Source organism: Microbispora sp. H10836 (assembly GCF_012999525.1).
In the GTDB taxonomy this organism is placed as follows: Bacteria; Actinomycetota; Actinomycetes; order Streptosporangiales; family Streptosporangiaceae; genus Microbispora.
In genome coordinates this window covers 56642-114312 of the sequence record NZ_JABBWU010000014.1, presented here as the reverse complement: position 1 = coordinate 114312, position 57671 = coordinate 56642, and the positions used below count along the sequence as shown (strand labels likewise).

The window sequence follows — 57671 nt, the reverse complement described above, 5'->3', positions numbered from 1 at the left end:
GGCAGGCAGGTCGAGGCCGAGGCGCGGTTCGGGAGCAGCCCCCCGCCCGGGCGGCCGGGCGAGCACGTGCCGATCGTGTACGACCCGGCCCGGCCCGGGCGGGTGCGCGTCGACAGCGCCTGGAGCGACGGAACCCTGCACGGCGGCATCTTCCTCGCCGCCGGCATCGCCGCGTTCGCCATGTGGGCGGGGATGACGATGAACCAGGTGTCCTGACCCGACTCGCCGGACGGCGCCGGCCGTACGGGCCCGGAACGGTTCAAGCCGATCGCAAGCGCGGGGGCCTAAGGTCCGAGCGTGTCACAAAGCGCTCTCATCACCCTGATCCTTTCGGGCATCGGACTCCTCTTCGGCCTCATCGGCGGCGGCATCACGATGAACGCGAGGGAGTTCCGCCGCCGGGCGCAGCGCACCCGCGGCCTGGTCGTCGGGCTGCGGGCGAGCCGTTCCGACGACGGGACCGTGTACTACCCCACGATCCGCTTCACCACGATGTACGGTCAGCAGGTCGAGGCCGAGACCGCCTACGGGAGCAACCCGCCGCCCGCCCGGCCGGGTGAGGAGGTCACGGTGCTGTACGACCCGGCCAAGCCGACGCGGATCCGCATCGACAGCGCGGCGGGAAGCGGGACGCTCCTCGGCGGCGTCTTCCTCGCGGTCGGCATCGTGCTGTTCGCCGCGGGGGCGGGGGTGGCGCTGGCCCAGACGTTCTGAGCCGCGGTGTCCCCGCCCCCTCGGCGCGCCGTCATCCGGTGGCGCAGGCCGTCCCGTTGAGCGTGAACGCGGCGGGGGTGGCGTTGGCGCCGCTGTAGGACCCCTGGAAGCCGAAGCTCGCCGTGCCGCCGCCCGCGCCGATGGTCCCGTTCCAGGTGGCGTTGGACGCGGTGACCTGCTGGCCCGACTGGGTGACCGTCGAGTTCCAGTAGCCGGTGACCTTCTGGTTGCCGGCGTAGGTCCACTGGAGCCTCCACCCGTTGACGGGGCTCGACGACCTGTTGGTGATCGTCACGTCCGCGGTGAACCCGCTGCCCCAGTCGTTCACCTTGTACGTCACCACGCACCCGCCGGACGGCGCCGACGGGCTGGCGCTGGGCGACGGACTGGGCGACGGACTGGGGGACGGGCTGGGGGACGGGCTGGGGGACGGAGAGGGCGACGGTGACGGTGACGGGGAAGGGGACGGAGACGGTGAAGGTGAAGGTGACGGGGAGGGGGACGGGCTGGAGCCCGCGTAGGTCAGCCCGAAGCCGTACTCGAACAGCGCCTGCTTGCCGTCCCCCGCGTTGATCGGCTGCTGGTCGGCGCTGCGCATCCAGGTCATCGGCAGCTTCGCGGTGGGGGCGTAGTCGCCGAACAGCACGTCGGCCACGCCGCGCCCCTCGGTGCCCGGCAGCCAGGCCGCCACCAGCGCGTTCCACTGGTCGAGCTGACCGGCGATGTCCAGCGGCCGGCCGGAGACGAGCACCACGACCAGCGGCACGCCGGACGCCTTGAGCCGCTGCAGCGTGGCCAGGTCGGTCGAGTCCAGGCCCATCGACCCGGTCCGGTCGCCCTGCCCCTCCGCGTACGGCGTCTCGCCCACCACGGCGATCGCCGCGCGGTAGGACGAGTCGATGCCGCTGCCGTCGCGGTTGTAGGTGACCTGCGTGCCGGAGCCGACGACGTCGCGGATGCCCTGAAGGATCGTGGTGCCGGTGGTGATGTTCCCGGACGAGCCCTGCCAGCTGATCGTCCAGCCGCCGCTCTGGTTGCCGATGTCGTCGGCGCTCTTGCCGGCCACGAAGATCTTGCCGCCGCTCTTGCCGAGCGGGAGCACGTTGCCCGCGTTCTTCAGCAGGACCAGCGACTTGCGTACGGCCTCGCGGGCCACGGCGCGGTGCGCCGCGCTGCCCACGGTCGAGGTGTAGGAGCGGTCGGTCAGCGGCTTCTCGAACAGCCCCAGTTTGAACTTCTCGGTCAGGATGCGCCGGTTGGCGTCGTCGACCCGCGACATCGCGATGCGCCCGGCCTGCACCTCCTGCTTGAGCAGCGAGACGAACCTCTTGTAGTCGGTCGGCACCATCACCATGTCGACACCCGCGTTGATCGCCGTGGTGATCTCGTTAGCGGTGAAGCCGGTCTGGCCGTCGAGCTGGTCGATGCCCGCCCAGTCGGTGACCACGAAGCCCGTGAAGCCCAGCTCGCCCTTCAGCACGTCGGTGAGCAGGTACTTGTTGCCGTGCATCTTCACGCCGTTCCAGGAGCTGTAGGACACCATGACGGAGCCGACGCCCCGCTGCACGGCGGCCTTGAACGGCGCGAGGTGGATCGCGCGCAGGTCGGCCTCGCTCAGCTCGGTGTTGCCCTGGTCCTTGCCGCCCGTGGTGCCGCCGTCGCCCACGTAGTGCTTGGCGGTGGCGAGGATGGAGGCGTTCCCGGCCTTCTGGAAGCCGTCCACGATCGTCGTCATCTGGGTGACGAGCTGCGGGTCCTCGCCGAAGGACTCGTATGTGCGGCCCCAGCGGTCGTTGCGGGCCACGCACAGGCAGGGCGCGAAGGTCCAGTCGATTCCGGTGCCCGCCACCTCCTCGGCCGTCGCCCGACCGACCCGCTCCGCAAGGTCGGGGTCGCGGGCCGCCCCCAGCCCGATGTTGTGCGGGAAGATCGTCGCACCCACGACGTTGTTGTGCCCGTGCACGGCGTCGACCCCGTAGATCATCGGGATGCCGAGCGGGGTGGACAGTGCCTGGCGCTGGAAGTTGTCGTACATGTCGGCCCAGGACGAGGCGGTGTTCGGCGAGGGCGCCGAGCCGCCGCCGGACAGGATCGAGCCGAGCCGGTACGTCGCGACGTCGGAGATCGTCGTCAGGGCCGACCGGTCGGCCTGGGTCATCTGCCCGACCTTGTCGTCCAGCGACATCCTGGACAGCAGGTCGTCCACCCGTGTCGCCACCGGGAGGGCCGGATCCTTGTACGGGGCGTCCGCCGCCCGCGCGACCCTGCGATCGGCGGTGAAGACGACGCTCAGCGCCGCCGCGAGCAGCGCCACGAGCGCGGTGACCCAGACGGGCCTCAGCCGGGATGTCATGGTTCCTCCCTCGAAATTCCTGCCGACCGTAGGAATCGGCGGGAATTCGGGTCAATCGACACGACTCCCGGACACTCACCACCAGCCACGCGCGAGGAAACTTTCACGCCGCGCGGCCGGCCTCCTCGGGCACGCGGCCGCTCGACGGGTGAAGCCCGGCCGGATCCTCGGAGAACTCGATCAGGGGATCGCCGGTAGCACGCGTCAGGTGCGGCGGCTCTCGATGCCCCGGACAGGCCTCTTTACAACTACTCAGAAAACACCGCATGCATGGCTAAATGGGTGCAAAATTCCTAGACTCGGACATTACATAAGTAGCAACCCGCCACTACCACGATCGAACGGTCGTGGTAGTGGCGGGCCCAGCAAGGGAAGAGATATGCAATTTCGGACACGACGCCTCGGTTGGGTGCCTGTGGTCGCGCTAGTCGCGGCCGGTGGACTGTCGGCGGCGCCGGCGCTCGCCGAATCGCAGGCCGGCACGACGCTGGCTCAGACGGTGTCGGCTGCGCCGCACTGGACCAAGACGTACGCATGGAACGTTACAAAAACGGCCGACCCGGCCAGTCTGGACCTGGCTCCCGGTGAAACCGGTGACGTCACCTACGTGGTGGGATTGACCAGGGACAACGGCACGGAAGCCGCGTACATCGCGGGCCAGGTCTGTATCACCAACGGCGGCGCCGTCGCCACAGGGGGCCTGACCTCGATCATCAACGTCACGAAGCCGCCGAGCGCCACGGTCGTGGCCTCGACGCCGCTCGACACCTCCGGCCATCCGGTCCTGGCGCCGGGCGAGTCCCGCTGTTACGGGTACGAGGTAGCCGTCCCGTCGCCGCCTGAGGCCGGAAAGGCGTACAAGGTGTCGGCCGACACCTCGATCACCAACCACTCGGGACACCTGGGGACCCCATTCGGCCCGAACACGTCCGCCAGCTTCGGCTGGCCGTCGAGCATCACCCCAGTCCACGGCGAGGTGTCCGTGGACGACACCATGCAGGGGAACCTGGGAACGTTCGCCGGCAGCGCCACGACGACCTACACGCGTACGTTCAGCTGCGACGACGCCGGTGTGCGGACGAACACGGCGACCCTGACCCACACCGACGACAACACGGCGGGACCCTCCGCGACCGCGACGGTGGCGGTCACCTGCACCACTCCGCCGCCCGCGGGTTGCACGCTCACCATCGGCTACTGGAAGAACCACCCAACGGCCGTGGCGCCGATGCTGCCGGTCTGGCTCGGCACTCCGAACGGGCAGCTCAGCCATGAGGTGACCACCACGAACGACGCCGTCGCCATCCTGAACTTCAACGGCGCCGCCAGCAACGGCATCAACAAGCTGCGAGGACAACTGCTCGCCGCGAAGCTCGGCATCGCCGGCGGCGCGGACGGCTCCGCGGTGGCCGGCACCATCGCCGACGCGGACGCCTTCCTCGCCACCCACGTTCCGAGCAGCTGGAACTCGCTGAGCAAGGCCGACCGGAACGACGTCAACCTCTTGGCCACCACGCTCGACAACTACAACAACGGAATCATCGGCCCGGGTCACTGCGACGACTAGACCTGAGCACGCGATGTGGAAGGACGGCCGGGGCGGCCACGGGTGGCCGCCCCGGCCGCCGACGTCAGGAACGGGCAGATCGTCGTCCGTCTCGATCCGGCCCGACGCCGGCGACCGGCATCGACGATGTGCGAGACCCGCTCCCGCGGCGGCGCGGGCGGTCCGACCCCGGCGTTTCGGGGCAGGTCAGTAGTCATGGCACAGCAAGTCAGCGCCTTCGACGCGCAGTTTCTCAACTTCGAGACGGCCACCAACCTCGCGCACATCGCGGCGCTCACGATCCTCGACCCCTCCGGCAGGCCGGGCGGCGCGCTGACCCGCGAGGACCTGATCGCGCTGCTCAAACGGCGGCTCCATCTCGCGCCGCCGCTGCGCAGACGGCTGGTCCAGGTGCCCTTCGGACTCGATCACCCCTACTGGGCCGAGGACCGCGAGATCGACTTCGACTACCACGTACGCGACCTGGCGCTGCCTCCTCCCGGCGACGACCACAAGCTCGCCGAGCAGGTCGCCCGGCTGCACGCGGCACGGCTCGACCGGGGGCGGCCGTTGTGGGAGATCTACCTGATCCACGGCCTGGCCGAGGACAGGGTGGCGATCTACACGAAGGTCCACCACGCCGCCGTCGACGGCGTCACGGGGACCGAGGTGCTGGCCGCGCTGATGGACTTCGAGACCGAACCGGCCGACGCGCCGCTCCCGGCCGACGCGCCGCTCCCGGAGGCCGGGCCGCAGGAGGCCCCCGACGCGGTGGAGATGATCATCAGGGGCGTCGCGCGGGTGCTGGACAACCCGTTCGCCCTGCTGCGTTTCGTGGCCGAGGCGATGCCGCGGCTGGACGAGGTGCCGTTCGTGGCCCAGCTCCCGGGGGCGGGGCTGGTCTCGCGGTTCGTCCGCGGCATCGGCAGCGGAGCCGCCGAGAGCCTGCCGGAGCTGCCGCGCATGGTGGTGCCGCGCACGCCGTTCTCCGGGCGGATCACACGGCACCGCCGGTTCGCGTTCGGCCAGCTGCCGCTGGACGAGGTCAAGCGGATCAAGAACGCCTTCGGCGTCACCGTGAACGACGTCGTGATGGCGATGTGCGCCACGGCGCTGCGACGCTGGCTGGTCAAGCGCGACGAGCTGCCCCGTCAGCCGCTGGTGGCCGGCATCCCGGTCTCCACCCGTGGGCGGGCCGGCAACGGATCGGCCGCCAACGAGGTCATGCTGACCATGACCACCCTGCCGACGGACGTGGCCGACCCGCGCGACCGGCTGCTGTCGGTGAACCGCTCGATGCGGCTGATCAAGGAACGGCTCGCCGCGGCGCCGGCGGCCTGGCTCCTGGAGTTCAGCCAGGCGATGCCGGCCGCGCTGAGCGCGCTGGCGGCCAGGTCCGCCTTCCGGATCGCCTCGCGTGCGGCTCCCGCGATGAACCTGATGGTCTCCAACGTGCCGGGGCCGCAGACTCCGCTCTACGTGTGCGGGGCCAGGGTCACCGCGCTCTACCCCATGTCGGTGATCACGGACGTCAGCGGGGGGATCAACATCACCGTTTTCTCCTACGACGGCAGGCTCGGCTTCGGCATCGTCACCGATCGCGACATGGTGCCCGACGTGTGGGACCTCATCGACTATCTCGGGGACTCGCTGGCCGAGTACGGCGCTCTCGCCGGCCGGGCCCAGCGCCGTACGCGCAGGGCGCGGAAGCCGGCGGAGCCGGGTCGCGAGAATTTCCCGCAGACCCGTTGATCTTGTTCGTCCCGCGCCGGAGAGTGGTGGGGGGCGAAGGAGGACGAGGGTGACAGGGGTCAGGACGGCGCTGGTCATTGGGGGCGGGATCGCCGGCCCGGTCACGGCGCTCGCACTACGCAGGGCGGGGATCGAGGCCACGGTCCACGATGCGTACGAAACGCCGGCCGACGGCCTCGGCGGCTGGCTGCAGGTGGCGCCGAACGGCCTGGAGGCGCTGCGGATCATCGGGGGCGCCGACGCCGTGGAGGCGAGCGGCCGGCCGATCAGGCGCACGGTCATCGCCGACGGCCGGGGCAGGAAGTTCGGCGTGTACACCGGCGTGCCGGGCCTGCCGCCCGGCCACGTCCTGCGGCGCTCGGAGCTGTACCGCCTGCTGCACGACCACGCGGCGGCGCGGGGCGTGCGAGTCGAGCGCGGCAGGCGGCTCACCGGCGTCGAGGAAACGGACGACGGGGTGACCGCGCGGTTCGCCGACGGGAGCGCCGCGACCGCCGACGTGCTCGTCGGCGCGGACGGCATCCGCTCCACGGTCCGCACGCTCGTCGACCCGCGGGCACCGGGCCCGGCGTACGCCGGGCTGATCGCCTTCGGCGGCCGGGCGGACCTCACGGTGCCCGGCCCGCCGGACACCATGCACTACGTCTTCGGCCGGCGGGCCTTCCTCGGCCACTGGACCGGGCCGGACGGCCGCACACTGTGGTTCGGCAACCTCCCGCGACCGGAGCCGATGACCGCCGCGCAGGCGCGGGAGGTGCCCGCGGCGGAATGGCTGGAGGTGCTGCGCGAGGCGTACGCGGACGACGTGCCCGGCGGCGACCTGCTCCGGCACACCGAGGCCGGCGAGCTGTCCGCCCTGGGCGCGCTGGAGATCCTGCCCGCGGTGCCGCGGTGGCACCGCGGCCGGATGGTGCTGGCCGGGGACGCGGCCCACGCGCCCTCGCCCAGCTCCGGCCAGGGCGTCGCGCTCGCGGTGGAGAGCGCGATCCAGGTCGCCCGCTGCCTACGCGACCTGCCCGACGTGCCCGCCGCGTTCTCCGCGTACGAGAGGCTGCGCCGGGACAGGGTGGAGAAGATCGCGGCGTCCGCGGCGAGGACGAACAGCAGGAAGGCGTCCGGTCGCGTGGCCCGGATGCTCATGAGCGTCACCGCGCCGATCGCCATGCGGACCTTCGCCACCTCGCGCAGGATGTTCGGCTGGATGCACGGCTACCGGATCGACTGGGACGAGATCGTCACGTCCTGACCGGTCACCGAGTGTCAGTGTTTCCGGTGCTTGTTCAGCGGGCCGGGGAGCGCGTCACGCGTGGAAGGCGCCGAGCGGAACGTGCCCGGCGACAAGGCCGGTTCCGCCGTCCGTGCCCAACCCGTCCGTGCCCAACCCGTCCGTGCCCAACCCGTCCGTGCCCAACCCGGACGTGACGCCGGACTCGGCTGGGGTCCCCGTGTCCTGGTCGCCCTCTCCCAGCGTCAGCGCGGCGATCCCGGCGGTGAGCAGCAGGGCGAAGACGGCGGCGATCACGGCGAACACGATCGACTGCCGGGACATGCCGGTGCGCGGCGGGAGCGTGGGGACGGGCCCCTGACTGGGGCCCCGCGTCCGCTGACCCGGTGGCGGCCGGTGAACGGGTGGCCGGTGAGCGGGTGGCTGCAGGCCGGGTGGCGGGCCCGGCACCGCGTTCGGCGCGGTCGCCGCCCGGCGTATGTCCTGACCGTGCGCGGGAACGCCTCCGCCGGGGCCGGTGAGCGCGTGCCCGGCCTCGGCGGGCCGTCCCTCCCCGGGACGCCGTCCGAGCATGGTGGGCCCGGGGGGAGACGGAGCGCCCCACTCCGGGACGCCGGCCGGGCCCCTCGCCCCGGGCGGCTCCGGCCCGGCGGACCGCGCGCCGTCCGCCGCGGCGGAACCGTCCGCGGCCAGGACGGCGAGCGCGTCCCGCAGTCCGGCGGCCGTACGGATCCGCTGGGCCGGATCGCTGGCCATGCCGTGACGCAGGACGGCGGTGAGCGCGGCGGGCACGCCGGGGATGTCGGGGATCGGCAGCCGGTGCAGCGCCATGATGGCCGCGACGTTCACCACGCCGCCGTCCGGGAAGCGCGGCGGCCTGCCCTGAAGCAGGGCGTACAACGTGGCCGACAGCGCGTACACGTCCCCCGCGGTCGTGGGCTCGGTGAGGTCGAACGCCTCCGGCGGGGCGTAGGCGGGCGTGAGCGACTCGCGCGTCACCGACACCTCGCCCCGCGCCGCGCCGCCCTGCCCCGGCATCGTGGCCAGCCCGAAGTCCGACAGCGCGACCATGCCGTAGGAGTTGACCAGGATGTTGGCGGGCTTGACGTCGCGGTGGAGGACGCCCAGGGCGTGGGCGGCGGCCAGCGCGTCGGCGATCTTGACGCCGATGTCGCGCACCTCGCGGGGGCCGAGCGGGCCGCCGTCGCGCAGCCGGTCGGCGAGCGACCCGTTGGGGCACAGCTCCAGCACCATGTACGGCCGGCCGTCCGGGAGGACGCCCGCGTCGTAGACGTCGGCCACGTGCGGGTGGCCGGACAGGGCGCCGGCGGACGTCACCTCGCGCATGAACCTGCGCCGGTCGCGGTCGGAGACGAGCACCCGGTTGTCGATCTTGAGTGCGACCTCCCGGCCCACCGCGAGCTGGCGGGCGCGGTACACGACTCCGAAGCCTCCCTGACCGAGGACGCCGAGCACCTCGTAGCCCGGCACCAGCGGCCCGCCCGCCTCGCCCACCCCGCACCTCCGACCCGGCGGAAACCGCGATCACAAATCCCGCGTCCGGCACATTACCGGAGTGATCGCCCATCGGCCCCGGTCTTGATCGGGGCGACGCGGGGAACGGACCCTATGCTGTGCTCATGACGGGGCTCACGACGGGCGGCACAGGGGAGCGCGGCCGGAGTCCGGAGCGGCGCAGGGACCTGCTCGACGCGGCCGACCGGGTCATCCGCAGGGAGGGCCCGCACGCGTCGATGGCCGCCATCGCGGCGGAGGCGGGAATCACCAAGCCCATCCTCTACCGTCACTTCGGGGACAAGAGCGGCCTCTACCAGGCTCTCGCGGAACGCCACACGCGTGTCGTGATCGACCTGCTGCGCCCGGAGTTCGCCAAGGCCATGGCCGACCCCCGCGTACGCGCCCGCGCCGCCATCGACGCCTACCTCGAGACCATCTCGGCCAACCCCAACCTCTACCGGTTCCTGTTCCACCGGGCCAGCGCGGAGGACAGTCGCACCCGCACGCGGATGGCCGCCATCGTGCGCGGCGTCGGCGAGGAACTGGGCGCGATGCTCGCGGAGGAGGGCGTCGCCGACCCGGTGCGCGCCCAGGTGCTCGGCCACGCGTTCGTCGGCATGGTGCAGGCGATCGGCGACTGGTGGCTGGAGAACCCCGGACTCGACCGCGGCACGGTCGTGGACAGCGTGGCCGACGTGATCGCCGGCGCGCTCAAGTCCTGACGCCGACGGCGCTGCCCGAAAACGCATCAGATAACGCCCAAAAGCGCTTAAGGGCCCCATGGCGGCCTTTGTTGCGCACGACGGGATACATCAATGTCATCCGGCCGGGGTAATTTAGTTGTCCTAACTAACGGTTCGTCCGTCGCTCGCCGCGCGGAAACAGGCCGTGCGCTGTGCGGACCTAGAGGAGGGGAACCACTCCGTGGCCGTAGCGAACCAGTCCCGGGCGGGAGCGACGCCGCAGTCGGCGCCGCCCTCGCGGTACAAATGGATCGCGCTGTCCAACACCACCCTCGGCGTCCTGATGGTGACGATCAACCAGTCCATCGTGCTGATCGCCCTTCCGGACGTCTTCCGCGGCATCCACCTCAATCCGCTCGACCCCGGCAACACGGGCTACCTGCTGTGGATGATGATGGGCTTCATGGTCGTCACGGCCGTGCTGGTGGTGATGTTCGGCCGCCTGGGCGACATGTTCGGCCGTGTACGCATGTACAACCTCGGGTTCGCGGTCTTCAGCCTCTGCTCGGTCATGCTTTCGCTGACCTGGATGGACGGCGACGCCGGGGCGATGTGGCTGATCGGATGGCGGATCGTGCAGGGCATCGGCGGCGCGCTGCTGTTCGCCAACTCCACCGCGATCCTGACCGACGCCTTCCCCGTCCGCCAGCGTGGCACCGCGCTCGGCATCAACTCGATCGCCGCCATCGCGGGCTCCTTCCTCGGCCTGGTCATCGGCGGCGTCCTGGCCCCGGTCGACTGGAAGGCGATCTTCCTGGTCTCCGTGCCGTTCGGCGTCTTCGGCACGATCTGGGCGTACGTCAAGCTGCGCGACAACGGCGTGCGGCGCCGGGCGCGGATGGACTGGTGGGGCAACGCGACCTTCGCCGTCGGCCTCGTCGCGCTGCTGGTCGGCATCACCTACGGCATCCAGCCGTACGGGACCGGCGTGATGGGCTGGGGCAACCCCTGGGTGATCGGCGCGCTCGCCGGTGGTGTCCTGCTGCTGGCGCTGTTCGCCTGGATCGAGACCAGGGTGGACGAGCCGTTGTTCCGGCTCGCGTTGTTCCGCAACCGCGCGTTCCTCGCCGGCAACGTCGCCAGCCTGCTCACCGCCCTCGGTCGCGGCGGCCTGCAGTTCATGCTGATCATCTGGTTGCAGGGCATCTGGCTGCCGCTGCACGGCTACAGCTTCGAGGAGACGCCCCTGTGGGCGGGCATCTACATGATCCCGCTGACCGTTGGCTTCCTGCTGTCGGCGCCCGTCTCCGGCTGGCTGTCGGACCGCTTCGGGCCGCGGATGTTCACGGTCGGCGGCGCCCTGATCACCGCGGCGAGCTTCTACGCCCTGATGGCCCTGCCGACGGACTTCGGCTACGGCGTCTTCGCGCTGCTCATCCTGGTCAACGGCGTCGGGTCCGGCCTGTTCTCCTCGCCCAACCGGGCGGAGATCATGAACTCGGTCCCGGCGGAGTCCCGCGGCGTCGGCGCGGGCATGACCGCGACCTTCCAGAACTCCTCGATGGTGCTGTCCATCGGCGTGTTCTTCAGCCTGATGATCGCGGGCCTGTCGCAGTCGCTGCCGCACACCATGCACGACGAGCTGGTCGCCCAGGGCGTGCCCGCCGCGCAGGCCGAGGGCATCGCCCAGCTGCCGCCGATCGCCGTGCTGTTCGCGGCGTTCCTCGGATACAACCCGTTCCGGGAGCTCCTCGGCGGCGTCCTGGACCGGCTGCCCGACGGCGGCGCCCATCTGACGAGCAAGGAGTTCTTCCCACACCTCATCGCGGGCCCCTTCCACCAGGGCCTGGTCATCGCCTTCTGGTTCGCCCTGGCCGCGTGTCTGGTGGCCGCCCTGTCGTCGCTGCTGACCGACCGGGTTCGCCGCAGGCACCGCGCCGCCGCCCACGAGTCGCTCGGCTCCGAACTCGCCGCGGTCGCCGGCGAGGCCGGTCTGGCCGGCAACGAGCTCGTCGTCCCGGACGAGGAGTTCGACGCCCGGCGGGCGGCCCGGGACGAATAGGCGCGCAGGCGCGGGCCGCCGAAGTACGCGTGCGGCCGGGGCGGGGACCGGACACGGCCCCCACCCGCGGTCGCCCCGGCCGTCGCCCGGCGGCGAGTCCGTCCGGCGGCCGGGTCACGTGGGAAGGGCGTCGAGAGGTTCGAGCACCACCACAGGGATGCGGCGCCGCGTCATCTCCTTGTACTTCTCGTAGACGGGGTGCCGCCGGCTCATCGTCCGCCACAGGCGGTCGTACTCCTCGCCGGTGGCCTCGACGGCGCGCACCGTGAGCACGGTGAGACCGCCGTCGCCGCCCACCTCGATCTCCGCGACGGGGTCGTCCCGCAGGTTGAGCCACCAGGCGGGAGTGGCGTCGTCGCCTCCGTTCGAGGCGATGACGACGAACCGCCGGCCGTCCCTGCCGTACCCGACCGGCCGGGTCCTGGGCAGGCCGGTCCTGCGGCCTCGCGTCGTGAGGAGCAGGACGGGGATGCCGCGCATGGTGGCGGGCCTGCGCCCGCCGGTTTTGCGGTAGCTGCGCACCTGCCGGTCGCAGATGTGCCGGATCACCCTGTTGAACAGACGGGAGCGTCGTGCCATGACCGCTCAGCTCCCGAAGACGAGCCGCTGGCGGCGCCGGTAGGAGGGCCGCGCCAGCGTCAGGAGCAGGCTGAGGATCGGCCCGGCCAGCGTGCGGATGTGCGCCATCTCCTCCGGGCTGGCGTACCGGTCGACCCAGGCGAGCTCGAAGCGCGGGTCGCCGCCGCCCTTGAGCGACTTCTCCATCGTCTTCCAGTCGGCCGCCGAGACGTACTTCTCGATGACCGGGAAGATCCTCCGCTCCTCCTCCTCGATGTGTTCGTCGATGAGCTCCGACAGCGTGCGCACCGCGGCCGCCAGGTCGGAGACGGCCTGGCCGCCCGCGAAGGCCCGCGCCGCCACGCGGACCCGCTCGAGCAGGGGGTCGAGCTCGGAGTGGTCGTCGGAGAGGTCGGCGAGGTCGACGGCGGCGCCCGCCGACCGCTCGATGACCGGCCAGACGATCTCGTCCTCCCTGCTGTGGTGGTGGTGGATCGCGCCGCAGATGTCCTCCGCGTAGCGGGCGACGGCGGCGGCGCGGGCGGAGTCCGCCCGCTGGCGTCCCGCCCCGAGGTCCTCGGCGAGCGCGCGGAGCCGGTGCAGGTCGCCGCGCATCGCGCGGTGGATGATGCGGATCCCGGTGAGGTCGGGTGTCTCCACGGTGAGCCTCCATGATGTCCGAATCGGTGTCGGAACCACGGTGGCGCCGCCCGCTAAACGCCTGTTTGGCGGCCACTTGGCGGCTCTGGCCTCACGGTTTCAGCGCGTCGGGCGCCCGCAGCACCTCCTCGCGCGCCCGCAGCGCCTCCTCACGCCAGTGCGGTGAGTCGAGCTGCCCGGCGACGCGGGCGGCGGTGGCGTAGTGCTCCGCCGCCGCGGCGGGGTCGCCCAGGTGCTGCGCCAGCCTCCCCAGCACGAGGCCGGTGGGGCCGAGCGTGATCGCCACCGTGTGCAGACCGACCATCTCCTCCCGGAACGGAAGGAGAAGGCGATAGCACTCCTCGGCCACCGCCCGGGCGCCGAGGGCCATCGCGTTGTCCGCGCGGAGCGCCACGTTGATCGTGTGGTAGACCCACCGCGTAGGCCAGCGGTCCACCGGCCAGGCCGACCGGGCCTCCTCGAGACGCCCGGCGGCGACCAGCGCTCTGACGTAGAACTCGTCGATCTCCCCGGGAATCCGGGCGCGGGCGTCGGCGAGCTCGGCCACCGACTCGTGCGCCCGGCCGCAGGCGAGGCGCACCACGAACCGGGCCAGGCTGCGGAAGGAGACGGCGTTGGGCCCTCCGGCCTCTCCCATCCGGTCCGACAGAACCGTGTAGGCCGCCTCGGCCTGCTCGAACTCTCCCTTCACCAGGAGGCGGAGGGCGTCGAGGAACGCGATGATGGCCAGGACGAGGCCCAGCTGGCCGCTCGTGGAGTATTCCACCGCCCGCCCGGCGTGCCGTTCGGCCGTGGCCCAGTCGTTGCGGCCGAGCGCGACCATGCACAGCGCGTGGTGGCCGAGCGTCTGGTAGCCGAGCAGCCCTTCGCGGGCGGAGACCTCCAGCAGCTCGTGCCCGACCGGCTCCAGTTCGTCGCGGCGGCCCGGCACGAAGGTCGCCCAGTAGCGTGCCGCGAGCGCCAGGCACAGCAGCCGGGGATCGGCGAGGTCGCGGGCGATCTCGACGGCCTCGGCGCTCGCGCTGTCGACGATCTCCTCGTCGTGGCCGCCCATCTCCTGCGCCAGGGCGGCGAGCAGCCGGCACCGCAGCTCGCCCGTCGCGGTGGGCAGGCAGGTGTGGATGGTCTCCACGATGTCGACGTCGAGCTCGTTGTCGTTCTGCCAGATCATGGGGGCGTCGAGGGCGACCGCCACGCGGGCGAGGGCCCCGACGTCGCCGAGTCGTCTGGCCAGCGCCAGGGCGCGTCCGCGGATGGCCGTGGCCCGGATGATGTCGCCCGCGCTCGCCCGCGCCGAGACCAGACGGCACAGCAGTTCGAGCCGGATGTCGTCCGAGGGCTCTGTCGCCAGTTCCAGTGCGTCGAGCGCGCCCTCCAGCAGGCTCGCCGCCTCGCTGTGGGCGTAGACGCCGGACGCCTGCGCCGCCGCCGTCCGCGCGTACCGCGCCGCCTCGCGCGCGGTGGCCGCCGTGGCGGCGGCCAGCGCGTGGTAACCGAGCGCGCCGACGTCGCCCGGGTGCACCCCCTCCAGCGCGGCGAGGACCTTCGCGTGCAGCCGTGTACGGCGCAGCCGGGGGATGTCCTCGTAGAGGGTCTCGCGGACGAGCACGTGGGTGAACCGCACCATGCCCGGAGCCGGCTCGGTGAGCAGCCCGGCGAGCACTCCCGCCTCCAGGCCGTCGAGGACGGTCTCCTCGTCGGCGTTCTGCACGGCGACCAGCACGTCGACATCGGCGTCCCTGCCCATGACGGCGGCGTTACGCAGGGTCGTCTGGGCGGTCGCGGGGAGGCGGGCGATCCGCCTGCGGATGAGGTCGCGGACCCCGGGTGGCAGCGAGCGGGCCGCCGCGGCTCCCTCCGTCGCCATCAGTCGCGCGGTCTCGGCCACGAACAGCGGGTTGCCGCCGGTCCGTTCCGTGACCGTGTGGACCGTGTGCGGGTCGGCCTCCACCCCGGAGCGCTCCAGCAGCAGGCGGCGGACATCGTCCTCGCCCAGCCCCGCGAGCGTCACGTTCTCCGCCGCCTGCACGGCCAGAGCGGCCCCCGCCGCCATCAGATGGTCGCCCGCCTCCGACGGCCGGTGCGTCAGGACCACCAGAACGGGGACGCCCGCCAGCCTCGCCGCCAGATGACGCAGCAGCTGCAAAGTGGCGTCGTCGGCGCGGTGGACGTCCTCCAGCACGAGCAGCAGCGGCCCCGGAACGCTCTCCAGGTAGTCGCCCACCGCCTGGGCCAGCAGGAACTGACCGGCGCCGGGGGAGTCCTCCCGCAACAGTGGCGCGAGCCGCGCCTCCGTCCCGGGGTCGGGGGGATGGACCGTGAACAGGGTCCGCAGGACCTCGGTCCACGCCCACGCGGGCGGCACGCCGCCGAGCGTCTCGGGGCACCGGCCGACCGCGGCCCGCCAGCCCTCGTCGCCGAGGCGCCGCAGCAGGGCGTCGGCCAGCGTGCTCTTGCCCGCGCCGGGGTCGCCGCCCAGCCAGGCCACGCGGAACCCGTGCCTGGCCTGCTCGGCGGCGGAGACCAGGCGGCCGAGCTCCGCCGTACGGCCGAGCATCCGAGCCGGCGCGGCGTCGGCCGGCGGTGCGGCCGATGACTGCGTGGCCGGGGATGGTGGGGCCGGCGGGGTGGGATTCACCGGCGCGGCGGCGGTCTTCGGCGCGTCGAGGGCTTCGCTGTGCGTGAGGATGCCGGCCTCGAGGGCGCGCAGGGCGGGGCCCGGGTCCATGCCCAGTTCCTCCGCCAGCTTGGCCCGGGTCCTGCGCAGCGCCGTCAGGGCGTCGGCCTGCCGCCCCGAGCGGTAGTAGGCGAGGGCCAGGAGACGTACGGCGTCCTCGCGCAGCGGATGGTCGGCGACGTGCCGCTCCAGCTCCGGCACGATCTCGGCGTGCCGGCCGAGCGCGAGTTTCGCCTCCGCGCGATACTCGGCGGCCAGCATCCGCGTCTCTTCCAGCCGGGCCGCCTCCGGCACCGCCCAGTCCTCGTCGCCGAACTCGGCGAAGGCGGACCCCTTCCACAGCGACAGGGCCTCGTCGAGCGTGCGCAGCGCCTCGGCCGGCTTACTCTCGCTGAGGAGACTCGACGCCGTGTCCATCAGTGTGGGGAAGCGCCACGCGTCCACGGCGTCGGCGTCGAGGCGCAGCACATATCCGGGTGGAGCGGTCACCAGGACCCTCGCCGGAGTCCGCGGCGCGCGGTCGGGTTCGAGGGCGCGGCGGAGGTTGGAGATGTAGACCTGCAGCGCGCCCAGGGCCTTCGGCGGGGGCTGGCCCTGCCACAGATCGTCGATGAACCGGTCGGTCGAGACCACGTGCCCGCCGGCGCAGACCAGTCTCGCCAGCACCGCCCGCTGGAGCGGCGGTCCGAGGTCGACCGGATGCCCGCCCACTTCGGCCCGAAACTGGCCGAGAACCCATAAGCGCACCATTTCGAGGAGAGCATAGGGATCGCTCCACGCCCCGGCATAGTCACAATTCCGGCAGCTCTTATAGGGGCGATCGAGCAGGACGACCCGGGTTGCCGGGGTCACAGGGCGGAGCCCGCGACCCGCGTGACGCCGCCTACTGCGATCCGGTCCTGCCCAGGGAACCGAAGACGAGCTCGACGAGCGCGCGGGCGATCGTCTCCGGATCGCCCTCGGCGCTCTCCGGCAGGGAGCCGCTGAGCCACAGGCCGGCGAAACCGTGGGCGAGCGACCACGCCGCGATCGTGGTCAGCCGGTCCTGCGCGGGGCTCGGCGACACCGTGCCCGCGCTGGTGACGAGCACGTGGGCGGCACGCTCACGCGCCGATCGCATCCCCGGATCGTCCGCGCGATACAGCTCCGGACGGAACATCACCTCGAAGTAGGGCCTGTGGTCGATGGCGAAGCGCACGTAGGCCACCCCCACCGCGAAGACGTCGTCCCCGGCCGCGCGTTCCAGGCTGTCGGCGAACAGTTCGAAGCCCTCGGCGGCCACGGCCGTCAGCAGTCCCGTCTTGTCGCCGAAGTGGTGCGCGGGCGCGGCGTGCGAGACGCCCGCACGGCGGGCCAGCTCACGCAGGCTCCATCCGGCCGGACCGGACTCGCCGATGGCCTGGAGGGCGGCGTCGATGACGGCCCGCCGCAAATTGCCGTGATGGTAGGCCGGCTCGTTGATCTCGCTCACCTCCGCGCTGGGCTGCCTCTGGGCGGCCCACTCTATCTTGACGTTGACAAGATACTGAACCTCCTCCAATCTAGCCAATGACAAGATTGGAGGAGGGATGGTTCCCTTCATCGCCCTCGTCGGGGGTTTCGCCGCCCTGCGGCTGCTGGGCCTGGCCGGCGTCGACATGCTGGACGGCTGGCAGCCCGCACTGCGCGGCGCTCTGGCGTTGATGTTCGTCTTCACCGGTGTGCCGCACTTCCTGCCCTCGTGGCGTCGGGACTTCGTCGCCATGATCCCCGCGGCGTTCCCCCGGCCCGCCCTGCTGGTCACCCTCACCGGGGTGCTGGAGCTGGCCGGCGCGGCCGGACTGCTGCTGCCGCCGACCGCGCCGTACGCCGCGATCGGGCTCGCGCTGCTCATGATCGCCATGTTCCCGGCCAACGTGTCGGCGGCGCGGCGCGGCCTCACCCTGGCGGGAAAGCCGGTGACTCCGCTGCCCGCACGCACCGCCCTGCAGGTGCTCTTCGTCGCCGCCGCCGTCGCGGCGGCCGTGTGAACCAGAGCCGATCACTGCCAGGCGCGCGGGACGCGCGCCTCGACGAGCCCCAAGGAACACGATCATGAATGCTCCCGGTACGGCCCCCGACGTCGACCACATCGATCACACCGTGCTCATCACCACCGACCTCGCCGCGGCGTCGGCCCGTTACGAGGCCCTCGGCTTCACGCTCAGCCCCGTCTCCCCGCATCTGCTCGCGGAGCGGCCCGGTGGCCCCCTGACGCCCACCTGCACCGCCAACCGGTGCGCCTATTTCGGGCAGTCCTTCATCGAACTGCTCGGCATCGTCGACCCGGCCGCCCCCGACCCCTGGGGCGTCCACCACCTGCGGGAGACCTACAGGGGCCTGCTGGTGACCCTCGGCTCCCGCGACATCCACGCGACGGCACGGCGGCTGCGCACGGCGGGGCTGGCCTCCACCGGGATCAGGGCGCTGGAGCGTGAGGTGCCGACCCCCGAGGGGCCGCGGACCGTACGCGCCGACAGCGTCCGCATCGACGCCGTCCACACCCCCGAGGGCGCCCTGCAGGCCACGCAGCACTTCACCCCCCAGTACGTCCACCAGCCCCGCTATCTCGATCACCCCAACGGCGCGGTCGGCGTGCACAGCGTGCTGCTGGTCGTCCCGGACGACGAGGTGGACACCCACGAGGAGCGCTATGCGAAGCTGCTCGACGCCGGCGTGTGGATCGAGGGCCCCAAGCGCGTGCTGTCCCTGCGGCACGGCCGAGTGGAGATCGCCCCGCGAGCCGCCCTCGACGACCTGCTGCCCGGGCACTCCCTTCCCGCAGTGCCCCTGCTGGCCGCCCACACCGTCGCCGTGAGGGACGTGACAGCCGCGCGCGGGCTCATCGAGGCCGGCGGGATCCCCACCCGGGCCACTCCCGACGGCTTCTACGTCTCGGCCCAGGACGCGTGCGGCGTCCCGCTCGCCTTCACGCAGAGCTGACGGCCCGGCGGCACCTCCGCCAGGGGGAGGCGCGCCGGGCACCGTCTGCGTCGCGGGGGTGGTGACCGCGGCTCAGCCGTACACCTGCTCAGCCGTACACCTGATCAGCCGTAAACCTGGGAGACCCGGCGCTCGTAGGCGCGGCGCCAGGAGAGCCGGTAGAGGATCCGCATGATCGCCGGGGCGGTCCTGAAGATGTGTTCGCGGTCGGCGGGGGCGGCCACGTCGACCAGCCAGGCGGCGAGCATCGGGAGGTCACGGCCGTGGCTCTTGCCGACCTTCTTGCCCGACTCCTCCCACCAGTCCGCGCTGACGTGCTCCCTGATCAGCGGGACGACCTCGGATTCCTCCAGGTCGAGGTGGGTGTTGAGCAGCCGGTCGAGCGCGCGCAGGTCCGTGGCGACCTCGCGGACGGGCCGGCCGCCGGCGGAGAGCCTGCCGATGACGGCGTCCATCTCCTGGTGGTCGGCCTCCAGCCGGTCCAGCACCGCGCGGGCCTCCGGGACGAGGCCGCGCAGCAACGGCCAGATCGCCTCGTCCTCCTCGGTGTGGTGGTGGTGCAGGGCGCGCAGCAGCAGCGCGAGGTGCTCGTCGACGACCGCGCGGCGCCGCTCGTCGCGGGGGTCGCAGCGGTCGAGGACCTCGGCCAGCCTGCCGAACTCGCGCCGCAGGCCGGCGTGGAAGACGAGGAACGTGACGAGGTCGGGAGCGGGTTCACCCGGTCGGCGCCGGGTCTGCGTCGGTGTTGTCATGGCCCCACGATGCGGGACCCGCCTTCACCGCGACTCAACGCCGGCTTGCGGCCCGCTCTCCGCCCGGTCGTCACCCGCGTACGGCCTCGCGTTGGGCCGCGATGCGCGCCGCCCACCAGGTCAGCCCGGCCGCCGCGCACCGCTTCCCGGCCGCCTCCAGGTGCGCCCGCGCCGTCTCCGGATCGGCGGTCCGGCCCAGGTGGGCCAGCCGCCCCAGGAAGTAGCCGACCGGCCCGGCGCAGAACGTCCCGGCCCCGAAGGCGATCCTGTCCTCGTACGGCATGAGCCTGCGATAGGTCCGGGCGCACGCCTCGTGGTCGCCCGCGACGATCTGGGCCTCGCCCAGCAGGCATATCCCGGGCAGTTCGCCGAAGTCACGCGGAAGCGCGTGCCAGCCCTGCTCGCGCGCAGCCGCGGCCGGCGCGCGGTCGCCCCGCCAGTCCCCGAAGAGCACGCCCATCACCTGCCGGTGGGCCGGGAAGGGGGAATACTGCTCCATCAACTCCTCGACGCCGTCGGTCTCCCGCATCGTGAACTGCCGGGCGAGCAGCGCGGAGGCGAGCACGGTGCTCGTGTACCAGAGGTTGAGCCGCTCGCCCGCCTCCGCCGCCGCGGCGTACGCCTCGCCCGAGCCGTCGAAGTCGCCCTCCAGCAGGCGCCGGGCGCCCGCGTACATGAACTGCTGGAACCGCGGCCAGGGCAGGTCGAGCCGCTGGACCAGCACGGCCGCCCGCTCGGCGGCCCGGTCGGCCCCGGCCACGTCGAACAGCTCCATCCGGGAACGTTCCCTGATCATGTGGCCGAGCAGTTCGAACCCGGGCGGCCCGAGCCGGGTGAGCTCCTCGCCGATGGCGTCGATCTCCGGTATGCGCTCCGGCAGGTGCACACCGAGGAAGCGCGCGTTGAGCGTGAACCCGAGCAGCTCCTCGCCCGCCTCGCCCCGCGCGACCAGGCGGCGGGCCATCGCCAGCGCCTCGGCGGTGGCCGTGTCGCACCGGGGATCGGCCGAGCTGTCGTAACGTTCCATCCCCAGGCAGCCGAGCAGCCGGCAGCGCAGCTCGGAGTCCTCCTCGGGCAGGGCGGCCAGCGCGTCCTCGATCCGCCGCACCACCTGCAGCTCCATGTCGCCGTACGCGTACATCTTCCACAGCGCGGGAGCGTCGAGGCTGGTCAGCGCGCGGGCGGCGAGCAGCGGATCACCCGGCCCGTCGGCCGCGAGCACCGCCTCCACCCTGGTCTGCCGGGCCGAGACGCCGTCGCCGGCGGCGAGCTGCGCGCGGACCAGCTCCAGCAGCAGTTCCACGTGCCCGGCCGGGTCCGCGCCGGGCAACGTCCCGTGCGCCTCGACCGCGCGCCGCCACCACTGCGCGGCATCCTCGTAGGCGTGCCGGCCGGCCGCCTGCCGCGCGGTGGCCGAGGCCCAGCGCACCGCGTCGGCCGCGGCGCCCGGCCCGGCGGCCAGCGCGTGCCTGGCGAGGACCGCGAGGTCGGCCCCCGGCCGTAGCCGGAGCGCCCGCAGCGCGGCCAGGTGGAGCCCGGCCCGGCGGCGCGGCGGGATGTCGGCGTAGACCGTCTCCCGGATGAGGTCGTGGGTGAAGCGCAGGTCCTCGTCGAGGACGCGGATGGCGGTCGCCGCGTCGAGCGCCTCGTCCACGTCCGTGCCCGAGGCGTCCCCGACGACCTCGGCCAGCAGCCGCCGGTCCGCGCCCGTGCCGAGCACGGCCGCCGCGTCGATCGCGGGACGGTACGGGGCGGGCAGGTCGAGCAGGCGGCGGCGCAGCACGTCGGCCAGGCCCTCGGGCACCCCGGTGAGCGCCCGCTCGATGCCCTGGTCCTCGGCCAGGCGGAGGGTCTCGCGGATGAACAGCGGGTTGCCCCGGGTGCGCTCGGCGAGCGCCGCCACGGCCGCCGCGTCGCGCAGCCCGGACATCTCGGCGACCGCGGCGGGGTCGAGCCCGGCCAGCGGCAGGCGGAGGGCGTCGTGCCGCCCGAGCAGGCCGAGCGCGTCGTGCACCGCGGCCGGCCCCTCGCCGGACCGTACGGTGACCACGATCGCGACCTTGCCGCGCAGCAGCATCGGGAGGTCGGACAGCAGGCCGAGCGACGCCGTGTCGGCCCACTGGAGGTCGTCGATCACCACGAGCAGCGGCCGGTCGGCCGCGGCCGTCCCCAGGTACGCCGCGGTGGCCTGGTGCAGCCGGAACCGGGCCTCGCCCGCCTCGGCCGGCCGATCGCCGGGCCGCGCGGTGTCGTCTCGACCGGCGGTCTCGTGTCGCGCGGCGGTGCCCTCTCGCGCGGTGGCGCCGTCTCGCGCGGTGTCGCCGAGCAGGACCCGCAGGGCGGCGGCCTGGGCAGGGGAAGGGGGCACCCGGGCCGTGAGATCCCTGACGACCTGCTGCCACGGCCACAGGGCGGGCGCGCCGGAGGTCTCGTGGCACCTGCCCCACGCGACCAGCCAGCCCTCGGCGGCCCGCCGCTCGGCGAACGCCTCCGTCAGCCACGTCTTGCCGATCCCCGGTTCACCGGAGATCGCCACGATCCTCGGCCTTCCGCCGGCCACGTCGCGCGCCAGCTCGCCGAGCCGGTCGAGCTGCGTGCCCCGGCCGACGGCCCGCCGCTCCGGCCGGTCCGCCCCCGGCGCCTCGACCGGTGCGGCGGGGCCCCGCCGCACGTGGCCGGGGCCGTCGAGGGCCGGGTCCTGGGCGAGGATCGCCTCCTCCAGCCGCCGCAGCGCCGGGCCGGGGTCGAGGCCGAGTTCGTCGGCCAGGCGGGCCCGGGCCGTACGCAGCGCCTCCAGGGCGTCCGCCTGCCGTCCGAGGGCGTAGAGCGTGCGGGCGAGCAGCTCCCACAGCCCCTCGCGCAGGGGGTGCGCGGCCACCAGGGCCTCCAGCTCGCCCACCACGTGCGGGTCGCCGACCCGCCCGGCCAGGAGCCGTTCCCGCGTCACGAGGTGGGCCTCGGCGAGCCGCTCGATCTCCGGCCGGAGCCAGGGCACGTCGCCGAACTCCTCGTACGGCATGCCGCGCCACAGGGCCAGCGCGCGTTCGGGCTCGCCGGCCTGGGCCAGGCGGACGAACTCCTCCGCGTCCACCTCGTGCGGCCCGAGCGCGTACCCGGGAGGGCGGCTGAGGAGCACGGACGACGGCGTGCGGGGAGCGCGGCCGGGTTCGAGCACCCGGCGCAGGGTGGAGATGTAGCTGTGCAGCGTGTTCTGGGCGCGCGGTGGCGGCGCGCCGTCGTACAGATCGTCGAGGATCGCGTCCACCGACACGGTCGCGCCCCTGGCGATCAGCAGACGGGCCACCAGCAGCCGGGGCCGTGGCCCGCCGAGGTCGACGGGAACGCTGTCGACGTACGCCTCGACCGGGCCGAGCACCCGGAACATGACCGCCATGCCGGGATTGTGCCACGATCACCGGTCGGCATCGCGGCGTCAGGCGACGGGCATCGCGGGCACGGCTTCGCGGAGGTGGGCGAGGCTCGCCTTCGCGGCGTCCATCGCCCGCCCGACCGGCCCGGTGAGCACGCCATCCCGCTTGACGACCACGCCGTCGCAGACGACCGTGCGGACCAGCCCGGGGTGGCCGGCGAGGACGACGGCCGCGCGGGGGTCGAGCGCCGGCGCCACGGCGGGGGTGTCGGCCGCGAGCACGATCAGGTCGGCCCGCCTGCCGGGCGTGAGGCTGCCGGTGACGCCCGCGAGCCCGGCCACCGCGGCGCCGTCGGCGGTGACCATCCGCAGCAGGTCGCCGGCGGTCAGCGGCGCCGGGTCCTGGGTGAACCTGTGGTGGGCCAGGGCGGCGCGCATCTGCGTGAACATGTCTCCGGAGGTGGCGACCTCGGTGTCGGCGCTGAGGCCGGTGACGACGCCCGCCCGCAGGAGCCGGCCGGTCGCCGGTGTGCCGAGCCCGGGCATCGTCATCTCGATGAACGGCGACACGCTCGCGGTCGCGCCCGCGCCGGCGGCGGCCTTCAGCTCGTCGTCGCCGGTCGCGCTCGCGTGGACCAGGGTCACCGTCTCGTCGAGCAGGCCTTCGTCGTGCAGCCACCCGACGCTGCCGGTCTTGCCGGCGGAGCCGACGTGCATGGTGACTCGCAGGCCGAGCTCCCGCGCGAGCAGCAGGTCGCGCCGGGTGGCGGCGGGGGCCGACATCTCGGGGCCGCGCGCCGCCAGGGCCATCGTGACGCGGGCGGTGTCGTCGCGGAGCACGTCCCTGACGCGGCGGACGTCGGCGGGAAGCTCCGCGTCGCTGTGGTCGCCGACCCAGTGGAGCGGATCGACCTGCGGCCAGCCGTAGGCGAAGACGCCCCGGATCCCGCTGTCGCGCAGCGCGGCCACGGCGGCGTCGCTGTGCTCGGGGGTGTTCTGGATGTGGGACCAGTCGACCAGCGTGGTGATCCCCGACTCCAGCGCGCCGAGCGCGCCGAGCAGGGTGCCCGCGTAGACGTCCTGCGGCCGGAAGTTCGGCCCGAGCTGGAGGAACGCGGCCCCGAGGTAGTCCATCAGGCTCCAGTCGAGCCCGATGTGGCGCAGCGCCGACTGCCAGGTGTGGCGGTGGGTGTCGACCAGCCCCGGCATCACCACGCAGCCGGTGGCGTCCACGACGTCGGCGCCCGGGGGGATCTCGGCGGCGGGACCGGCCGAGACGATCACGCCGTCGCGGACGACGACGTCGGCGGGGCCGTCCGGGAGGGCCGGGTCCATGCAGAGCACGTGACCGCCGGTGACGACCAGGTCGTTGCTGAGAGGCATCCTTGGCTCCTTCGGTGTTCGAGGTGATGCCTCTTTGTCCCACCGCGCACTTGTGGCCGACTCCACGCGGGGCGTCGCGCCGCGTCAAGCCGGCCACAAGTCGGCAGGGAGGTCAGGCCGTGGGCGCCGTCGTCTCCAGTTCGTGGACGCGCGGGTCGCCCTGGTCGGCGAAGTAGTCCCCTGGCCGGGTGCCGTCCGGGCCGTCCGCGCTCTTGAGCGCGCGGGCCACGACGGTCCCGAGCACGGCGACGACCAGGTTCACGATCAGCGCGAGGAAGCCGGCGTACACCGTGATCTTGGTGTCGAACCCGAACTGCGACAGTGGGAAGGCCGAGCCGCCGAAGTGGGCGTGGTTGGTGGCCGGGTTGGCGATGTTGTACAGCAGCAGCATCCCGGCCGCCATGCCGGCGGCCCAGCCGGCGATCAGGCCGCCCCGGTGGAACCACCGGGTGTAGAGCCCGAGGCCCACCGACGGGAGCGTCTGCAGGATGATGACTCCGCCGATGAGCTGCAGGTCGATCGAGAACTGCGGGTCGATGAGCAGGATGCACAGCACCGCGCCCACCTTCACGACCAGCGACGCGACCTTGCTGACCGTGGCCTCCTGGGCGGGGGTCGCGTTCCGGTTGACGTACTCCTTGTAGATGTTGCGGGAGAACAGGTTGGCCGCGGCGATCGACATGATGGCGGCGGGAACGAGCGCGCCGATGCCGACCGCGGCGAATGCGACCCCGGCGAACCAGTCGGGGAACATCGCGTCGAACAGCCGCGGCACGATCGTGTTGTTGTCCTTGCCGATGGGGGTGATCCCGGCCGCGATGGCCATGTAGCCCAGCAGCGCGATCAGGCCGAGCAGCAGACTGTAGGCCGGCAGGGCCGACATGTTCCGCTTGATGACGTTCCGGTTGCGCGAGGCGAGGATGCCGGTGACGCTGTGCGGATACAGGAACAGCGCCAGCGCCGAGCCGAACGCGAGTGTGACGTACTGGAGCTGGTTGTTCGCGTTGAGCGTGATGCCGCCGCTGCCCGCGGCGTCGAACTTGGCCTTCGCGGCGTCGAAGACCGAGCCCATGCCCCCCAGCTTCGCCGGGATGTAGATGATCGCGACCAGGATCACCAGGTAGATCAGCGAGTCCTTGACGAACGCGATCAGCGCGGGGGCGCGCAGCCCGGACTGGTAGGTGTAGGCCGCGAGGATCGCGAACGCGATGATCAGCGGCAGGTCGCCCGTCAGCCCCATCGTCTTCAGCACCGCCTCGATGCCGATGAGCTGCAGCGCGATGTACGGCATGGTCGCGACGATGCCGGTGATCGCCACGAGCAGCGCCAGGGTGGGGGAGCCGAAGCGCACCCGGACGAAGTCGGCCGGCGTGACGAGGTTGTGCACGTGCGAGACCGACCACAGCCGGACCAGCACGAGCATCACCATCGGGTAGACGACCACCGTGTAGGGCACGGCGTAGAAGCCCATGGCGCCCGCGCCGAAGATCAGCGCGGGCACGGCCACGAACGTGTACGCCGTGTAGAGGTCGCCGCCGATCAGGAACCAGGTGATCCAGCTGCCGAAGCTTCGGCCGCCGAGGCCCCATTCGTTCAGGCTGGCGAGGTCGTCCGGACGGCGCCAGCGGGCGGCCACGAAGCCCAGGCCGCTCACGACCAGGAACAGGATCGTGAAGATGACGATCTCGGTGGTCTTCACCGGTTCCTCCTCGTCGCGCGGTAGACGAGGGTGGTCGTGGTGACGCCGAGGATGATGAAGGCGAGCTGTAGCCAGTAGAACAGCGGGATGCCGAACAGCCGCGGTTCCACCGCGTTGAACAGGGGCGGGAGGAGCGGGATCACGATCGGCAGCAGGAGCAGCCAGTTGAGCGGACTGTAGTCCGGGCTTCGGCCGCGGTCGTCGCGGGGGGTCGTCACACGTTCTCCAATCGGACACGGACCAGGCGTGCCCGGCAGTTCCGCGTGACGGGCCGTCACGCGGACCAGCGGGACGGTTACTCGGCGGCAGCGTAAGGAAGCCCGGGTAACAGGGAGATCACCGATCGCCGAACGGTCGTGTTGGCGCGCCCAGCGACGACTACGCAGATGACAATCCGATACCTGACGCTGTCTGACAGGAACGGGCGATAGCCTCCCGGCCGGAAGGAGGCGATGCGATGCGGTACGTGGCGCTGCTGCGCGGCATCAACGTCAGCCCCGCCACCACGGTGGCGATGGCCGATCTGCGGGCACTGCTGGAACGGCTCGGATACGGGAACGCGCGCACGCACCTGCGCAGCGGGAACGCCCTGTTCACGGCGGACGGGGACGCCGAGTCGATCTCCGCCGCGATCGGGCGCGGGCTTCAGGAGGAGCTCGGCCTGTCCGCCGCCGTGATCGTCCGTACGGCCGAGCAGCTTCGCGCCGTGGTGGAGCGCAACCCCCTGGAGGTCCGGGACCCCGCCCGGTTCGCCGTGGTCTTCCTGGCCCGGCCGCCGGACCGGGAGGGGCTGGCGAGCATCGATCCGGCGGCGTACGCCCCCGAGGAGATGCGGATGGGCGAGCGGGAGCTCTACGTCTACTTCCCCGACGGGCTGCGGCGTCCCAAGCTGCCGCCTCTCATGGAGAAGTATTCGACCGGCCCGGCGACCATGCGCAACTGGAACACCGTCACCCGCCTGCTCTCGCTCGCCGAGGACCTCTAGGAAACTCGGGTGACCGGGGCCGGAACGGCGCGTCACCATGATTGCGATGACGACACCGAACCAGCCGTACCGCTGGAACCTGATCCGGCCCGACCGGCTCGGCACCCTCCTCGACGGGCGCCCCGAGCCCGCCCTGCCCTATCCGGACGACCTGGTCGAGTGCGGCGCGAAGATCCTGGCCCGCAGCGGGAACGGCGACGTGCACTTCGTTGGCCGTTCCGCCGACAGCGTCTTCGACCTGCTGTCCGGCGCGCTGTCGGCCACCTCGCGCCCGGACCGTGTGCGACTGCTGCCGTTCTCCTACCGGTTCGAGGAGCCGCTGCGGCCCCATGAGATCCGCCAGCTGCGCGTCAACCTCGCGGCCGCGGGCGTCAGCCCGCACGCCCTCGCCCGCCGCAGGCGGCCGATCGTGTTCGCCGACCTCGTTCACCGGGGATACACCTTCACCCATCTCTACGCGCTTCTGCGCGACTGGATCGACGACGAGCACGAGGCGTGGGACGTGATCCGGCTGAAGCTGCGCTTCCTCGGCGTCACCGAACGCCAGAAGACCAGCCCGAAGACATGGCGCTGGTGGCAGGACTGTGCCTGGACGGCGGAACTGCCCCGCAGCGGCGTCACCAATGTCTCCGTCGACCGCTTCGTCTGGTTCTACCTCGGCGACCATCAGCAGAAGCTGACCGCGTCTTTCCGCCGCACTCGCTGGGCCGACGAGACCGTCGCCCGGCCACGGCACGACAAGAAGACCCTGGACGCCCTGGCCGAAGCCGTCGCCGTCGCCGGGCTCGGGCGAACCCCGCAGGTCCGTACCGCGCTCGCCCGCGTCATGGCCCGGGAGCCGTCGTTCGGGGAACCGTGGCTGCGCTCGCTCGCCCTCGAACTCAGGCACGGCTCCCCATCCGGGCGCCACGCCGTCCGGCGGGGTTCACGCGGGACCCAGTAGGGTCGGTGTCCTGATGAGCGCCACTCTTGTCGCGAAGGAGCTCGCCGCCGGGCACGGCGAGCGCGTCCTGTTCGCGGATCTCGATCTGGTCGTCGCGCCCGGGGACGTCGTGGGGCTGGTGGGGGTGAACGGCGCCGGCAAGTCGACGCTGCTGCGCCTGCTGGCCGGCCTCGACGCGCCCGAGCACGGCGGCGTACGGCTCAGCCCGCCCACCGCCAACGTCGGGCATCTGCCGCAGGAGCCGGAACGGCGGCCCGGTGAGACCGTCGCCGCCTTCCTCGCCCGTCGCACCGGGGTCGCCGCCGCGCAGCGGGCGCTCGACGCGGCCACCGAGGCGCTCGTGGGCGGCGATCCCGGCGACGCGTACGCCGAGGCCCTCGACCGCTGGCTCGCCCTCGGCGGCGCCGACCTGGAGGAGCGGGCCGCGGAGGTGGCGGCCGACCTCGGGCTCATGGTCGGCCTGGAGCAGGAGATGACGTCCCTGTCCGGCGGCCAGGCGGCCCGGGTGGGGCTGGCCTCGCTGCTGCTCAGCCGTTACGACGTGTTCCTGCTCGACGAGCCCACCAACGACCTCGACCTCGACGGCCTGGACCGGCTCGAACGCTTCGTGACGGGACTGCGCGCCGGGACCGTGGTCGTCAGCCACGACCGCGAGTTCCTCGCCCGTACGGTCAACAGGGTGGTCGAGCTCGACCTGGCCCAGCGGCAGGTCCGTGCGTACGGCGGCGGGTACGACGCCTACCTGGAGGAGCGCGAGGTCGCCCGCAGGCACGCGCGCGAGCAGTACGAGGAGTACGCCGACACCAGGGCGTCCCTGGAGTCCCGCGCCCGGGCCCAGCGCGCCTGGATGGAGAAGGGCGTCAAGAACGCGCGCCGCAAGGCCCCCGACGGCGACAAGATCGGGCGGAAGTTCCGCACCGAGGCGACCGAGAAGCAGGCGGCCAAGGCCCGGCAGACCGAGAGGCTGATCGAGCGGCTGGATGTCGTCGAGGAGCCGCGCAAGGAGTGGGAGCTGCGGATGGAGATCGCCGCCGCGCCCCGCTCCGGGGCCGTGGTCGCGACGCTGCGCGGCGCGCTCGCGCGACGTGGCGGCTTCACGCTCGGGCCCGTCGACCTGCAGATCGACTGGGCGGACCGGGTCGCGATCACCGGTGCGAACGGCTCAGGCAAGAGCACCCTGCTCGGCGTGCTGCTCGGCCGGATCCCCCTCGACGAGGGGACGGCGGCGCTCGGTCCCGGTGTGGTGGTCGGCGAGGTCGACCAGGCGCGCGCCCTGTTCGAGGGCGACGAGCCGCTGCTCGGCGCGTTCGGCGCGCTCGTCGACCTGCCGCCCGCCGACGTCCGCACGGTGCTGGCCAAGTTCGGCCTGCGGGCCGACCACGTGCTCCGCCCGGCGGCCACGTTGTCGCCGGGCGAGCGAACGAGGGCGGCCCTCGCCCTCCTGCAGGCCCGAGGGGTCAACCTGCTCGTCCTGGACGAGCCCACCAACCATCTCGACCTTCCGGCGATCGAACAGCTGGAGTCCGCGCTCGACTCGTACACGGGGACCCTGCTGCTCGTCACCCACGACCGGCGCATGCTGAAGGCCGTCCACACGACACGCCGATTGGTCGTCGAGGTCGGCCGCGTCCACGAAGGCTGAAAGCCCGGTCGCGTACGCGCTTGCGCCGATGCGCGGCCCAAAACGACCGGTCATATCTCGTTCTCGCCAGATAGATCGCGCGATGTCACCATGTGGGAATGAGGGGCTGGGCCGGCTGGCGCCGCGTCGTGCTGCCCGCCGCGGGAGTGGTCGCGGTCGCCGGGATCGGCTATGGGCTCACCGCGCTCTCCGAGTCGGACGTGGCGGTCAACTGGGCACAGCTCGCCAGCGTGGCCCTCGGTGTTTTCGCGCTCGTCCCTCCCCTGGTCAGCACCTGGCGACGGCGGCAGCCGGGCGGCACGAGCACGATCGAGCAGATCGATCGTGCCGAGCGGACGCTGCGGGTGCTCGTGCACGAGCAGTGGCGCGAGGAGATCGCGATGCGCGATCTCGACGAGCCGGCCCGGCTGCCGGTCCGCTGGAGGATCTCCGGTCTCGACGTGATGGACCAGGACGAGCGCGTCGACGGGCTGCGGCTGCTGCGCTCGTGGTTCGGCTTCGGGCGGGTGCGCTTCGAGGGGCGCACCGACCGGATGCCGGAGATCGCCGGCCGGTTCCGCAAGCTCGCCCGGCGCCGGCTGGTGATCCTCGGCGAGGCCGGCATGGGCAAGACGACGCTGGCCGTGCTCCTGCTCAGGGAGCTGCTGATGGAGCCCCAGCCCGGCGATCCGGTCCCCGTGCTGCTGTCGATGTCCGGGTGGGATCCGGCGGCCGAGCCCGTCCACCGGTGGCTGGGCAGACGGCTGAGGGAGAACTACCCGGCGCTGCGCGCCCCCGAGCTGGGTCCGGACGCGGCTCGTGGACTGGTCACCTATCGGCGGATCCTCCCGGTCCTGGACGGCCTGGACGAGTTGCCCGACGCGGTGCGGCCGAAGGTGATCAACGCGCTGAACGCCGCCTCGGCCGTCGAGTCGCTCATCCTCACCTGCCGCACGGCCGAGTACGTGACGGCCGTCAACCTCCGCGACGGCGCCGCGCTCGCCGGTGCGGCCGTCATCGAGCCGAGGCCCGTGAAGAGCTCGGACGTCATCTCGTACCTCCGCGACCGGCTCGCTCCCGGGCAACGGGCCGACTGGATCGGCCTGCTGTCCGCGTTGAAGGCCGACCCGGACGGCCCGCTGCCCGAGGCCCTCTCCACGCCGCTTGTCGTGTGGCTGCTGCACAAGGTGTACGTCGAGACCCGCGCGAACCCCGCCCCGCTGTACGACACCGAGCGCTTCCCGACGGCGGCCGCCGTCACCGACCACCTGCTCGACAACCTCGTCCAGGCGAGCTTCGCGGCCACGCCGCCCGACGACGATCCCAACGAACGGCACGAGCACGACCACCCGTTCCGTTCACAGCGGACGTGGGATCCGGACGAGGCCCGCCGGTGGCTGTCGTTCGTCGCCCATCACATGTCGGCGATCGGCACCAGGGACTTCCACTGGTGGCACCTCCACCGTGCGATCTCACGACGCTGGAGCATTCTCGTCGGAGGCGTGACCATCGGACTGTCCGTCGGCGTCACCGTGGGACTGACCAGCGACGCCGTGGTGGCGCTGCGTAGCCCGCACGAAGGCAGCCTCCGGGACGCGCTCCTGTTCGGTCTCGCCGGGGGACCGGTGGGCGGGCTCGTCGGGGGCCTCACCGGCGGGCTCATCCTGGAGCGTCTGAAGGGCTACACGTTGGAGCCGGCGTACGCCAACCTGCGCTGGCGCGGCAATGCCGGCCGGCTCGCCGGGCAGCTCACGCTCGGGCTGGTCACGGTGCTCCCGGTCGGCATGATCGCGGCGTTCGCGCTGTGGCGGGTCGCGGGGATGTCCTCGCGGGTCGACGGCCTGATCCCCTATGCGCTCGTCATCGGCGCCATCGGCGGTCTCACTCTCGGGCTCAACAAGTGGGTGACGACCCCCCTCACGAACGACCGGCCGCAGGGCCCGCTGATCACGCTGCGGCGGGACATCCAGCTCGTATACGGGCGATCCCTCACCTTCGGGCTGGCGCTGGGCCTCGCGTTCGGCTTCGCCGGGACGCTCGTGGACGGTTTCTCCGGGCTGCTGCGCGGCGCCGAGGCCGGGGTCGCCTTCGGGCTCGCGGGCGGTGTCGTGTTCACGCTCACGTTCGGGTTCACGGGAGCCAGCTCCATCTACCTCGTCGCCGTCGCCATGCTCCGCGCCCGCGGACGGATCCCGCTACGGCTGATGAGCCTTCTGGAGGACGCCCATCGCGTGGGGCTGCTCCGGCAGGTGGGACCCGTGTACCGGTTCCGGCACGAGAAGCTGCAGGACCGTCTGGCCCACCTTCACGCTCACAGCGCTCGGTCTGAGCCGAAATAGCGGGCCACGACCCGCGTGTGCAGCGGGAACGCCAGCTCCTGAGGGCCGTCGATCACCAGCCACTCGCTGGTCTCCGCGGTGCGCGCGACCGGCGGGAGGGCGTCCGTGGTCGTACGCGCCCCGAGGCCGAAGATCAGCACGGTGCCGTCGGGCGCGCTGACCGCGTCGAGCAGCCGGATGCCGGCCGCGTCGGCCACGACGCCCGTCTCCTCACGGAGTTCCCGTACGGCGGCCTGCTGCCAGGACTCGCCGATGTCGACGAAGCCGCCGGGGAGGGCGAGCAGGCCGCGGTGCGGCTCGACGTCCCGGCGGACGACGAGAAGGCCGTCGTCCACCGGAAGCACCATGACCGCGACCGGCAGGGGGTTGAGGTAGCTGGTGTTGCCGCACTCCTGACAGGTCCTCGGCCAGGGCAGGCCGGGCGCGTAGGCCGCTCCGCAGAAGGAACAGTGGGAGTTCCTGATCGCCACGATCGCGAGGGTAGCAGTGCCCGAAAGCGGACGCTGGGCGCGACGGTCGGCTCAGGTGCCGATCCTGGGGTGGCCGGCGTCGTCCGGGTGCGACGACGGCTCGTGGTGCCGGAGCCATGAGCCGGCTCAGGGGAGCATGGGGAGGATCACGGCCGAGGGATGGCGGGGGTCGTGCAGGATCTCCTGGTCCGAGGCGACCATGGGGGTGCCGGCCGTCAGCGGCGCGCCGGTGCCCGGGTTGCGCGCGATGCGCGGGTAGGCCCCGCTCGCCACCTGCACCCGGACGCGGTGGCCGCGGCGGAACCGGTGACCCATCGGCCACAGGTCGATCTCCACCCGGCGCACGCCGTCCTCGTCGGCCCGCAGCTGCGGCGTCAGCCGGCGCACGCCCTCGCAGACGTTCATCGACGCGCCGTCGGGGTGCACGTCGCACACCCGCACGACGAAGTCCGTGTGTTCCCTGCTGGTACGCACGAACAGCTCGGCGCTCACCGGGCCGATCATGTCGGTGTCCCGGTCGAGCGCCTCCGAGGTGTACACGAGCACGTCACGCCGGGCCTCCAGCCGCCGGTTGTCCCTCGGCTCGGAGTTGCCGATCAGCACCGGGCCGCCGATCACCGGCGTCGGGTGCGCGGGGTCGTAGCGGTAACGGTCCGGTTCGCCGCCCGCCGGGTTGTCCGGAGACAGGGCGAAGCCCGGCTGCAGGTGCCAGCGCTCGCGCCGCATGCCGGGCGGCGGCCAGTCCGGTTCGTCCCGCCACCGGCCCGCGCCGGTGACGTACAGGCGGACGGGGGAGTGGCGCAGCCCCGAGGGGTCGCCGAGCAGGTGGGCGCGGAACCACGCCAGGGCGTCGGCGTTGGCCGCCCGCCCGTGGCGGATGTCGGCGTGGTACCACGGCCCGATCGTGAGGTGGGGCCGCCGCCCGGCCGCCCGCAGCGCCGCGTAGTCCTTGAGCTGCCAGGGCAGGAACACGTCATACCAGCCGCCGGTCATCGTGATCTCGGCGCCGACCTCCCCAACCGACGCGGAGAAGTCCCTCTTGTCCCAGTACGTGCAGAGGGCCTCGCCGTGGTGGGCCACCAGTTCCCGGAAGAAGGGCAGCGGCCTGCCCGCCGACAGCACGTCGAGCTCGGGCAGCGGGTGGCCCGACAGGCCCGACAGCACGGCCCGCCGCGTGCGCCGGGGCGCGGTGAACGCGGCCATGCCGCTCAGCCTGCCCTCCAGATGCGCGGTGAGCGTCGTCCAGATCAGCGTGGACTCCAGCGCGAACGACCCGCCGACGTACGCGGCGTCGCGGAAGCACGAGGCGGTCACCTGGACGGCCATCGCCCGCAGGTCGGGGGTCTGCGCCGCGATCGCCCACTGGGTGTAGCCCAGGTAGGAGGGCCCGTGCATGGCGAAGCCGCCGCCGTACCACGACTGCGCCCGCATCCACTCGACCGTCGCCAGGCCGTCCTCCTGCTCGTGGACCAGGGGATCGAGCCGGCCGCCCGAGCCGAAACCGCCCCGGCAGCTCTGCAGCACGACCTGGAACCCGTGCCGGGCGAAGGTCCAGCCGTACATCCAGCCGACCACGCCGCCCCGCCCGTACGGCGTGCGGATCAGGATCGTCGGCGGCCGGTCGGCGCCCACCGGGGTGTAGTGGTCGGCCAGGAGGGTCACGCCGTCCGGCATCGGCACGGGCACGTCGCGGCGCACCCGGACCCGGTGGCCCGGCGGACCGCTCGGGCCGCGCGGCCCCCCCGGTCCGCCCGATCCCTCCGGGACGCCGCGGTGCGATGGCAGTCCGGCCGGCACGCGGACCATGACGCTCCTCCTTTTCCGGCCCGGGCCGCGTCGCGCGCCCGGCCGAGAGTGGAGTTCCGACCAGTAACAGAATATCTATCCGGTGCTCGCGCTTCCAGCGGCGTCGCGTTGCATGATCGCGGCTCCCGCGGCTACCCTTACCGCATGCGAACTCTCGCACCCTCCCAGTGGTGGCGCCGCTAGCAGGCGGCGTTTTCGCATTCTTATTGGAGACCGGCCGCCCCGTGAGAGGCGGCCTTCTGTATGTCCGCCCCGGGGCATACGTAAAAAGGGGCGTGCACAGTGGAGATCAGCGGATATACCACGGCCGGCGGCATCGCGGTCGAGCGCCGGGTACGCGAGGTGCCCGAGGAGGCGCTGGAGGAGATCGTCACGTCGCTGGGGGAGCGGCGCGGCGGCGCCTTCTCCTCCGGCATGGACTACCCGGGCCGTTACAGCAGATGGGCCTTCGGCTACGTCGACCCCTGCCTGGAGATCGTGGCGCGCGGCCGGCGGATATCCGCCCGGGCGCTCAACGAGCGCGGCGAGGTCGTGCTGCCCGCCGTCGCCTCCTGCCTGCTGGCCGCGGGCAAGCCGGACAATGAGCCGACCCCCGGCTACGTCGAGGTGCACGTCGCCGAGTCCGAGGACCTGCTGCCCGAGGAGATGCGCAGCCGCCGTCCCACCGTCTTCACCGCCATCCGCGAGATCATCGCGGCCTTCCGGTCCGACGACCCCCACCTCGGCCTGTACGGCGCCTTCGGCTACGACCTGGCGTTCCAGTTCGAGCCGATCCGCTACCGCCTGACCCGGCCCGGCGACCAGCGCGACCTGGTGCTGCACCTGCCCGACCGGCTCGTCGTGATCGACCGGGTCCGCGAGACCAGCGTGGAGCACTGCTACGAGTTCACCGTGGACGGCGTCTCCACCGGCGGCCTGGAGCGCACCGGCGAGGCGGTCCCCCTGGCCACGCCCCGCGAGATCCCGCCGGACCCGGTGCGGGGGACCTACGCCGACGTCGTCGCCAAGGCCAAGGAGAAGTTCCAGCGCGGCGACCTGTTCGAGGTCGTCCCCGGCCAGATCTTCCACGGCGCCTGCACCGACCCCGCCGCCTTCTACCGGTCGCTGCGCACGGAGAATCCCGCGCCGTACGAGTTCCTGCTCAACCTCGGCGACGGCGAGCACCTGGTCGGCGCCTCGCCCGAGATGTACGTCCGGGTGAGCGGCGACCGGGTCGAGACCTGTCCGATCTCCGGCACGATCGCCCGGGGGGCCAACCCGGTCGAGGACGCAGAGGCCATCCGCACGCTCCTGTCCAGCGTGAAGGAGGAGTCGGAGCTGACCATGTGCACGGACGTGGACCGCAACGACAAGTCGCGCATCTGCGTCCCGGGCAGCGTCCGGGTGATCGGCCGCCGCCAGATCGAGATGTACTCCCGGCTGATCCACACCGTCGACCACATCGAGGGCCGGCTGCGCCCCGAGTTCGACGCCCTCGACGCGTTCCTCACCCACATGTGGGCCGTCACCGTCACCGGCGCCCCCAAGACGTGGGCCATGCAGTTCATCGAGGACCACGAGGAGACCACGCGGCGCTGGTACGGCGGCGCCGTCGGCTTCATCGGCTTCGACGGCTCGATGAACACCGGCCTGACCCTGCGCACCGCGCAGATCCGCGAGGGCGTCGCCACCGTGCGGGCCGGGGCCACGCTGCTGTACGACTCCGACCCCGAGGCCGAGGAGCGGGAGACCGAGCTCAAGGCCAGCGCCCTCCTCGGCGCGCTCGCCGCGGCCGCCCGCCCCCGGGACGAGGCGCGGGCGGAGCCCAGGGCCGACCTGCCGGGCGAGGGCCACCGCGTGCTGCTCGTGGACCACGAGGACTCCTTCGTCAACACCCTCGCCGACTACTTCCGCCAGCAGGGCGCCTCGGTGGTCACGCTGCGGCACGGCTTCCCGCTGGACAAGCTCGACGAGATCGCGCCCACGCTCGTCGTTCTGTCGCCCGGCCCCGGCTGGCCGTCCGACTTCGGCTGCTCGGCGCTGATCGAGGCGCTGTACGCCAGGAGGCTGCCGGTGTTCGGGGTGTGCCTCGGCCTGCAGGCCATGGTCGAGCAGGCGGGCGGCACGCTCGAACTGCTGCCGTACCCGGAGCACGGCAAGCGCGGCCGGGTCCGCCGCGAGGGCGACAGCGCGCTGCTCGACGGGCTGCCCGGCGAGTTCGTCGCGGCCCGCTACCACTCCCTGCACGCCAAGGAGCCGGGGGTCAGGGGCTTCCGGGTCACCGCGTCCACCCAGGACGGCGCGGCCATGGCGATCGAGGACACCGACAACCTTCGTTTCGGCGTGCAGTTCCACCCCGAGTCGATCCTGACCACGCAGGGCGGCGCCGGGGCGAGGATCATCGCGAACGTCCTGCGGCTTTGCGCGCGCCATGACTGAGTAAAGAGCCGGTCGGGGGAGGCGCCGGCGCGGCGGGGGAGCCGTAGAGTCCACTGCCGTGCCGGAGCCGAGACCCGACGAACTGCTGCCCGTTCCCCTGCCCGACGCGGTGCGGGCGGCCCTGCTCGCGCCCATGGTGGACCAGCACTGTCACGGCGTGCGCCGCGACGACACCACCAGGTCGGGGTTCGAGCAGCTCATCGGCGCGGGCGGCACACCGGCGCCGCCGGGGACCACGCACTTCGACACCCCGGCAGGCGCGGCGATCCGCCGCTGGTGCGCGCCCGTCCTCGGCCTGGAGCCGCACGCCTCGGCCACCGTCTACCTGTCGCGCCGCGCCGAGCTCGGCGCGGCCGAGGTCAACCGGCGGCTGCTGCGCGGCGCCGGGGTGTCGGCCTTCCTGGTCGACGCGGGGCTCGACGTCCCCGGGGTGCTCTCGCCCGCCGAGATGGGCCGGCTCGGCGCGGCCGCCGCCGACGAGATCGTCCGGCTGGAGCAGGTCGAGCAGGACGTCGCCGAGGCCGGGCTGCCCGCCGCCGACTACGCCGGGATGCTGCGGGACGAGCTGGCGGCGCGCGCGGCCCGGGCCGCCGCGCTCAAGTCCGTCGCGGCGCACCGCTGCGGCCTCGGCTTCGACCCCTCCCGGCCCTCCCGCGGCAGCGTGATCGCGGCGGCCGGCCGCAGGCTCGCCGACCCCAAGGCCCGCCTGGACGACCCCGTCCTCGTACGGCACCTGCTCTGGGCGGCGGTCGACGTCGCCAGGGAGCGGAGCCTGCCGCTGCAGTTCCACTGCGGTCTGTCCTGCTGGGGTATGTCCGGCACGGGTATGTCCGGCACGGGCCCGGGCGACGCCGGGGTCGCCGGCCACCTGGCCGATCCCGCGCTGCTGACGGGGTTCGTGCGCGCCCTCGCCCCGCTCGGGGTGCCGGTCGTCCTGCTGCACTGCTACCCCTACCACCGGCAGGCGGCGTACCTGGCGGGCGTCTTCCCGCACGTGTACGTCGACGCGGGGCCCGCCGTCGCGCACACCGCTGCGGGCTCCGCCCGCGTCCTGCGCGAGCTGCTCGAACTCGTCCCGTTCCACAAGCAGATGTACGGCTCCGGCTGTCACGGCGCCGCCGAGCTGTGCTTCCTGGCCGCGCTCTGCCACCGCCGGGGCCTGGCCCGCGTGCTCGGCGACCGCATCGCCGAGGGCGAGTGGAGCCCGGCCGACGCGGCCCGGATCGCCCACATGATCGGCGCGGGCAACGCCCGCCGCGTTTACCGCCTCTGACGCTCTGGATCGGTCCAAGACGAAATGATCCTCCTTTATGAGGATGATTTGCTATCTACGGCTACGGAATAATCGCGCCCGATGGCTGCTATAGAGATAAAAAATTTGATTAAGTCGTTCGGGCCGGTGAAGGCCGTGGACGGCGTTTCGTTCAGCGTGGAGGCCGGATCCGTCACCGGATATCTCGGCCCCAACGGAGCCGGTAAGACGACGACGCTCCGCTCCCTGCTCGGCCTGGTGACGCCCGACTCGGGTGAGGCGCTGGTGAACGGTGAGCGCTACGGCACGCGCCCCCGTCCGGTGACCGAGGTCGGCGCCGTGCTCGAGGCCACGAGCTTCCACCCCGGCCGGACCGCCCGCAACCACCTGCGCGTCCTCTGCACGGCGGCCGGGCTGCCCGACGCCCGCGCCGACGAGGCGCTCGAACAGGTCGGCCTCGTGGACGCCGCGGACAAGCGCGTGGCCGGTTACTCGCTGGGCATGCGGCAGCGGCTCGCGCTCGCCTCGGCCCTGCTCGGCCGGCCCCGGGTGTACATCCTGGACGAGCCCGCCAACGGCCTCGACCCGGCGGGCATCGAGTGGCTGCGCGGGTTCCTGCGCCACCTCGCCCACGACGAGGGGGCGGCGGTGCTCGTCTCCAGCCACGTGCTGGCAGAGGTCGAGCAGACCGTCGACAACGTCGTGATCATCGCCAGGGGCCGCCTGGTCCGCCAGGGAAGCCTCGCCGAGCTCACCAGCAACGGAGGAGAGGTGATCCGGGTGCGCACCGCCCAGGTCGCCGACCTCGTCCCCGCGCTGGAGGCGGCGGGCGCCGCGATCGAACGCGTGGACGACGGCCTGCTGCGGGTGCGCGGGCTGGACGCGGAGACCGTCGGCCGGGTCGCCATGGACCGGCGGATCGTGCTCACCGAGGTGGCTCAGGAGCGGTCCGACCTGCAGAAGGTCTTCCTCGACCTCACGGAGGGGCGATGAGTCACATCCCCGGCCTCGTCAGGGCCGAGCTGCGCAAGCTGTTCACCACCCGGCTGTGGTGGATCATGCTGATCGTCACGTTGCTGCTCGTCGGGGTGAGCCTGGGCTTTCTCATGGCGTTCGCGGGGGTGAGCCAGAACGGCAGCGCGCTGCCCGCGCTGGACACCGCGCAGTGGACGGAGATCGCCTGGGCCGGCGGATCCAGCGCCGGGATCTTCGTGATGATCCTCGGTGTTGTCATGATGACCTCCGAGTACCGCTACCAGACGATCACCGGGACCTTCCTCGTCACCCCCCGGCGGGGCCTGGTGATCGTCGCCAAGCTGGTGGCCGGGCTGATCGTGGGGGCGCTGTTCGGCCTGGCCGTGCTGGTCTTCCAGGCGGTCACGGTGATCCCGGCCGTGACGCTCGCCGGAGGCGAGTTCTCGCTGTCGGCCTCGCGGGTCCCGCAGATCAGCGTCGGCATCCTCGCGACCCTGGCGTTGTACGCGCTGTTCGGCATCGGCCTGGGGGCGCTCGTCCGCAACCAGATCGCGGGCATCGTGGCCGCCGTGGTCTGGTCGTACGTGGTCGAGAGCATCTTCACGGCGATCCCGGCGCTGCACGGCGTGGGCAAGTGGCTGCCGGCCGGCGCGGCCCAGGCGCTGATGAGCATCGACGTGGACACCGGCCTGGGCCGGCCCGAGTGGCTGCCCGCCTGGGCGGGCGCCCTCGTCCTGGTCGCCTACGGCCTGCTGTTCGCCGCGGTGGCCACCGCCACCACGGTCCGCCGCGACATCACCTGACCTGTTCACAGCAGAGGGCGACCCCCGGACCCCCGGTTGGCCGGGTCATCTGACCCGGCTGATCGGGGGCCGGGTCGCGATCGTGGGCCCGAGCTGGTTTGCTTGGACGGTCACCAATCGGCACCACTTCACGGGGATTGTGCATGCGCAGCGTCGAGCCCGAGGTCTTCCTCGTCGCCAAACCGTCCGTCGACTACGACGAGCTGGCCCGCTACCTCCACGAGATCGGCGGGGAGAGCTGGCTGGAACGGCTGGAGCGCGGCGAGTTCGACGCCCAGAACCTCGCCGAGTTCGCCGGGCGGCTGTGCTACCGGTCGTTCGAGCCGGGGCTGAACCCGAACGTCACGAGGGTGCGCACCGACCAGGAGGCGTACCTGCGCAACATCCTCGCGTCCGCGCACGGCAGCGTGCTGGAGCACATCAGCTTCAGCTTCGTGCTGCACAACGTCTCACGGGTGTTCACCCACGAGCTGGTGCGGCACCGGCCCGGGGTGGCGATCTCGCAGGAGTCGCTGCGGTTCGTCCGGCTGAGCGACATCCCGTTCTGGTTCCCCGAGTGGGCGCGTGAGGACGCCGAGCTGATGAAGCGGGCGACCGAGATGCTCGACCGGATGGAGGAGTTCCAGAACTGGATGGCGGGCCACTTCGGGCTGGACGAGGACGGCGTGCCGTTCGCGGAGAAGAAGCACCGCACCTCGTTCATGCGCCGCTTCGCGCCCGAGGGCGTCGCGACGGGCCTGGTCTGGACGGCCAACGTGCGCACCCTGCGGCACACGATCGAGGCCCGTACGGCCGTCGGCGCCGAGGAGGAGATCCGCGTCGTCTTCGGCCGGATCGGGGAGATCATGCGGGAGGAGGCCCCGGCGCTGTTCGGCGACTACGTGGTCGAGGACGGCGCCTGGGTCCCCGGGTACCGCAAGGTCTGATCCGGCGCGGTCGCCCGGAGAGGGCGGCCGCGGGGCCGCGCCGGCGGGTCAGAGAACGGCGGCCCGCACGCACAGCACGTCCGGCAGGTGGCGGGCGATCAGCGACCAGCTCTCGCCCGCGTCGGCCGAGCCGTACACCTCGCCGTCCCGGGTGCCGAAGAACACGCCGGCGGGCCCGGCGCACATCGCGTCCCTGAGCACCGAGGCGTGCAGCGGGCCCTCGGGCAGCCCGGCGGAGAAGCCCTGCCAGGTGGCCCCGGCGTCGTCGCTGCGGAACACCTGGTACCGGTGGCCGAGCGGCGTCCGGTCGACGTCGCCGTGCAGCGGGAAGACGTACAGCCTGTCGGGGTCGTCCGGGTCCACGGCGATCGGGAACCCGAAGTCGGAGGGCAGGCCGGACCCGATCTCGGTCCAGGAGTCGCCGAAGTCGTCGGACCGGTAGACCCCGAAGTGGTGCTGCAGGTAGAGCCGCTCGGGCGCGGCGGGATGCTGCGCCACCTTGTGCACGCACTGCCCGAACTCGGGATACTGCGCGCCCTCCGGGAGGAACGGGGCGCGGATGTTCTTGTTGGACGGCCGCCAGGTGGCCCCCGCGTCGTCGCTGCGGAAGAACCCCACGGCGGAGGCGGCGACCCCGATACGCCGCGGGTCGCTGGGGTGGGGGATCACCGTATGGAGGCACAGGCCGCCGCCGCCGGGCTGCCACCGGGGCCGGGTGGGGTGGTCCCACAGGCCGTCGACCAGGGTGTAGGTCGCCCCGCGGTCCTCCGACCGGAACAGCGCGGCGGGCTCGGCGCCCGCCCACACGACGTCCGGCTCGGCCGGCGACGGCTGGAGCTGCCACACCCGGGCCAGCGCGGCCCCGGTGCGCTCGGGGAAGGCGACCGGCGGGGCCGGCGCCTCCTGCCACGTCTCGCCGAGGTCGTCGGACCACATCACCGACGGGCCGAAGTGGCCGTACTCGATCCCGGCGAGGAGACGGGGCGTGCTCCCGCGGGTGTCGATCGCGACCGAGTGGATCCCGATGGTGGAGAACCGCACCGGCTCGACCTCGAATCTCCCGTCTCCCGAGCGTGCGAGGAACAGTCCCTTTCGGGTGCCGATGGCGAGCAGTGCGGTCATTGGTCCTCCCATGTGGAGATTTCGAGCGCGTTTTCGATTCGATCCTGCCAGGAAGCCCTCCTGCCCGCTCGCGGTTCCGGTCAAGCGGTGCTCTGGACCGGGTCGCGGTGGATCCGCGACAGCGGCACCCCCGAGCACTGGAGGCGCCGTACGGTCTCGTTCACCATCGTGGGCGGGCCGCAGACGTACGTCTCGTGGTCGGCCCAGGAGTGGAACCTCTCGACCACGTCGGGGAGCCGGCCGCGCATCCCGTCGAAAGCGGGGTCGTCGGAGACCACCGGAATCACCCGCAGCCAGGGGAAGGCGGCCTCCATCCTCGCCAGGTCCGGCATGTCGTACAGGTCGCGCGCGTGGCGGGCGCCGAACAGCAGGTGGATGTTCGGGCGGTCGCCGGAGGCGATGACGTGCTCGACGACGGCCTTGATCGGCGCGAGGCCGGTCCCCCCGGCGACGCAGAGGATGTCCCGGTCGGACTCGGGCGGCGTCATCGTGCCCACGGGCGGGCCCAGCAGGAGCTGGTCGCCGACGCGGGTGTGGCGGACCAGCGCCGTGCTCACCCAGCCGCCCGGCACGGCGCGCACGTGCAGGCGCAGCGTGCCGTCGGCGCGGGGCGCGTTCGCGATGGAGAACCGCCGCCACACCCGCGGCCACCTGGCCGTCTGGACCGTGACGTACTGGCCCGGGACGAAGTCCATCGGCTGCGAGGGCCGCAGCGTGAGCACCGAGATGTCCCGGGTGCGCTGCTCGTGGTCGATCACCTCGGCCAGCCACCAGGGCGGGGTCGTCTCGGCGGTGGCGGCGTCGATCATGATCTTCGCCGCCATGGCGTACGCCTCGGTCCAGGCGGCCTCGATCTCGTCCGTCCAGATGTCGGCGGCGAAATGCCTGATGGTGGCGAGAAGGGCGCTGCCCACTGCGGTGTAGTGCTCGGGGGACACGCCGTACTTGCGATGGTCCCGCCCGAGCTGGGCGAGATAGGACGCCAGCCCCTCGGGGCTGTCGAGCATCCAGACGACCCTGGTGAGCGCGTTGAAGAGCCGGTCGCGCTGCACCTCCATGCCCGGCGGGAACATCCCCCGCATGTGCGGGCAGTGAGTGAACAGCCGTCCGTAGAAGTACCCCGCGGCCTTCCCGGCGACGGGTTCGACGACCGAGAAGCTCTCCTTGACGAGGCGCGGATTCAGCGACATCAGTTGTGTCCCACCCTAGGGACCGGAATCGTGCTCCGGTCTGTCGATCCACCTCCCTGACGGTTCCGGGTGACGAGCGCCGGCGGCCCCGGCTCGACCGATCGCTCAACCGGGAGTGTTCCACTCGCTCCGGGGCGCGACAACCGATTCCCCGCAAGGCAACCGACTGTGAACACTTCGTTATTTATCGTGACGCTCAGCCTGTGACTGGTGTGACTCATGTGAAAAAAGACGACTAGAGGAAAGATCTGCGCCATGATGGGCCTGCCTGCTCGCACACTCCAGGAGATGGCCCATGGCGCGTCCCATCGTCGGCATCACCACCTACCTCGAGGCCGCGCGCTGGGGCACGTGGGTCCGTGAGGCGGCGGTCTCGCCCCGGGCGTACGCGCGCGCGGTGGAGAAGGCGGGCGGCGCGCCGGTCCTGCTGCCGCCGCTGAGCCCGGTGTCCGCCGGTGACTACGTGCGCCGCCTGGACGCGGTCGTCCTCGCCGGGGGCGCCGAGGTCGACCCCGTGCTGTACGGCGAGGTCCCGGCCGACGAAGAGGACGACGGGCTCGGCGGGCCGCAGCCCCAGCGCGACCGGTTCGAGACGGCGCTGGCACAGGCGGCGGTGGAGGCGGACGTGCCGCTGCTGGCGATCTCACGGGGCATGCACGTGCTCAACGTCGCCCAGGGCGGCACGCTGATCACGTCGCTGCGGGAGGCCGTCGGCCACGACCGCCACGAGACCGCCGGGCACGTGGTCACGGTCAGCGTGTCGAGCAGGCTCGGCAAGGCCGTGGGCGACCGCGCGGAGGTGACCGGCGCGCACCGCAGGGCCGTCCGGCGGCTCGGCACCGGCCTGATCGCGGTGGCCTGGGCGGACGACCAGATCGTCGAGGCCGTCGAACTGCAGGGGCACCGGTTCGCGGTCGGCGTCCAGTGGCATCCGGAGCGCGGCTCGGACAACCGCCTCGTCGAGGCGCTGGTGGACGCGGCCCGCCCCTGACCCCCGCCGCGGCCGGGGTCGCCGGCGGGCGCTGTTACTGTGCGGGGCATGGCGTTGCATCCCCAGGCGGAGGCCTACCTCAAGCTGTTCCCCTCGGATCTCGGCGTCGAGCTCGCCTCCCTCACCCGCGAGCAGATCGCCCAGTTGCGGTCTCTGGACGGCATGGCCGAGCAGCGCGGGCCGAGTATCGGCCTGCCGGAGGTCAGGGACGAGACGGCGGCCGGGGTGCCGGTCCGGATCTACCGCCCGGAGCCGGACGGGCGTCCGCTGCCGGTGCTCGTGTACTTCCACGGCGGCGGCTGGGTCTTCGGCAGCGTCGAGCGCAACGACGCCCTCGCCCGCGACCTCGCCCACCGGACCGGAGCGGTCGTCGTCTCGGCGGACTACCGCCTCGCGCCCGAGCACCCGTTCCCCGCGGCCGCGGAGGACGCCTTCGCCGTGGTCCGCGACGTGCACGCCCGTCCCGCCCGCTACGGCGCGGACCCCCGCAGGGTGGCGGTCGTCGGCGACAGCGCCGGAGGCAACCTCGCGGCGGTGGCGGCCTGGCTGGCCAGGGACGCCGGGCTGCGCATCGTCCACCAGGCGCTGATCTACCCGGTCGTCGACGTCTCGTGCGACACGCCCAGCTATGTGACGTACGCGAAGGGGTTCGGGCTCGAGGCCGCGGAGATGCGGTGGTTCATCGAGCAGTACGCGGGCGGGGCAGACCCCCGCGACCCCCGTCTCGCGCCGCTCCACCTGCCGGACAAGTCGGGCCTGGCGCCCGCGACGGTGATCACGGCGGAGTGCGACCCGCTGTGCGACGAGGGCGCGGCCTACGCGCGGGCGCTCGCCGGGGCGGGCGTCCCCGTGGAGTACCGCTGCTTCGAGGGCGCCCTGCACGGCTTCCTCGGCCTGCCCGGGTTCTTCGACCAGGCGCTGGAGGGCCGCGACCTCCTCGCGGCCCGGCTCAGGGACGCGCTGCGCCTGCCCCCAGGACAGGGAGCCGCGTCGTGAGGGAGTACGAGAAGCTGCGCACCGAGTGGGCGGCCGACGGCGTCCTGCGGATCGTGATCAGCGAGCCGTCCCGGCGTAACGCCGTGGACCGCACCGGTCACCGTGAGCTGGCCGAGATCTGGCGCGACGTGGACCGCGACGACGGGGTCAGGGCGGTGATCGTGCGCGGGGAGGGCGAGGCGTTCTCGGCGGGCGGCGACCTGTCGATGATCGAGGAGATGATCCGCGACCACGCCACGCGCCTGGAGGTCTTCGCCGAGGCCCGCGACATCGTCTACAACGTGCTCAACTGCGCCAAGCCCGTCGTCTCGGCGATCCAGGGGCCTGCGGTGGGCGCGGGGCTGGCCGTCGCGCTGCTGGCCGACATCTCGGTCGCCGGGCGGACGGCCCGCATCATCGACGGCCACACCCGGCTCGGCGTCGCGGCGGGCGACCACGCGGCGATCGTCTGGCCGCTGCTGTGCGGCATGGCCAAGGCGAAGTACCACCTCCTTCTGTGCGAGCCGGTGACCGGGGAGCAGGCGGAGGCGATGGGCCTGGTGAGCCTGTGCGTCGACGACGACCAGGTCCACGACAGGGCGCTGGAGATCGCGACCCGGCTGGCCGCCGGCTCGGCCGAGGCGATCCGGCTGACCAAGTACGCGCTGAACAACTGGCTGCGCATGGCCGGGCCGTCGTTCGACGCCTCGCTCGCCATGGAGTTCCTCGGGTTCACCGGCCCGGACGCGGCCGAGGGCGTGCGGGCCCTGCGCGACAAGCGCCCGCCCCGCTTCCGGCCCTGATCCACTCGAGCGCGAGCGGTCAGAAGCTCCTCGGCAGGCCGAGCACCTGAGTGGCCAGATAGTTGAGCAGCAGTTCCTCCGTCACCGGCGCGACCCGGCCGATCCTCGCGTCGGCGAGCAGTCGCGCGACGGGATACTCCAGCGAGTACGCCATGCCGCCGTGGGTCTGGAACGCGGCGTCCGCGGCCTCCCACGCGGCCTGCGAGGCCGTCAGCTTGGCGATGTTGGCCTCGGTGCCGCAGGGCAGCCCGTTGTCGAACGACCAGGCGGCCTTGTACAGCATCAGCCTGGCCAGCTCGATCTTGGCCTTGACCTGCGCCAGCGGGAACGCGATGGCCTGGTTGGCCCCGATGGGGCGGCCGAAGACCTCCCGCTGCCTCGCGTAGTCCACGGCCACCCGCAGCGCGACCTCGGCGCCGCCGAGCGCACTGGCCGCCAGCAGGATCCGCTCCGGGTTCAGCACGTCCCAGAGCACGGCCACGCCCCGGTCCACCTCGCCGAGCACGCTGGAGGCGGGCAGCCGCAGGTCGTCGACGAAGACCATGTTGGACGGCGTGGTGTTCGCGCCCATCTTCGGGATCGGCCGGTAGGACAGCCGCCCCGCCGCCACGGCCTCCGGCACGTTCACGAGGAACACCGTCAGCCCGTCCGTGCGCGGTTTCGCCTGCGCCGCCGGGATCGTCCGGGTGACGAGCAGCATCCAGACAGCCCGCTGCACCCCGGTGATCCAGATCTTCTGGCCGTTGACGACGAAGTCGTCGCCGTCCCTGCGGGCGAAGGTCGAGATCGCCAGGGAGTTGGACCCGGCGTCGGGCTCGGTCAGCGCGAAGCAGGTCTCGATCTCGCCCGTGGCCAGCTTCGGCAGCAGCGCGGCCTTCTGCTCGGCCGTGCCGTGCCTGGCCAGTGTGAGCGCCCCGAACCCCGGCGTCAGCACGTACATGAACGCCGAACCGCCGGCGGAGCCGGAGGCCGACAGGGTCTCGGTGGCCACGGCCAGCTCCAGCAGGCCCTGTCCGCCCCCGCCGTACTCCTCGGGCACGGCGAGACCGAGCCAGCCGCCCTTGGCGAGATCGGCCCAGACCTCCTCCGGCCAGCGCTTGTCCGCCTCGCAGCGCTGCCAGTAGTCCAAGTCGTAGCGCGAGCAGATGTCCGCGATGCCCCGGCGCACCGCCTGCGCGCTCTCCGGCAGCGTGAAGTCCATGCCCGCCACTCTAGAACGCCATTCGGCGGGCTGCGAGATCATCGGCGGGGGCGGCGCGCGTGGTAGACGAAGGCGGGGGGCAGGTTCCGCCACACCGTGCGCCCGGCCACCACCTCCTCGAACGCCCGGCACAGCCCGCGGCGGAACCGCAGGGCCGCGGGCAGGGCGCGGGCGTGGACGTAGGAGAACGTCGTGAACGCGCCCCCCGGCCCGAGCGAGGCGACCACCGCGCGCAGCAGGTCCGCCTGGTGGGCGGGGGGAAACGCCGCCCAGGGCAGCCCGCTCACGATCACGTCGGCGGCGGCCACGCCCCGGCCGGCGAGCAACTCCGGCAGCCGCGCGGCGTCGTCGACCATGAGCTCGACCCCCGGATAGCGGGCCGCGAGACGGCCGGCCAGCCGCGAGTTGATCTCGACGGCCAGGTGCCGTCCCCGCCCGCCGAGACGGCGCTGGATCTCGGCGGTGAAGGGGCCGGTGCCCGGCCCCAGCTCGACCACGACGGGGTCGCCGCGCTCCGGCACCGGCACGCACACCGCCTCCGACAACCGCCGTGAGCTGGGCGCGACCGCCCCGGTCGCGGCGGGGGAGCGCAGGAACTGCCCGAAGAGGATCGCTGATTCGCTGGTCATGCCGCGACGCTAGGCCCGCGGTCGCGGCCCGGCCGCCCGCCGTCCGGGCCGACATGGCGACCGGTCGGCGGGGCGGCACCGGCCAGAAGGAGGAGAGGGGTCCTCCGGGCGGAGGACCGGTTTCCGCGCGGGCGGACGGTAGCGTTCCCTCATGCGGTGGCCCCCGACGCGCCCGATCCTCACCGGCAGGCCCTTCGCGTTCCCGCGCGGCGCGGTCCTCGACATCGGGCTGGCGGTGTGCGGGACCGGGCTCGACGTGCTCGTCAGCGCCGGCTCCTGGAGCGGATCCGCCCCGGTGTGGGTGGGCATGGGGTTCGCGCTGCTGGCCGGGCTGCCGATGGGCCTGCTGCGCCGACGGCCCGGGCCGGTGTCCGTCTACCTGTCCGTGCTGCTGGTGATCTGCGACCAGCTCGGCGCGTTCACCGTCAACACCCTGCAGGTCCTGCTGCCGATCTCGGTGGGCGTGCTGGCCCGGTCACGCGGCTGGCGCTGGACGGCGCCGGCGGCCGTGCTCGCCTCCGCCGCGACGGCGGTGAACCTCGCCGACCCCGGCGTCGCCCTCACGGGCAACACCTGGTTCTACTCCACCGGACTGATCGCGGCTCCCGTGCTGATCGGCCGCTACCTGCGTGGCCAGGAGGGACGCCGCAAGGAGGACCCCGCGCCGCTGCTCGACCTGCTGCTCGCGGGCGGCGGGGTCGCGCTGTCGGTGCTCACCACCTGGCCGTACTGGCACGGCGGCGCACCGCCCGTGTGGGCGGTCGCGCTCGGGGTGATGCTCGCCGGGCTCGCGCTGGGCGTCGTGCGGCACCTGCCCGGCGCGGTCCTGCTGCTGGAGAGCGCCGCGCTGCTCCTGGCCGACCATTACGTGCCGAGGACCGGCAGCAGCCTGCAACTGCTCGCCCTGGTGGCCCTCGGCGTCTTCGCGACCCGCGCCGCCTGGCCGTGGGTGGCCGCGGCGTACGCGCTGACCTGCTCGGTCGCCGCGGTCGTGGTCGTGGACGATCCCGCCGATGTCACCGCCTTCCGGGTGGTCGCGCTGATGACGATGGTGACCGCCCCCGTGGCGATCGGCCGCTACGTGGGCGTGCGGCAGGCCCAGGCCAGGCACGCCGCCGAGCTGGCCGCGGAGCGGGCCAGGGCGGGCCGGCTCGCCGAGCGGGAACGGATCGCCAGGGACGTCCACGACATCGTGGCCCACCACGTGGGGGCCATGGTGCTGCGGGCGAGCGCGGCGCAGTACGCCGGGGCGAGCGGGCCGGCCGCCGAGGCGCTGGCCGACATCAGGGACACCGGCCACCGCGTGCTGGAGGACCTGCGCGGCCTGCTGGCGGTGCTGCGCGACCCGGGCGAGTCCCTCGGCCCCGACCTCGGCCCGGATCCGGGTGCCGATCTCGCGCTCGCGGACATGCTCGCCGACCCGGACGACGTGCTGCGCGACGCCGTGGCCCGGATGTCGGCGGCCGGCCTGCTGGTGGACCTGCGCCTGTCGGCCGAGGCGGAGCGGGCCCCGCTGGTGGTGCGGGCGTCGGCGGCGAGGATCGTCCAGGAGGGACTGACGAACGTGCTCAAACACGCGGGGCCGGGAGCCCGCGCGGAGGTCAGCGTGGCGATGCGCCCGGACACGCTCACGGTGGAGGTCCGCAACGGCCCCGGGACCTCCCGTCCCCCGGAGGCGCTGCCGTCCCACGGCCAGGGCATCGCCGGCATGCGGGAGCGGGCCCGCGCCTTCGGCGGGCACGTCACCGCCGGCCCGGCCGGGGACGGCGGCTGGCGCCTGACCGCCTCGCTGCCCGTCCCGCGCGAAAGCCGGCCGGCCTGCCGCAAGGTGGGGAGGTTCGCGTGATCCGCGTCGTGGTCGCCGACGACCAGGCCCTGGTGCGTGCGGGCGTCCGGATGATGCTGGAGGCGGCCGGGGACATGGAGGTGTGCGGGGAGGCCGCCGACGGGGCCGAGGCCGTACGGCTCACCGAGCGGCACCGCCCCGACGTGGTGCTGATGGACCTGCGGATGCCGCGCGTCGACGGCCTGGAGGCCACCCGCAGGATCCTCGCGGCCCAGCCGTCCGCCCGGATCGTCGTGCTCACGACGTTCTCCGAGGACGAGAACCTCTACGCCGCCCTGGGCGCGGGCGCGCTCGGGTTCCTGGTCAAGGACGACCCGCCCGCCCGGATGGTCGAGTCCGTACGGCGGGCCGCGACGGGGGAGCCCCCGCTCGCGCCGTCCGTGCTGCGGCGCGTCGTCGAACGGGCCCTGGCCGCCGAGCGGCAGGCGGCGCCGCTCCCGCCCGGCGTCACCGAGCGCGAGGCGCAGGTGCTCACCCTGGTCGGGGTGGGCCTGTCCAACGCCGAGATCGCCGACCGGCTGCACGTGGGGGTGACGACGGTCAAGAGCCATGTCGCCGCGCTCATCGAGAAGCTGGGGCTGCGCAACCGCACCCAGGCGGCGGTGCTGGCGCACCGGTTCGGCTTGGTCGACACGGGCTTCAACCCCGTGGATCCTCCGGGAAGCGGCAGCAAGGGCGGCATGTAGGGTCTGGGGCGTGAACGCTGCCGAGGACCGGATCTGGACGGTGCCCAACCTGCTGAGTGCCCTGCGTCTGCTCGGCGTCCCCGTCTTCCTCTGGCTCGTGCTGGGTCCCCACGCCGACGGGTGGGCCATCGCGTTGCTGGCGCTCGCGGGCTTCAGCGACTGGCTCGACGGCAAGCTCGCCCGCGCCTGGAACCAGATCAGCAAACTCGGCCGGCTCATCGACCCGCTCGCCGACCGCCTCTACATCCTCGCCACCCTGGTCGGCCTGGTCCTGCGGGACGTGGTCCCCTGGTGGCTGGCGCTCGCGGTGCCGCTGCGCGACGTGCTGATGCTGTGGATTCCGCCCCTGCTGCGGCGGCACGGGTACGGCCCGGCCCTGCCCGTCCACTTCCTCGGCAAAGCGGGCACCGCCGCCCTGATGTACGCGTTCCCGCTGCTGTTCCTCGCCTCGCACGAGGGCTGGTACGCCGAGATTGCCGCGATCTTCGGATGGGCCTTCGCCATCTGGGGAACTGGTCTGTATTGGTGGGCGGGGGTGTTGTATGTCGTACAGGTGCGCCAGCTAACGAAGGGGTGACCCGTGAAGGCCGTCGTCATGGCGGGCGGGGAGGGGACACGGCTGCGGCCGATGACCGCCAACCAGCCCAAGCCCCTGCTCCCCATCATCAACCGGCCGATCATGGAGCACGTGCTCCGGCTGCTGAAGCGGCACGGGTTCACCGAGACCGTGGTCACCGTGCAGTTCCTGGCCGCCCTGATCCGCAACTACTTCGGCGACGGCGACGAACTGGGCATGACCCTCCACTACGCCACCGAGGAGGTCCCCCTCGGCACGGCCGGCAGCGTGAAGAACGCCGCCGACAAGCTCCGCGACGACCGCTTCCTGGTCATCTCCGGCGACGCGCTCACCGACATCGACCTGACCGACATGCTCCGCTTCCACCGCGAGAACCGGGCGCTGGTCACCATCGGGCTCAAGCGCGTGCCCAACCCGCTGGAGTTCGGGATCATCATCGTGGACGAGAACGGCCGCATCCAGCGCTTCCTGGAGAAGCCCACCTGGGGCCAGGTGTTCTCCGACACGGTCAACACCGGCATCTACGTCATGGAGCCGTCGGTCCTCGACGAGATCGCCCCCGGCCAGTCGGTCGACTGGTCGTCCGACATCTTCCCCAGGCTGCTCGAACGCGGTTGCCGGCTGTTCGGCTACGTGGCCGAGGGTTACTGGGAGGACGTCGGCACGCACGAGAGCTACCTCAAGGCCCAGGCCGACGTGCTGGAGGGCAAGGTCAAGGTCGACTTCGACGCCTTCGAACTGGCCCCGGGCGTGTGGGCCGCCGAGGGCGCGTCGGTGGACCCCGAGGCCGTGCTCAAGGGCCCCCTCTACATCGGTGACTACGCCAAGGTCGAGGCCGGCGCCGAGCTGCGGGAGTACACCGTTCTCGGCAGCAACGCCGTCGTGAAGGAGGGCGCGTTCCTCCACCGCGCCGTGGTCAGCGACAACGTGTACGTCGGCCCGGCCGCCCACCTGCGCGGCTGCGTGATCGGCAAGAACACCGACGTGATGACCGGCGCCAGGATCGAGGAGAACGCGGTCGTCGGCGACGAGTGCGTCATCGAGGCCGAGGCGTACGTCTCCTCCGGAGTGAAGATCTACCCGTTCAAGACGATCGAGGCGGGCACGGTCGTCAACACCAGCGTGATCTGGGAGTCGCGCGGCCAGCGCAGCCTGTTCGGCCCCCGCGGGGTCTCCGGGCTGGTCAACGTCGAGATCACCCCGGAGCTGTGCGTACGGCTGGCCAGCGCGTACGCCACGACGCTGCGCAAGGGCGACACGGTCGTCACCTCCCGCGACGCCTCACGCGCGGCGCGGGCGCTCAAGCGGGCGGTGATCAGCGCGCTGAACTCCAGCGCGATCAACGTGGTCGACCTGGAGGCCGCCGCCCTGCCGGTCGCCCGGTTCAACACCTCCCGCGAGAACGTCCGGGGCGGCATCGCCGTGCGCACCACGGCGGGCGACCCCCAGAGCGTCGACATCGTCTTCATGGACGAGACGGGGGCCGACCTGTCCCAGGCGGCCCAGCGCAAGCTGGAGCGGGTCTTCTCCCGGCAGGAGTACCGCCGGGCCTTCCCCGGCGAGATCGCCGAGCTGACCTTCCCGGCCCGCGCCGTCGACACCTACGCCCGGGAGCTGCTGGCCTGCATCGACATGTCCGGCGTGAAGGACACGGAGATGAAGGTCGTGGTCGACTGCGCGGGCGGCACCTCCTCGCTCGTGCTGCCGAGCCTGCTGGGCCGGGCCGGGGTCGACGTGCTGACCGTGAACAACCGGCTCGACGACGCCTCGCCCACCGAGACGCTGGCCGAGCGCCGCCGCGACCTGCAGCGCCTGGCGGAGCTGGTGGCCTCGGCGCGGGCCGCCTTCGGCGTGCGGTTCGACCCGGTGGGGGAGCGGGTCTCCCTGGTGGACGAGATGGGCCAGCTCATCAGCGAGGAGCGCGCGCTGCTCGTCGTGCTCGACCTGGTCGCGGCCGAGCGCCGGGGCGGGCGGGTGGCCCTGCCGGTCACCACGACGCGGGTGGCGGAGATGGTGTGCCGCTTCCACGGCGTGCAGGTCGACTGGACGGCGACGAGCCTCGACACGCTGACGCGGGCGGCCCGGCACCCCGACACGATCTTCGCCGGCGACGGCAAGGGCGGCTTCATCGTCCCGGAGTTCGCGCCCACCGTGGACGGACTGGCGGTCTTCCTGCGCCTGCTCGGCCTGGTCGCGCGCACCCGGCTGTCGCTCAGCCAGATCGACGCCCGGATCCCGGAGGCCAAGCTGCTCAAGCGGACCGTCCCCACGCCCTGGGCGCACAAGGGCGCGGTGATGCGCTCGGTCGTCGAGGCGGCCGAGGGCCACCGCCTCGACACCACCGACGGCGTCCGCGTCGTGGAGGACGACGGAAGCTGGGCGCTCGTCCTGCCCGACCCCGCCGAGGCCGTCACCCACCTGTGGGCCGAGGGCCACGACATGGACACCGCCCAGGCTCTCCTGGAACGCTGGGCCCACGTCGTCGAACAAGCAGCCGGTGCTAGATGACATTGAACCGCCGCTGGCTGTAGCGTTGGTCAGTCCGCGCCCAGCCGCGGTCTTGACCTTTGTGCCTGATCAGCGTAAGTTGCGGCATTCGCAGTTTGAGCTAGTCCTAGAGCAAGTCGTGAGAGAGGCCGAGCCGTTCGATGCCCAGCGTCTACTGCACGCAGTGCGGTCATGCCAACCCCGAGGATGCCCGTTTCTGTTCACGATGCGGTTCGCCGCTGAGCGCTCCCGCGCCCGTCGCGGCCGACACGACCTCGACGATCTCGCTCGAGGCGCTCGAGGCGGAGACGGGCCAGACGCTACTGCCGGACAGGTCGGCGGTCGATCAGCTGCCGCCCGGCACGGCTCTACTGGTGGTCATGCGGGGCCCGAACGCCGGCAGCCGATTTCTGCTCGACAGCGACCTCACTACGGCGGGTCGCCACCCGGAAAGCGACATTTTCCTGGACGATGTGACCGTGTCCAGGAGGCACGTGGAGTTCTACCGGCGCGGGGGCCAGTTCACCGTGCGTGACGTGGGCAGCCTGAACGGCACCTACGTCAACCGGGAGCGCATCGAGGAGTCGCCGCTGCAGGGCGGAGACGAGGTGCAGATCGGCAAGTTCCGGCTGGTGTTCCTCACGCGTGGTCCCGGAGGGCTGTGATCGCTGAGGAGGAGGAGTCATGAGCGCGCAGGCCCTACGGGCGTTCATGAGCATCGGGGAGGTGCTCGCCCTGCTGCAGGGCGAGTTCCCGGACGTGACCGTCTCCAAGATCCGGTTTCTGGAGGGTGAGGGGCTCATCGAGCCCCAGCGGAGCCCGTCGGGTTACCGCAAGTTCACCTACAACGACGTCGAGCGCCTGCGGTACATCCTGCGGGCGCAGCGCGACCAGTACCTGCCGCTGCGGGTCATCAAGGACCAGCTGGACGAGCAGGCGGCCCGTCCGCACGCCGTCTCCGACGGCGCACCGCCCGTGCGTCTCAGCCGGGAGGAGTTCATCGAGGCCGCGGGCATCGATGAGGAGACCCTGGCCGAGATGGAGAGCTTCGGCCTGGTCGCTGCCGTGGCGCGCCGGTACGACGGGGAGGCGCTGGAGATCGCGCGCAGCGTGGGGGCGCTGTCGCGGTTCGGCCTGCGGGCGCGGCACCTGAGAGCGGTCCGCGCGGCGGTGGAGCGGGAGGCCGGCCTCATCGAGCAGGCGGTGGCCCCGCTGCTGCGGCGCAAGGCGCCCGGGGCGATCGCGGAGGCGGACGAGACCGCACGGGAGATCTCCGGACTTCTCCAGGAAGTGCACAATGCGTTACTGCGTGGGAGTGTTCGCGGCGTTCTGGGGCGGTGACCGGCACATCTGCTCCTCCGTGGGTGTTACGTTGAATGCCTGGTGATATGCCGCGACGCTTGAGACGGAGCCGCCCGTGTTGCAGATGGAGGTCGTGGGGGTTCGCGTTGAGATGCCCACCAACCAGCCGATCGTGCTCCTGAAGGAGACGAGCGGCGATCGGTACCTTCCGATCTGGATAGGCATGACCGAGGCGACCGCTATCGCGCTGGCCCAGGCGGAGGAGCCGCCGCCCCGGCCGCTGACCCACGACTTGTTCCGTGACGTTCTTGAGGCCTTGGGGGTGCGGTTGCGCACCGTCAATATCGTCGCGCTCCGCGATGGAATCTTCTTCGCCGATCTGGTCTTCTCCAACGGCGTGGAGGTCAGCGCCCGTCCTTCGGACTCGATCGCGCTGGCGTTGCGTACGGGTGCGACGATCTACGCGAGTGAGGACGTGATCCAGGAGGCGGGCGTGAGCATGCCCGACGACCAGGAAGACGAAGTGGAGAAGTTCCGCGAGTTCCTGGACAAAATCACCCCGGAAGACTTCGGCAGGGCGGGCTGACGTGCCGGACGATTTCGGGAGATTACGCTTCACGACGCGCCGGACGGGGTCGTTGACTGACGATGGCCCCGGTCCTACGGTGCAAGGGAAACCACGGTTGTAATTCACGAACCCCCAGATCAGACCGTGGGATGAGAGAAAGCCGGAGGTCCGCAGTGGCGGTCAGCAGCGGCGAGGGTAAGTCGGCCGGCCAGCACGACCCGGTTCGGCAGGCGGCGCGCGAGCGCGCCGGCGAACAGGGTCTGCTGTTCGACGAGCAGCCGACGGCGCTGCCCCAGGGCATCGGATACCGCGGGCCGACGGCGTGCGCGGCGGCCGGGATCACGTACCGTCAGCTCGACTACTGGGCCCGGACCGAACTGGTGCTCCCGACGATAAGGGCCGCCCAGGGATCCGGGTCCCAGCGACTGTACAGCTTCCGCGACATCCTCGTCCTGAAGGTCGTCAAACGTCTTCTCGACACCGGGGTCTCCCTCCAGCAGATACGCACCGCCGTACGGCATCTGCGCGATCGCGGCGTCAACGACCTGGCCCAGATCACCTTGATGAGCGACGGCGTGAGCGTCTACGAGTGCACGAGCGCGGACGAGGTGATCGACCTCCTGCAGGGCGGTCAGGGCGTGTTCGGCATCGCGCTCGGGCGGGTCTGGCGGGAGGTCGAGGGGTCGCTGGCCGAGCTTCCGGGTGAGCGCGCGGAGCCCGCCCCGGATGCGGAGGGGGACCATCCGGCGGACGAGCTGGCCCGCCGGAGAAAGGCCCGCAGGACCGGCTGAGCGCACGCCCCGGCGATCGCCGGAGGCAGCGGCCGGGGCCGTGGCTCGAACGGCGTCAGGCGCGCGCGGCGGGCCCGGCCGGAGGCAGGTCGAACTCGTCGTCGCGCATGCGCAGCAGGGCGACGGAGGCGCCGGCGAAGCCCACGGCCGTGACCAGCAGGCCGACGCCCGACGCGACGTGACCGGGCATGAACGGGTGGGTGAACCCGCCCGCCGCGAGGAGGATGCCCGTCCAGGCCGGTGCCGCGCCGCTGCGCCACAGCGCGAGGCCGAGCAGCAGCGGGCCGGCGACGATCCCCAGGATGAACAGCAGGCCCGCCGCCAGTTGCACGGGGTCGTCCTCCATCGCTTTCTGGATCTCCGCCATGGTCGTCACGTCGAAGCCCCTCGTCACTGTCAGGTCTGGCCGTCGCCACCCTCGCCGTCCTGCCGCTCATGCCCGCCCTGACCCTGCCCGCGGCGGCCGGGCTGGCGGGGGGCGGGCCGGCCACGGGCGGGCCGATGCTGCCCGTCGTGGTGGGCGAGGTCGCCCAACGGCTGACCCCGGTGTTCGTCGCCGCCGACGCGCTGGTGCTGCTGGCCTCCCTCGTCACGCTCGCCCTGCGCGTCCGCCGGTCGCGCGGGGTGACCAGGCTGCGGCTGATGTGGCTGTTGTGGGCCGTGGGCCTGTTCGCCGCGCTCAACGCGCAGCGGATCGTGACGACCGACGGACCGGTGCTGTTCCTGCTGACCCTGCCGCTGATCCCGGCCGCGGCCACCGTGGCCATCCTGCGCCACGGCCTGGACGACATCGAGCTGATCGTCAACCGGTCGCTGGTGTATGGGGCGCTCACGCTCGGCGTCGTGCTGGCCTATCTGGGCATCGTCGCGGGGCTGTCCGCGCTGGCGCAGAACCGGCTGTCGGCCACGCCTCTCATCGCGACCGGCGCCGTCGCGCTCGCCTTCGCTCCCGCTCGCTCCGCCGTGCAGTCCGCCGTCGACCGGGTCATGTACGGGCAGCGGCGCGACCCCGCGGCGGCCGGCGCCCGGGTCGGCCTGCGGCTCGGCACCGGCCTCGACGGGGTGCTGCGGGCGGTGTGCGAGGCGCTGCGGCTGCCGTACGCCGCGGTCAGCTCCGACGGGCGGCTGGTCGCCACGTACGGCCGGGCGCCGCGGCTGCGGCACACCGTGTCTCTGGAGGTGGCCGACGGGCCGCCCGCGGACCTGCTCGTCGGGCTGCGGGCGGGGGAGCGCCGGTTGTCCGGCGCCGACCGGCGCGCCCTGGACCTGCTGGTCGCACCCGTCGGCCTGGCCCTGCAGGCGGTGCGGCTGTCGGAGCGGCTGGGCGAGTCCCGCACGCGCATCGTGGCCGCCCGGGAGGAGGAACGCCGGCGGCTGCGCCGCGACCTTCACGACGGCCTCGGCACCGTGCTCACGGCGGTGACCCTCAAGGCCGACGCCGCCCACAACCTGCGTGCCACCGACCCGGAGCGGAGCGGGCGTCTCCTGCTCGACCTGCGCGCCGACCTCACCGCCGCGATCGCCGACATCCGCCGCCTCGTCTACGACCTGCGCCCGCCCTCGACGAGCTCGGACTCGCCGAGAGGCCGGCGACGGCGACGCCGCCCGCCGCGAGGTGCAGCTCACCCGCCCCGACGTCGTGGTCATGGACCTGCACATGCCGGGCGTCAACGGGGTGGAGGCCACCCGGGCCGTCGTGCGCGCCGGGCCCCGGTCCCGTCCCCGAGCCCTTTCCCGAGCTCACCGCGCGCGAACGGGAGGTCCTCGACCTCATCGCGGCGGGCCGGTCCAAGGCGGCGATCGCCCGGCACCTGGTCATCAGCGGCAAGACCGTCAGCAACCACATCACCGCCATCTTCGCCAAGCTGGCGGTCGCCGACCGGGCCGAGGCGATCGTCCGCGCCCGCCGGGCCGGTCTCGGCGCCGACTTCGCGCAAGGTGCGAGTCGGGGCGATCCGGGGTAGCCGGTAGAGTGGAAGACGGCCGACGACCTCGTGCGGGAGAGACCTCTGGATGTTCAGGGGCGCCGAAGGAGCAAACCTCCCCGGAATC

The 57671-nt window shown here is 72.6% G+C and carries 48 protein-coding genes, 4 pseudogenes and 1 riboswitch (2 of these 53 running past the window's edge); of the genes and pseudogenes, 33 read left to right on the top strand and 19 right to left on the bottom strand.

Going from position 1 to position 57671, the window contains the following annotated elements:
- Together HHX30_RS25050 and HHX30_RS25045 are read left to right on the top strand one after the other, a co-directional pair.
- Positions 1 to 216 carry the 3' portion of a DUF3592 domain-containing protein gene (locus tag HHX30_RS25050; RefSeq protein ID WP_169984426.1) on the top strand. The gene continues 201 nt to the left of window position 1, outside the view, so the window shows 216 of its 417 coding nt (coding positions 202-417); its start codon lies beyond the left edge, outside the window; the stop codon is at positions 214 to 216.
- 81 nt (positions 217 to 297) lie between these two features.
- Complete coding sequence (locus HHX30_RS25045) at positions 298 to 714, top strand: DUF3592 domain-containing protein (RefSeq protein WP_169984425.1); 417 nt, start codon at positions 298 to 300, stop codon at positions 712 to 714.
- 31 nt (positions 715 to 745) lie between these two features.
- Here HHX30_RS25045 and HHX30_RS43800 read toward each other — a convergent pair whose 3' ends face one another.
- Complete coding sequence (locus HHX30_RS43800) at positions 746 to 1054, bottom strand: cellulose binding domain-containing protein (protein ID WP_396705271.1); 309 nt, start codon at positions 1052 to 1054, stop codon at positions 746 to 748.
- Between HHX30_RS43800 and HHX30_RS43795 the strand changes: the two genes are divergently transcribed.
- Positions 999 to 1235, top strand: coding sequence for a hypothetical protein (locus HHX30_RS43795; RefSeq protein ID WP_396705268.1), 237 nt, complete (start codon positions 999 to 1001; stop codon positions 1233 to 1235). The genes HHX30_RS43800 and HHX30_RS43795 overlap by 56 nt on opposite strands.
- An 8-nt stretch (positions 1236 to 1243) precedes the next feature.
- Here the strand turns inward: HHX30_RS43795 and HHX30_RS25040 are convergent.
- Positions 1244 to 2899, bottom strand: a pseudogene (locus tag HHX30_RS25040) (glycoside hydrolase family 3 protein); the annotation flags it as partial.
- Between the two features lie 583 nt (positions 2900 to 3482).
- Between HHX30_RS25040 and HHX30_RS25035 the strand changes: the two are divergent.
- The 3 genes from HHX30_RS25035 (at position 3483) to HHX30_RS25025 (ending at position 7611) form a co-directional block, all read left to right on the top strand.
- The gene (locus HHX30_RS25035; protein ID WP_169984423.1) at positions 3483 to 4634 is read left to right on the top strand and encodes a hypothetical protein; all 1152 of its coding nucleotides are present in this window, start codon (positions 3483 to 3485) and stop codon (positions 4632 to 4634) included.
- A 195-nt stretch (positions 4635 to 4829) separates the two neighbouring features.
- The gene (locus tag HHX30_RS25030; protein WP_169984422.1) at positions 4830 to 6365 is read left to right on the top strand and encodes a wax ester/triacylglycerol synthase family O-acyltransferase; all 1536 of its coding nucleotides are present in this window, start codon (positions 4830 to 4832) and stop codon (positions 6363 to 6365) included.
- A 49-nt stretch (positions 6366 to 6414) separates the two neighbouring features.
- Entirely contained in the window at positions 6415 to 7611 is a 1197-nt protein-coding gene (locus HHX30_RS25025; protein ID WP_169984421.1) for an NAD(P)/FAD-dependent oxidoreductase, read from the top strand.
- A 54-nt stretch (positions 7612 to 7665) separates the two neighbouring features.
- On the opposite strand, the gene HHX30_RS25020 is transcribed toward HHX30_RS25025, so the two are convergent.
- Positions 7666 to 9105 carry a serine/threonine-protein kinase gene (locus tag HHX30_RS25020; RefSeq protein WP_211592475.1) on the bottom strand — a complete coding sequence of 480 codons (1440 nt, stop codon included), beginning with the start codon at positions 9103 to 9105 and terminating at the stop codon, positions 7666 to 7668.
- Between the two features lie 125 nt (positions 9106 to 9230).
- Here HHX30_RS25020 and HHX30_RS25015 point away from each other — a divergent pair, with 125 nt between their 5' ends.
- Together HHX30_RS25015 and HHX30_RS25010 are read left to right on the top strand one after the other, a co-directional pair.
- Positions 9231 to 9830, top strand: coding sequence for a TetR family transcriptional regulator (locus HHX30_RS25015; protein WP_169984420.1), 600 nt, complete (start codon positions 9231 to 9233; stop codon positions 9828 to 9830).
- Positions 9831 to 10032: 202 nt separating this feature from the next.
- Positions 10033 to 11853: an MFS transporter gene (locus HHX30_RS25010; RefSeq protein WP_310742051.1), complete on the top strand. Its 1821-nt coding sequence runs from the start codon at positions 10033 to 10035 to the stop codon at positions 11851 to 11853.
- Between the two features lie 114 nt (positions 11854 to 11967).
- On the opposite strand, the gene HHX30_RS25005 is transcribed toward HHX30_RS25010, so the two are convergent.
- The 4 genes from HHX30_RS25005 to HHX30_RS24990 form a co-directional block, all read right to left on the bottom strand.
- Positions 11968 to 12432 carry a nitroreductase/quinone reductase family protein gene (locus HHX30_RS25005; protein ID WP_169984419.1) on the bottom strand — a complete coding sequence of 155 codons (465 nt, stop codon included), beginning with the start codon at positions 12430 to 12432 and terminating at the stop codon, positions 11968 to 11970.
- Positions 12433 to 12438: 6 nt separating this feature from the next.
- Positions 12439 to 13071, bottom strand: coding sequence for a hemerythrin domain-containing protein (locus tag HHX30_RS25000; protein WP_311922857.1), 633 nt, complete (start codon positions 13069 to 13071; stop codon positions 12439 to 12441).
- 91 nt (positions 13072 to 13162) lie between these two features.
- Positions 13163 to 16498: a BTAD domain-containing putative transcriptional regulator gene (locus HHX30_RS24995; RefSeq protein WP_169984418.1), complete on the bottom strand. Its 3336-nt coding sequence runs from the start codon at positions 16496 to 16498 to the stop codon at positions 13163 to 13165.
- A 133-nt stretch (positions 16499 to 16631) separates the two neighbouring features.
- Positions 16632 to 17219 carry a TetR/AcrR family transcriptional regulator gene (locus tag HHX30_RS24990; protein ID WP_311922856.1) on the bottom strand — a complete coding sequence of 196 codons (588 nt, stop codon included), beginning with the start codon at positions 17217 to 17219 and terminating at the stop codon, positions 16632 to 16634.
- Between the two features lie 97 nt (positions 17220 to 17316).
- Between HHX30_RS24990 and HHX30_RS24985 the strand changes: the two genes are divergently transcribed.
- Positions 17317 to 17757, top strand: a complete 441-nt coding sequence (locus HHX30_RS24985; RefSeq protein WP_169984416.1) for a DoxX family protein — start codon at positions 17317 to 17319, stop codon at positions 17755 to 17757.
- A gap of 64 nt (positions 17758 to 17821) precedes the next feature.
- The gene (locus HHX30_RS24980) at positions 17822 to 18709 is read left to right on the top strand and encodes a VOC family protein (RefSeq protein ID WP_169984415.1); all 888 of its coding nucleotides are present in this window, start codon (positions 17822 to 17824) and stop codon (positions 18707 to 18709) included.
- A 104-nt stretch (positions 18710 to 18813) separates the two neighbouring features.
- Here the strand turns inward: HHX30_RS24980 and HHX30_RS24975 are convergent, their stop codons facing one another.
- The 5 genes from HHX30_RS24975 to HHX30_RS41940 all read right to left on the bottom strand — a co-directional run bounded on the left by HHX30_RS24975 (position 18814) and on the right by HHX30_RS41940 (position 26131).
- Complete coding sequence (locus HHX30_RS24975; RefSeq protein ID WP_169984414.1) at positions 18814 to 19461, bottom strand: hemerythrin domain-containing protein; 648 nt, start codon at positions 19459 to 19461, stop codon at positions 18814 to 18816.
- 70 nt (positions 19462 to 19531) lie between these two features.
- Entirely contained in the window at positions 19532 to 22855 is a 3324-nt protein-coding gene (locus HHX30_RS24970; protein WP_169984413.1) for a BTAD domain-containing putative transcriptional regulator, read from the bottom strand.
- A 39-nt stretch (positions 22856 to 22894) separates the two neighbouring features.
- Complete coding sequence (locus tag HHX30_RS24965; RefSeq protein WP_169984412.1) at positions 22895 to 24214, bottom strand: amidohydrolase family protein; 1320 nt, start codon at positions 24212 to 24214, stop codon at positions 22895 to 22897.
- A 112-nt stretch (positions 24215 to 24326) separates the two neighbouring features.
- Entirely contained in the window at positions 24327 to 25913 is a 1587-nt protein-coding gene (gene mctP / locus HHX30_RS24960; protein ID WP_169984411.1) for a monocarboxylate uptake permease MctP, read from the bottom strand.
- A complete protein-coding gene (locus tag HHX30_RS41940; protein WP_310742053.1) occupies positions 25910 to 26131 on the bottom strand; it encodes a DUF3311 domain-containing protein in 222 nt (73 codons plus the stop codon). The genes mctP and HHX30_RS41940 overlap by 4 nt, the downstream gene beginning before the upstream one ends.
- A 239-nt stretch (positions 26132 to 26370) precedes the next feature.
- On the opposite strand from HHX30_RS41940, the gene HHX30_RS24950 reads away from it, so the two are divergent.
- The 4 genes from HHX30_RS24950 to HHX30_RS24935 all read left to right on the top strand — a co-directional run bounded on the left by HHX30_RS24950 (position 26371) and on the right by HHX30_RS24935 (position 31801).
- Positions 26371 to 26898, top strand: a complete 528-nt coding sequence (locus tag HHX30_RS24950; RefSeq protein WP_169984410.1) for a DUF1697 domain-containing protein — start codon at positions 26371 to 26373, stop codon at positions 26896 to 26898.
- Between the two features lie 46 nt (positions 26899 to 26944).
- Positions 26945 to 27841, top strand: coding sequence for a hypothetical protein (locus HHX30_RS24945; RefSeq protein ID WP_249350411.1), 897 nt, complete (start codon positions 26945 to 26947; stop codon positions 27839 to 27841).
- Positions 27842 to 27854: 13 nt separating this feature from the next.
- Entirely contained in the window at positions 27855 to 29483 is a 1629-nt protein-coding gene (locus HHX30_RS24940) for an ABC-F family ATP-binding cassette domain-containing protein (protein WP_169984408.1), read from the top strand.
- A gap of 98 nt (positions 29484 to 29581) precedes the next feature.
- Positions 29582 to 31801: an NACHT domain-containing NTPase gene (locus HHX30_RS24935; protein ID WP_169984407.1), complete on the top strand. Its 2220-nt coding sequence runs from the start codon at positions 29582 to 29584 to the stop codon at positions 31799 to 31801.
- On the opposite strand, the gene HHX30_RS42810 is transcribed toward HHX30_RS24935, so the two are convergent.
- Both HHX30_RS42810 and HHX30_RS24925 read right to left on the bottom strand, forming a co-directional pair.
- The gene (locus HHX30_RS42810; protein WP_311922855.1) at positions 31774 to 32271 is read right to left on the bottom strand and encodes an NUDIX domain-containing protein; all 498 of its coding nucleotides are present in this window, start codon (positions 32269 to 32271) and stop codon (positions 31774 to 31776) included. The genes HHX30_RS24935 and HHX30_RS42810 overlap by 28 nt on opposite strands.
- A gap of 126 nt (positions 32272 to 32397) precedes the next feature.
- Positions 32398 to 34077, bottom strand: a complete 1680-nt coding sequence (locus HHX30_RS24925) for a CocE/NonD family hydrolase (RefSeq protein ID WP_211592474.1) — start codon at positions 34075 to 34077, stop codon at positions 32398 to 32400.
- A 282-nt stretch (positions 34078 to 34359) separates the two neighbouring features.
- Between HHX30_RS24925 and HHX30_RS24920 the strand changes: the two genes are divergently transcribed.
- The 5 genes from HHX30_RS24920 to thyX all read left to right on the top strand — a co-directional run bounded on the left by HHX30_RS24920 (position 34360) and on the right by thyX (position 40451).
- On the top strand, positions 34360 to 36495 hold the full coding sequence (locus HHX30_RS24920; protein ID WP_169984406.1) for an anthranilate synthase component I: 2136 nt from the start codon (positions 34360 to 34362) through the stop codon (positions 36493 to 36495).
- Positions 36496 to 36553: 58 nt separating this feature from the next.
- Positions 36554 to 37768 (top strand): amidohydrolase family protein, encoded by a 1215-nt coding sequence (locus HHX30_RS24915; RefSeq protein WP_311922854.1) that lies wholly within the window; start codon positions 36554 to 36556, stop codon positions 37766 to 37768.
- An 81-nt stretch (positions 37769 to 37849) separates the two neighbouring features.
- Complete coding sequence (locus HHX30_RS24910) at positions 37850 to 38740, top strand: ABC transporter ATP-binding protein (RefSeq protein WP_169984405.1); 891 nt, start codon at positions 37850 to 37852, stop codon at positions 38738 to 38740.
- Positions 38737 to 39525 (top strand): ABC transporter permease, encoded by a 789-nt coding sequence (locus tag HHX30_RS24905; protein WP_169984404.1) that lies wholly within the window; start codon positions 38737 to 38739, stop codon positions 39523 to 39525. The genes HHX30_RS24910 and HHX30_RS24905 overlap by 4 nt, the downstream gene beginning before the upstream one ends.
- A 143-nt stretch (positions 39526 to 39668) precedes the next feature.
- The gene (gene thyX / locus HHX30_RS24900; RefSeq protein ID WP_169984403.1) at positions 39669 to 40451 is read left to right on the top strand and encodes an FAD-dependent thymidylate synthase; all 783 of its coding nucleotides are present in this window, start codon (positions 39669 to 39671) and stop codon (positions 40449 to 40451) included.
- A 48-nt stretch (positions 40452 to 40499) separates the two neighbouring features.
- Here the strand turns inward: thyX and HHX30_RS24895 are convergent, their stop codons facing one another.
- Together HHX30_RS24895 and HHX30_RS24890 are read right to left on the bottom strand one after the other, a co-directional pair.
- Positions 40500 to 41573 carry an exo-alpha-sialidase gene (locus tag HHX30_RS24895; RefSeq protein WP_169984402.1) on the bottom strand — a complete coding sequence of 358 codons (1074 nt, stop codon included), beginning with the start codon at positions 41571 to 41573 and terminating at the stop codon, positions 40500 to 40502.
- 80 nt (positions 41574 to 41653) lie between these two features.
- A complete protein-coding gene (locus tag HHX30_RS24890) occupies positions 41654 to 42763 on the bottom strand; it encodes a globin domain-containing protein (protein WP_169984401.1) in 1110 nt (369 codons plus the stop codon).
- A gap of 295 nt (positions 42764 to 43058) precedes the next feature.
- On the opposite strand from HHX30_RS24890, the gene HHX30_RS24885 reads away from it, so the two are divergent.
- The 3 genes from HHX30_RS24885 to HHX30_RS24875 are packed head-to-tail and all read left to right on the top strand — an operon-like array spanning position 43059 to position 45532.
- The gene (locus HHX30_RS24885; RefSeq protein ID WP_169984400.1) at positions 43059 to 43754 is read left to right on the top strand and encodes a gamma-glutamyl-gamma-aminobutyrate hydrolase family protein; all 696 of its coding nucleotides are present in this window, start codon (positions 43059 to 43061) and stop codon (positions 43752 to 43754) included.
- 48 nt (positions 43755 to 43802) lie between these two features.
- Positions 43803 to 44750, top strand: a complete 948-nt coding sequence (locus HHX30_RS24880; RefSeq protein ID WP_169984399.1) for an alpha/beta hydrolase — start codon at positions 43803 to 43805, stop codon at positions 44748 to 44750.
- On the top strand, positions 44747 to 45532 hold the full coding sequence (locus HHX30_RS24875) for an enoyl-CoA hydratase/isomerase family protein (protein WP_169984398.1): 786 nt from the start codon (positions 44747 to 44749) through the stop codon (positions 45530 to 45532). Before HHX30_RS24880 ends, HHX30_RS24875 begins: the two co-directional genes overlap by 4 nt.
- Before the next feature lie 19 nt (positions 45533 to 45551).
- On the opposite strand, the gene HHX30_RS24870 is transcribed toward HHX30_RS24875, so the two are convergent.
- The gene (locus HHX30_RS24870; RefSeq protein ID WP_169984397.1) at positions 45552 to 46733 is read right to left on the bottom strand and encodes an acyl-CoA dehydrogenase family protein; all 1182 of its coding nucleotides are present in this window, start codon (positions 46731 to 46733) and stop codon (positions 45552 to 45554) included.
- Between the two features lie 38 nt (positions 46734 to 46771).
- A pseudogene (locus HHX30_RS24865) lies at positions 46772 to 47230 on the bottom strand (class I SAM-dependent methyltransferase); the annotation flags it as partial.
- Between the two features lie 283 nt (positions 47231 to 47513).
- Here HHX30_RS24865 and HHX30_RS24860 point away from each other — a divergent pair.
- The 8 genes from HHX30_RS24860 (at position 47514) to HHX30_RS24825 (ending at position 55619) form a co-directional block, all read left to right on the top strand.
- Positions 47514 to 49208, top strand: coding sequence for a sensor histidine kinase (locus tag HHX30_RS24860; protein WP_169984395.1), 1695 nt, complete (start codon positions 47514 to 47516; stop codon positions 49206 to 49208).
- A complete protein-coding gene (locus HHX30_RS24855; RefSeq protein ID WP_169984394.1) occupies positions 49205 to 49894 on the top strand; it encodes a response regulator transcription factor in 690 nt (229 codons plus the stop codon). Before HHX30_RS24860 ends, HHX30_RS24855 begins: the two co-directional genes overlap by 4 nt.
- Before the next feature lie 10 nt (positions 49895 to 49904).
- Entirely contained in the window at positions 49905 to 50471 is a 567-nt protein-coding gene (locus tag HHX30_RS24850) for a CDP-alcohol phosphatidyltransferase family protein (protein WP_169984393.1), read from the top strand.
- A gap of 3 nt (positions 50472 to 50474) precedes the next feature.
- Positions 50475 to 52979, top strand: a complete 2505-nt coding sequence (locus HHX30_RS24845) for a mannose-1-phosphate guanyltransferase (protein WP_169984392.1) — start codon at positions 50475 to 50477, stop codon at positions 52977 to 52979.
- A gap of 140 nt (positions 52980 to 53119) precedes the next feature.
- Positions 53120 to 53623 (top strand): FHA domain-containing protein, encoded by a 504-nt coding sequence (locus HHX30_RS24840; protein ID WP_169984391.1) that lies wholly within the window; start codon positions 53120 to 53122, stop codon positions 53621 to 53623.
- 19 nt (positions 53624 to 53642) lie between these two features.
- Positions 53643 to 54299 (top strand): MerR family transcriptional regulator, encoded by a 657-nt coding sequence (locus HHX30_RS24835; protein ID WP_169984390.1) that lies wholly within the window; start codon positions 53643 to 53645, stop codon positions 54297 to 54299.
- Positions 54300 to 54375: 76 nt separating this feature from the next.
- Entirely contained in the window at positions 54376 to 54846 is a 471-nt protein-coding gene (locus HHX30_RS24830; protein WP_139577972.1) for a bifunctional nuclease family protein, read from the top strand.
- Positions 54847 to 55001: 155 nt separating this feature from the next.
- Positions 55002 to 55619 carry a MerR family transcriptional regulator gene (locus HHX30_RS24825; RefSeq protein WP_182907002.1) on the top strand — a complete coding sequence of 206 codons (618 nt, stop codon included), beginning with the start codon at positions 55002 to 55004 and terminating at the stop codon, positions 55617 to 55619.
- Between the two features lie 55 nt (positions 55620 to 55674).
- Here HHX30_RS24825 and HHX30_RS24820 read toward each other — a convergent pair whose 3' ends face one another.
- Positions 55675 to 55995: a hypothetical protein gene (locus HHX30_RS24820; RefSeq protein ID WP_169984388.1), complete on the bottom strand. Its 321-nt coding sequence runs from the start codon at positions 55993 to 55995 to the stop codon at positions 55675 to 55677.
- A 59-nt stretch (positions 55996 to 56054) separates the two neighbouring features.
- Here HHX30_RS24820 and HHX30_RS43385 point away from each other — a divergent pair.
- The 3 genes and pseudogenes from HHX30_RS43385 to HHX30_RS43380 all read left to right on the top strand — a co-directional run.
- Positions 56055 to 57167: pseudogene (locus HHX30_RS43385) on the top strand (histidine kinase); the annotation flags it as partial.
- A pseudogene (locus tag HHX30_RS43790) lies at positions 57073 to 57270 on the top strand (hypothetical protein); the annotation flags it as partial. The pseudogenes HHX30_RS43385 and HHX30_RS43790, both read left to right, overlap by 95 nt.
- A gap of 121 nt (positions 57271 to 57391) precedes the next feature.
- Positions 57392 to 57583 (top strand): LuxR C-terminal-related transcriptional regulator, encoded by a 192-nt coding sequence (locus HHX30_RS43380; protein WP_311922863.1) that lies wholly within the window; start codon positions 57392 to 57394, stop codon positions 57581 to 57583.
- A 23-nt stretch (positions 57584 to 57606) separates the two neighbouring features.
- Positions 57607 to 57671, top strand: a riboswitch (glycine riboswitch); it runs 28 nt beyond the window's last position.

Coding starts and splice junctions, on each gene's coding strand:
- HHX30_RS24965 (WP_169984412.1), bottom strand. CDS start 24,214: ATGCCTCTCAGCAACGACCTGGTCGTCACCGGCGGTCACGTGCTCTGC.
- HHX30_RS24995 (WP_169984418.1), bottom strand. CDS start 16,498: ATGGTGCGCTTATGGGTTCTCGGCCAGTTTCGGGCCGAAGTGGGCGGG.
- HHX30_RS24890 (WP_169984401.1), bottom strand. CDS start 42,763: ATGTCGCTGAATCCGCGCCTCGTCAAGGAGAGCTTCTCGGTCGTCGAA.
- HHX30_RS24950 (WP_169984410.1), top strand. CDS start 26,371: ATGCGGTACGTGGCGCTGCTGCGCGGCATCAACGTCAGCCCCGCCACC.
- HHX30_RS24840 (WP_169984391.1), top strand. CDS start 53,120: ATGCCCAGCGTCTACTGCACGCAGTGCGGTCATGCCAACCCCGAGGAT.
- HHX30_RS24925 (WP_211592474.1), bottom strand. CDS start 34,077: ATGGTCCGCGTGCCGGCCGGACTGCCATCGCACCGCGGCGTCCCGGAG.
- HHX30_RS24870 (WP_169984397.1), bottom strand. CDS start 46,733: ATGGACTTCACGCTGCCGGAGAGCGCGCAGGCGGTGCGCCGGGGCATC.
- HHX30_RS24895 (WP_169984402.1), bottom strand. CDS start 41,573: ATGACCGCACTGCTCGCCATCGGCACCCGAAAGGGACTGTTCCTCGCA.
- HHX30_RS25005 (WP_169984419.1), bottom strand. CDS start 12,432: ATGGCACGACGCTCCCGTCTGTTCAACAGGGTGATCCGGCACATCTGC.
- HHX30_RS24985 (WP_169984416.1), top strand. CDS start 17,317: ATGGTTCCCTTCATCGCCCTCGTCGGGGGTTTCGCCGCCCTGCGGCTG.
- HHX30_RS24835 (WP_169984390.1), top strand. CDS start 53,643: ATGAGCGCGCAGGCCCTACGGGCGTTCATGAGCATCGGGGAGGTGCTC.
- HHX30_RS24940 (WP_169984408.1), top strand. CDS start 27,855: ATGAGCGCCACTCTTGTCGCGAAGGAGCTCGCCGCCGGGCACGGCGAG.
- HHX30_RS25030 (WP_169984422.1), top strand. CDS start 4,830: ATGGCACAGCAAGTCAGCGCCTTCGACGCGCAGTTTCTCAACTTCGAG.
- HHX30_RS24935 (WP_169984407.1), top strand. CDS start 29,582: ATGAGGGGCTGGGCCGGCTGGCGCCGCGTCGTGCTGCCCGCCGCGGGA.
- HHX30_RS24880 (WP_169984399.1), top strand. CDS start 43,803: ATGGCGTTGCATCCCCAGGCGGAGGCCTACCTCAAGCTGTTCCCCTCG.
- HHX30_RS24905 (WP_169984404.1), top strand. CDS start 38,737: ATGAGTCACATCCCCGGCCTCGTCAGGGCCGAGCTGCGCAAGCTGTTC.
- HHX30_RS24980 (WP_169984415.1), top strand. CDS start 17,822: ATGAATGCTCCCGGTACGGCCCCCGACGTCGACCACATCGATCACACC.
- thyX (WP_169984403.1), top strand. CDS start 39,669: ATGCGCAGCGTCGAGCCCGAGGTCTTCCTCGTCGCCAAACCGTCCGTC.
- HHX30_RS24860 (WP_169984395.1), top strand. CDS start 47,514: ATGCGGTGGCCCCCGACGCGCCCGATCCTCACCGGCAGGCCCTTCGCG.
- HHX30_RS24945 (WP_249350411.1), top strand. CDS start 26,945: ATGACGACACCGAACCAGCCGTACCGCTGGAACCTGATCCGGCCCGAC.
- HHX30_RS24885 (WP_169984400.1), top strand. CDS start 43,059: ATGGCGCGTCCCATCGTCGGCATCACCACCTACCTCGAGGCCGCGCGC.
- HHX30_RS24910 (WP_169984405.1), top strand. CDS start 37,850: ATGGCTGCTATAGAGATAAAAAATTTGATTAAGTCGTTCGGGCCGGTG.
- HHX30_RS25015 (WP_169984420.1), top strand. CDS start 9,231: ATGACGGGGCTCACGACGGGCGGCACAGGGGAGCGCGGCCGGAGTCCG.
- HHX30_RS24975 (WP_169984414.1), bottom strand. CDS start 19,461: ATGACAACACCGACGCAGACCCGGCGCCGACCGGGTGAACCCGCTCCC.
- HHX30_RS24970 (WP_169984413.1), bottom strand. CDS start 22,855: ATGGCGGTCATGTTCCGGGTGCTCGGCCCGGTCGAGGCGTACGTCGAC.